Here is a 57,671-nt window from a genome sequence, read left to right on the forward strand (position 1 = left end):
GACACCTCCTTCCAGACTTCGTTCTGGTTTGGCCTGGTGATCCTGCTGGCCCTGTTCATGGTGCTGCACTTTGCCCTGCGCGTGCTGTTCCGCCTGAGCCGTCCGGTCAGCCGCTTCAAGGTGTGGAACTCGCGGGCACGCAATCGCACCGCGATGAAGCGCACCGTGCGCGGCCTGGTGGCATTGGCCGAAGGTCGCTGGAAGCGCGCCGAGAAGGCCCTGGTCAAGGCTGCCGATGACTCCAGCACCCCGCTGGTCAACTACCTGTCTGCCGCCCTGGCGGCCCACTACCAGGGCCGCTATGATCAGGCCGACACCCTGCTCAAGCGGGCCCACATCTCCACCGACGGCGCCGATCCCGCGGTAGGCATGATGCAGGCCCAGCTGATGCTGGACCGCCAGCAGTACGAGGAAGCGCTGGCGATCCTGACCCGCCTGGACCGTCATCTGCCTCGCCATCCCCAGGTGCTCAAGCAGCTCAAGGCCGCCTATATCAGCGTCAGCGACTGGGACGGCCTGCGTCGCCTGCTGCCGCGTCTGGCCGACCAGCAGCTGATCGCCCGGGAAGAGCGTGAACAGCTCGAGCTGCAAGCCTACCGCGAGCTGATCCTGCAGGAGACGCGCAATCCCGAGGATATCGAGCGGGTGCGCAACCTGTGGTCCGACATGCCCGAGTACCTGCGCACCAACATCGACCTGCTGGTGCTCTACGTCGAGACGCTGGTGCGCTGCGACGAACAGGTGATCGCCGAGAAACTGCTGCGCCACTCGCTCAAGACCAACTGGGACAGCCGTCTGGTGCTGCGCTATGGCCTGCTTGGGGTGGACGCTTCACGTCAGCTTGTGACCGCCGAGAAGTGGCTGCAGGAGCGGCCCAATGATCCCGACCTGCTGTTGACCCTGGGTCGCCTGGCGCTGCGCAACGCCTACTGGGGCAAGGCCCAGGAGTACTTCGAGGCGAGCCAGCGTCAACGTCCCAGCGGAGTGGTCTGTGCCGAGCTGGCGCGGCTCTACGCCAACCTGGGCGAGCACAACAAGAGCCAGCTCTACTATCGCCAGAGCGTCGAGCTGCTCGACAAGTCGCTGCCCTCGTTGCCGCAGCCGAGCGACGCTCAGCAGGCCTGAGCCAGGCGTTCGACCTACAAAGCAGTACCCACAAACGCCACGGGCGGGGCTTCGGCCCCGCCCGTGGCGTTTGTGGTCCTGGAGGATGGGTCTCGTGCGCCGCGCCAGCCAAGGGGGTGGCGGCGTGGCGTCACCATGCTGAAGGCGAGTACAGGCCCGGCTCGCGGCGTGCAGCTGCCGCCACGCCTGTGTCGTCAGAGCTGTGGCGCCAGAGCGTGGCGTCAGGGCTCGGCACCCTGGCGATTCGATCAATAAAAAGGGGCGGCCCGTAGGCCGCCCCAGAAGCGTTGCAGGTAAGGTCTGTCAGTTGCCGTCGGGGTCGTAGTCGCCCCTGAACTTGGCGTTGGTCTCGGCATCCTCGCGGGTCTCGTGCTCGCGGGGGGAGTCGATACTGCCATCCTCGCCGGGCAGCGGTGCGGTATCCCTGGCTTCGCCGGTCGCCACCACATCCTTCTCGACCAGGCGCAGGTTGGCGGCGGGCGCCTGGCCCTGCTTGTCTTCGCCAAAGAAGATCGTGGTGTGCGGGAAGGGGATCTCGATGCCCGCCTCGTCCAGATGCAGCTTGACCAGACGATTGTAGGCACGGCCCACCGCCCACTGGTTGCCGGGGGTGGTCTTGATGCGCACCCGGATGTTGACCGAGCTGTCGGCCAGGGCGATGACACCGGCCACCTCGAGGGGTTCGAGGATCTCGGACTTGAGGTCCTCGTCGGAGGACAGTTCGTCGAAGGCGTTGCGCAGGGCGACGATCGCCTCGTCCACGTTCTCGCGGTAGGCGACGCCGTATTCGCCCACATGGTAGCCGAAGCCACGCATGTAGTTGGAGACCACATCGACGCTGGAGAACGGCACCAGATGGTAGGTGCCGTGCAGGTCACGGATACCCACCGAGCGGATGCTGAGCTTCTCGGCGGTGCCGGTGATGCCGCCCAGGGTCACCACGTCGCCGGTATTCATGGCGTTTTCCACCTGGATGAAGATACCGGTGATGATGTCCTGCACCAGCTTCTGGGCGCCGAAACCGATGGCCAGACCGAGCACACCGGCACCGGCGATCAGCGGTCCGATGTTGATGCCGATTTCCGACAGCACGATCATCGCCGTCATGGTGACGATGGCGATGGCCAGCGCATTGCGGAACAGCGACAGCAGCGTCTGGGCCCGAGCCGAGGGCATGCCGCGGCCGGTGGTCGGATTCAGCTTGTGTTCGATCAGGCTGGCAAGGCCGATCCAGACCGCCGCGGCGACGATCAGGATGATGGCCACGTTGATCACCTGGCTGACCAGCACGCGACCCGCTTCGGAGGCGTACCAGGTGGCCATGTCGAACACGCCCCAGGCGTTGAGCAGGGCCATGGCGGCGACGATCAGGATCAGCACGTTGAAGGCGCGCAGCATCGTCGGGACATAGGAGTTGAGGCGTGCCTCGAGCAACGGCAGCTTCTTGCGCAGCTCACCGGACAGGGTGATGCGACGACCGATGGCCTGGGCCAGCAGGCGCGACACCAGCATGGCAGCCAGCACGATACCGAGGGTCTTGAGGGTCGCGATCAGCACGAACGGCAGGGCGTCCTCGGGGCGTGTCAGGGTCAGCACCAGCACCACGGTGAAGTAGGTGATCGCCAGCAGATGCCAGATGCGGCCGAGCAGGCGCAGCGCGACACGGGAGGCCGACAGGCTGGACCTGACAGCGGCATCGAACAGCCCATCGCGCAGGCGGCTGCGATTGATCAGCACCACGGTGATGGCGTACAGGTAGGCGCCGATCATGATCAGGGCGCCGATGCCCTCACCGACACGGTAAGACAGGTAGGTGTTGATCAACGGGACCACCACCATCAGGCCGTAGCCGGTAAGGCCAATCAGCCGGGCGATCCAACGGTTCCAGTAGGACGCGCTGGGCGCGGTGATGGGCAAGAGACGCAGGCCCTCGTAGCGTGAGGCGAACAGCATGCGCACCGCCGCCTTCAACAGCTCGATGACCAGGAAGGCATTGAGGAACAGCGACGCCCGGGTCGACAGGCTGCCCGTCTCACCGATGGCGAAGGTAGCGGCCAGGTTGCCGCCGACGTAGGCAAGTCCCACCACGGCGGCGTCCACGATCACCGCCAGCACCACGCACAGCACCAGGCGGATGGTGGGGTTGAGGTTCTGACCGTTCTGCGAATATTGGCTCAACCGCGTGAACAGTGGCCTGACCAGGCGCCTGATGATCACGAACAGCACAAAGGTCGCCAGAATCACCAGGCCGAGGTTGATCGCCGCCTGGGTGAACAGATCGAAGTTGAGTTCGCCTTCGGTCAGGGCGCCGTCGATCATGCCACCGAAGATGGCGGCGAGATTCTCGAACTGATTGCCGAACTCGCTGACCACTCGGCTGGTCATGTCCGCCAGTTGCTTGGGCAGGGTGGCCTCGGCGGCGCTGTCGACGGCCTGTTCACCGGCGGCCTGGGCCTGTTCGGGGGCGTTTTCCGCCATCTGTCGCAGTTGCTCGATCAGCTGGCTGCGGGCCTGTTCGTTTTCCAGCAGGTCGGCCAGGGTCGAGTAGGCCGGACCGTCACTGGAGGAACCGCCAGAGCCGCTGGCGTCACCGCCCTGCTGGGCGATGGCAGGTCCCGCGAGCAGCACGAGCGCGAGCATCAGCACGCTGAAGAGTCGAGAGCAGAGTCGTGATCGCATCACGCAAACCTTCTCCTTTGGTGGGTGGGCCCGTCGGGGCAGAGGGGCGTCCTTGGACGAATCTGTCGCAGGCTAACATGCCCGTTTGCCGCTTGTACGCAATCAAGGATGTACAAAAGTTGTACGGATTGCCAATTCTGTGCCATATTGATCGTGAACGCATCCCATGCGCTTCATCCCTGCTAGGCAAGCACAACTTCGCCGCCCCCTCGGGCGGCGTTTTTTTTAGATTTTCAGCACCTTCAGCGTCTTTGATTTCCCGCCTTCCGAGGCTCGGCATTGTCTGTGCCTTGTCGCTTTATGGGCCATCTGCGATCAGCCCGTTTCGCCACGCCGAGGGCGAGGTCCAGCGGTATTGCCACCGGTCACGACATCGCCCAGGTATTTGCATACCATGGCGGTTTTGGCCGAGGCGATTGGTGATGGAGTGGTGGACGCTGGCAGCGGTAGCGCTGGGGGGCGCCGCAGGAGGCATGGGGCGACTGTTCGTCAGTCGTCGGGCAGCGGCCGCCTGGGGAGTGCGCTTCCCCTGGGGGACCCTGATCGTCAATCTGCTGGGGGCCTTAGTGATCGGCCTGCTGGCCAGTCGCCTGGTGGCAGGTTCGACTGCAGCACTCATGCTGCTGAGCGGGGTGATGGGCGGCTTCACCACGGTGTCCTCCTTCAGTCTGCAGACTCTGGACCTGATGCGCGAAGGTCGTCATGCAGCGGCCGCGCTCAACGTCTCGTTGACCCTGCTGGCCGGCCTGGCCGCCGTGGTGGCGGGACTTGCCCTCGGGGGTGGCCTGTGAGGTGTCGGCAGAGGGGAGAAGCATGAGTCAGGCAACAAGCGTCTGGCGGCTCTATCTGGCGGTGGGCCTTGGCAGCGCCCTGGGATCGGTGTGTCGCCTCTTGACCGGCGTCGCGGTCTCGGGCCTGGTGGCGTCGTCCTTTCCCTGGGCGACCCTGCTGGTCAACGTGCTGGGATCCTGGTTGATTGCCCGCTTTGCTACCCATGCGGCCCTGAGCGATAGCCCTCGGCTGGCGAGCCTTCATCCGCTTGTCGTGGCGGGCTTCTGTGGAGGTTTCACCACCTTTTCGCTGTTCAGCCTCGAAGCGGCCCGCCTGGCCACCGGCGGCAGCCCCTGGCTGGCGCTGGCCTATGTGGTGCTGAGCGTGCCGCTATGGCTGGCGGCGGCCTGGGCCGGTGACGTCAGCGCACGGCGGGCCCTGGTCAGAGGCTCGTCCGAGTAGCCCAGACGCTCGTCAGAGTAGCCCCGGCGGTCGTTTAAGTAGCCCAGGCCTCGTCTCGGCAAGCCAGGCGCTCACACCAGGCGCAATCCCGCGATTCCGGCCCCCCGCGAGAGGGCCAGACCAGCGCGAGCCAAAACAGCGCGAGCCAGACCTAGGCGGGCCACCCTGGAGCGCAGACTCCGGGGTGGCCCGTTGGTCATTCTCGATCTTTTCTTGCCCGTCGCTGGGTGCCCGCCATGGCGGGCCCGTGCCGAGCACTCGATGCTCGGCACCTTCCGCCTCCGCCCTGCTTACTTGGCCTTGGCGTCCTTGCCGGCGGGCTTGGCGGTCTTCTTCGCTGCCTTTTCGGCGGCCTTTTCCACGCTCTTGCCGGGCGCCTGGAAGTGCTCCCGCACCAGGCCCAGCAGTCCCTGGGTCGAGGCGTCGAAGTCCTGGCTGCGCTCGTCGATCTTCTCGCTGATCTCGCCGGCGATGCGCTTGCCCAGCTGGACACCCCACTGATCGAAGGAGTTGATGTTCCAGATCACCCCCTGGACGAACACCTTGTGCTCGTAGAGCGCGATCAGCGCGCCCAGGTTGCGCGGTGTCAGTTCGTCGAGCAACAGCACGCTGGAGGGGCGGTTGCCGGGGCAGCTGTAGGGGTCGAGGTCACCGCCCTTGCTGCTGCCTTCCATAAAGGCGTTGGCCTGGGCCAGCATGTTGGTGAGCAGGGCGAAGTGGTGGTCCTCGACGCCGGGCTCGGGCTTCAGCGAGGCGATGAAGTCGATGGGCACGTAGCGGGTGCCCTGGTGCAACAGCTGGAAGAAGGCGTGCTGGCCGTTGGAGCCGGTCTGCCCCCACACGATGGGGCCGGTCTTGTAGTCTACCGGGCGACCGAAGATGTCGACCGACTTGCCATTGGACTCCATGTCGAGCTGCTGCAGGAAGGCCGGCAGCTGATGCAGGGCCTGGTCGTAGGGCACGATGGCCTGGGTCTCGGCACCGACGAAGTTGATGTACCAGATACCGATCAGCGCCATCAGCACCGGCATGTTCTCGCCGAGCGGGGCGTTCTGGAAGTGCTGGTCCATCTCGTAGGCGCCTTCGAGCATCTCGATGAAGCCTTCATAGCCGATCGCCAGGGCGATGGGCAGGCCGATCGAGGACCACATCGAATAGCGACCGCCGACCCAGGCCCAGAATTCGAACACGTTCTCCTCGCGGATGCCGAACTCCATGGCGGCCTTGCGGTTGGTCGAGGCGGCGATGAAGTGAGCGCCGATGTCGGCGTCATCGCCGGCGTTCTCGACGAACCAGCGCCGTGCGGTGCGGGCGTTGAGCAGCGTCTCCTGGGTGGAAAAGGTCTTGGTCGAGACGATGAACAGGGTGGTGGCCGGGTCGAGGCGGCTCAGCACCTTCTGGATATGCGCGCCGTCCACGTTGGAGACGAAGTGGAAGTTCAGGTCCGCCTGGCGGTACTTGAGCAGGGCGCGGCTGGCCATGTTGGGGCCGAGGTCGGAGCCACCGATGCCGATGTTGACCACGTCGCGAATACGCTCGCCGCTGTAGCCCTTCCAGTTGCCACTGCGGACCTCTTCGGAGAAGCGCTTGATCTGCTCGCGAGTGGCGTGGATCTCCGGCATCACGTCCTTGCCATCGGCGATGACCGGGCTGTCACCCAGGTTGCGCAGCGCCGTGTGCAGCACCGGCCGGTCCTCGGTGACGTTGATGATGTCGCCGGAGAACATCTGGGCGCGACGCTGGACCAGCGCCGAGTGTTCGGCCAGCTCGACCAGCTTCTCCAGCACCGCGTCGGAGATCTGGTGTTTGGAGTAGTCCAGAAAAAGCCCGCCCACGCGCAGGCTCATCTTGTCGAACCGCTTCGGATCCTTGGCAAAGTAGTCGCGAATCCGGTCGTCGGCGGTCTCGTCGCGAAGCTTCAACAGCGACTGCCAGGTCACGCTTCGGGTCAGCTGGAACACGGGAGAATCCTCGATATTGGTCAGTTGTTATCGCTGCGAGAGGAAATCCAGGCGTTGGCATCCGGGATCTGCATCTCGTAGTCCTGGCCGAGCCAGGGCGAGCTCATCATGAAGTCGGCGCTGGAGGGGTTGCAGGCCACCGGCACGTTCCACAGGGCGGCCAGGCGCAGCAGCGCCTTGACGTCCGGGTCGTGGGGCTGGGGGGCGAAGGGGTCCCAGAAGAAGATCAGCAGGTCGAGTCGTTGCTCGGTGATGCGAGCACCGATCTGCTGGTCGCCTCCCAGCGGACCGCTCATCAGGCCTTCCACCTCCAGCCCCAGGGTGCGGCTGAGCCGCGCGGCAGTGGTGCCGGTGCCGAGCAGCTGGTGAGCGATCAGGGTGTCCTTCCAGCGGGAGGCCCACTCCATCAGTTCCTGCTTCTTGCCGTCGTGGGCGACCAGGGCGATGCGCTTGCGAGCCGGCAGAATGCGGCTGACTTCCTTGACGGGTTGGGGCATGGGGCCTCCGGGATAAAGGCGTGGTGAATGGTGTCACCGGGATGAGGGATACCTTAGAGCGTTGAAGGTAATATTACTACGGCTTGGCGATGCGACTAAGGTCTAGCGCGGGCCTTCATAGAGAAGGCGCGGGCAGTAAGTTGTCGAAATTTCGTGCTTATTAGAGTGTCCTTCATCAATGTTTTTGGAGAAATGTTGTAAGTTTAACAAAATAGTGCTTGAGTCCCGGCGCTGTCTGTACCACATTGGTGCCCACTGACGACGTCCTTGCGGGGGATTTGCATCTTTAGTGAATCCGCCTACCGTCGACTCACCAGCTTTCACGCAAGAACGCTTTCGCCGCTCAGGGGGATATTCGCTATGACGCTCAAGGTTGCCATCAACGGTTTCGGACGTATCGGTCGCAACGTGCTGCGCGCACTGTACGAGAACGGCTACCGGGACCGGATTGAGGTCGTTGCCATCAACGATCTCGGTGATCCTTCGCTCAACGCCCACCTGCTGCGCCATGACACCGCTCACGGTCACTTTCCCTTCAAGGTAGAACATGACGAGGAGAGTCTGAGCGTCGATGGCGACCGTATCGCTATTCTGTCCGAGCGTGACCCGGCCAGCCTGCCCTGGGCGAAGCTCGGCGTAGACATCGTGATGGAGTGCACGGGCCTGTTCACCACGCGCGCCGACGCCGGCAAGCACGTCGAGGCCGGTGCCGCCAAGGTGCTGGTCTCCGCGCCTAGCCCTGACGGCGACGCCACCATCGTGTTCGGCGTCAACGACGGCGTGCTCAAGGCCAGCGATACCATCGTCTCCAACGGTTCCTGCACCACCAACTGCCTGGCGCCGGTGGCCAAGGCGCTCAACGATGCCGTCGGTATCGAGAATGGCCTGATGACCACGGTCCATGCCTACACCAACGACCAGAACCTGTCTGACGTGTACCACAAGGACCCGTACCGCGCGCGTAGCGCCACCCACTCCATGATCCCGACCAAGACCGGCGCTGCCGCTGCCGTGGGCAAGGTGCTGCCGGAGCTCAACGGCAAGCTGGATGGCCTGGCCGTGCGCGTGCCGGTGATCAACGTCTCGCTGGTGGATCTGGTGTTCAACGCCTCGCGCGACACCACCAAGGAAGAGATCAACGAGATCGTGGCCAAGGCGGCGGAGAATTCTCCGGTGCTCAACGTCAACGCCCAGCCGCTGGTGTCCATCGACTTCAACCACGATCCGGCCTCCTCGACCTTCGACGCCAACCACACCCGCGTCAACGGTCGCCTGGTCAAGGTCATGGCCTGGTACGACAACGAGTGGGGCTTCTCCAACCGTATGCTGGATACCGCCCTGGCCATGCAGGCCGCCAAGTAAGCCAATAGCCCCCGCCCGCTGCCATCGGCGGGCTAGGTGTGGCACTCTGATGGTCGGGGCGATTCGCCGCCCTCATCATTGGTACAGACGCCGAAGCAGTCACTGCTTCGGCGTCTTTGCGCGCAAGGAATGCCATGCTGCCCGAATACTCCTGGCTCGCCTGGGGCCTGATCATCCTCTCCACCTACCTGACCGGCATCTCCAAGGGCGGCTTCGCCGGGGGCTTCGGTACCCTGTCGGTGCCGCTGATGGCGCTTGCGATCGATCCCATCGCCGCCGCTGGCCTGTTATTGCCCTTGCTGCTGGTGATGGACGTTCTGGCGGTCAAGGCCTGGTGGGGGCATCAGGACATGGCCGAGGTGAAGCGATTGATCCCCGGTATGGCGATCGGCGTGGTGGTGGCTACCCTGGTGGCGGGCAGCCTCGACGAGGACCACGTCAGGCTGCTGCTGGGGGTGATCTCGCTGTTGTTTGTCGCCTACATGATCGTGAAGCCGGCGGCCTCCAGGCCGATCGCCTCTTTCTGGGCCTGGCCCGCGGGCATCGCCACCGGTATCACCAGCTTTATTGCCCACGCCGGCGCCCCGCCGATGAACCTATACCTGGTGCCCAGGCGCCTGCCCAAGACCACCTTCATCGCCACCACCACCCTGGTGTTCGCCGCGGTCAATACCATGAAGCTGCCGCCTTACCTGTGGCTTGGCGAGATCAACCTGACCAGTATCTGGGCGTCGCTGGCGCTGGTGCCGGTGGCCTGGTTCGGCATCAGGTCTGGCCTGTGGCTGCAGCACCGGGTCAACGAGCGGCTGTTCTACCGGCTGGTGATACTGGCCATGGCGGTGGTCGGGGTGCAGTTGATCATCAAGGCGCTCGCCTAGGGCTCGCCTGAAAAGTGCCTGCGCTCGGTAATACGGCGTTAAAAATCGGATCAAAATGCTCATTTACACCCTGTAAACTGCGCTTTCTCACCGATTTTTGCCTTGTCTAACCTTCGCTCGTCGACTTTTCGGACAGAGCCGAGCGACGGGCTGTAGCGGGCTCACGCCGACATGAAGTCGTTCCAGCGCCGCACCAGGTAGTTGTGCTCGTCCATCACCGTGTTCCACACCGCGATGCGGCTCATGCGCGTCATGTAGTCGCCGCCGTCGCGTACCTCACCCTTGTGGATCATGCCGCAGGGGCCTGACGGTCCGGCGAGTTCTTCCGCCGCGGGCTTGCCGGCGTACCAGTAGTCCCATTCCGCCGCAGACAGGTGAGGGCGGGTCAATTCCGGGGTCGAGATGTAGTAGCCCTGTCGTGCCATGACGGCGCCGGGCCAGCCCGAGATCCACCAGTTGAGATACTCGTAGGCGGCGTCCAGGCTGCGGCCTTCGATGCTGCGTGACAGCGACATGCCGCCATACCAGGCGCGATAGCCTTCCCTCGGTGCCGCCATGCGCACCTTGAGCTGGCGCTGCTTGAGGTCGGTCATCGCCGGTGACCACAGGCTCTCGATGCCGACGCGACCGCGCAGCATGTCCGAAGAGGCCTGGTCCTGGTTGCTCCAGAAGGTGCGGAAGTGCTGAGCCCGCTTGAGCTCGATCAGGCAATCGATCAGGCAGTCGATCTCGGCGACGCTCAGGTTGCCCAGGTCCTCGAACTGCACCAGGCCAGCGGCCTTGGCGGCCAGGGCCGCGTCGATGGCGCCGATGGCGCTGTCGTTCTGCAGGCTGACCATGCCGCGCCAGCGCGGGTCCAAAAGCCAGCCCCAGCTTTCCTGCTCGCTGTCGAGGCCGTGGGGCAGCATGTCCAGGCGGTATCCGAAGCTGTCCACGTTGTGGCTGACCGGCAGCATGGTGATGCGCTCGCTGGGACGGGCGCCACAGCTGCCGTCGGCCTGGATATAGAGCCGGTCGACCGGATTACCGCCGGCACCGAGCGGCGCGTGGGGCGTCAGTTGGCCGGTCTTCGGCAAGTCGTTGATCGCATCCCAATGGTGGATGCGTGAAAGCTCGATGGGCTGGATGGCCCCGGCCGGCCACACGAAATCGACGTTGTGAAACCACTGGTCGTAGATGTCGAAGCTGTCCGGTGCCAGCACTCCCGCACGCTGTGCCGCCACCCCGTCCATGACGGTGAATTCCAGGCGCAGGCCCAGGTCCTCGCGAGCGCGCTGGCGAATGCTCTCCAGCAGTGTCACCGAGGTGCCCAGTACCCGCAGGGTGACCGGACTGCGCTGGACAAAGGGGGCGCTGGGCTTGGCGGTGTCAGGCATGCAGGATCCTTGGGCTGGGATGGTCGCTGACCTTGTCCATGAAGGTCGCAAGCGATTGTGTCACGCGCTCGGCGTCGATGTCCCGAGTGATGAAGATCAGCTCCGAGCGGCGGTCGTCCGAAGGCCAGGCCTCCACGTGCTCCGGCGGGTGGATGGTGTGCTGGACACCGTGGAGTACCACCGGTCGATCGTCGCCCTGGACGTGGAGCACGCCCTTGACCCTGAGGATATCGCTGCCATGGCGGTTGAGCAGCATCGACAGCCAGATGCCGAGGCAGGTCCAGTCGACCTCGCCCTCGAGGCCGAGGCGGAAGGAGCGAATGTCGCCGAGATGGTCCGGATCATGCTGAGGCGGCTTGCGCCAGGGGCCGAGCCAGGACTTCACCTGGCCGGGGGTGAAACGCTGCAGGTGCGGTCCGCTGGCGAACAGCTCATCACTGGGCTGGCGTAGCGCCTCGGCGCCCAGCCGTTGGGCCGCCGGGTTGATCGTATCCAGCATGGCCTCGAGCCCTGCCAGGGTGTCTTCCTCGACCAGGTCGGCCTTGCTGATCACCAGCTTGTCGGCCACCGCCACCTGGGCCTCCCAGACGGGGTGCTGGGCGCGACTGTCGACGGCGTTGAGCGCGTCGACCAGGGTCAGGTTGGTGCCGGGGCGCAGGTGGTGGCGCAGTACCGGGTCGGCGGTGATGGTCGAGGCGATCGGGCCCGGATCGGCGAGTCCGGTGGTCTCCAGCACGATGCGCTTGAACGCCGGGATCTCGCCGTCCTGGCGTCGGGACAGCAGGCGTCTGAGCGCCTCTGACAGTTCGCCGCGGATGGTGCAGCAGACGCAGCCGCTGGACAGCAGCACGGCATCCTCGGCGATCTCGCCGAGCAGGCGGTCGTCGAGACCGACGTCGCCGAACTCATTGATCAGTACCGCACTGTCGCCGAAGGCTTCGCTGGCCAGCACCGACTTGAGCAGGGTGGTCTTGCCGGCGCCCAGAAAGCCCGAGATCACGTGCACCGGCACCAGCGGTGTCGTCTCGTTCATGGTGGTGTCCTCGTCGTGGTGGTCTGGGGTCATTGCAGCGAGGCCAGGAAGGCGGGATCGAGCGGGTCGAGTTCATGACCGCCCATGCGTTCTGCCTGCAGCCATACGCCGCCCAGATCCTGCACGATCTCGCGCTTGCCGGTGGCGGTGGCGAGCACGAAGCTCGCTGCCTGGAAGTCCTCGATGGTGATCCGGCGGGGGCTCAGCACGCGATTGATCAGGGTGACCCGGTAGGCGCGGGCGCGCCTGCGCGCGTAGTGGGCCTGCTCGGGGTCCTCGATGTTGGTGCTCCAGTGGCTTTCGCCGCCGAGTGCGCCGCACAGTCCGCACATGCCAACCTCCGATGGCGCCGTCGGCGCCGAATGAATGTGAGTTACGCCGTCAGCGCCGAGCTGGCGCCAAGGGCCACCCGCAGCAGCGCTTCGTCCTCGCCGCAGGGGCCGCTCAGCTGCAGGCTGGTGTGCTGGCGGTCGTCGTCGCGCCCGCTGGGCAGCGCCACCGCCGGCGAGTCGAGCAGGCTCGCCACCATGCTCAGGCGCAGCGTCGCCAGATTGACCTCGGCAAAGTGCTCGGGGTCGGCTTCCAGCGGCGCGAGCAAGGGCGCCACATGCGCCACCGTGGGCGTCAGCAGGGTCGCGCCAGCGAGCTCATCGCGCAGCCGCGTCTTGAGCGCCTGACGCAGGCGATACAGGCTGACCACGCTGTCCGGGGGCATCTGGCGGGCGGCCTCCAGGCGCTTGCGTACCCTGGGGTCCATGGCCTCGGCATCGGGGCCTTCCAGCAGAGCGCGGTACTCGGTGTAGGCCTCCGCCGCGCCCAGCCAGCCGTGGCGGGTGATGGCCTCCAGGGTGTCGGCGACGCTTGCCACACGGCGACGGACGATGTGGAAGCCGGCATCCTCGAGACGGCTGGCGCAGGCCTCCAGATTGTCGCCCACGGCACGGGATACCCTCGGGTCGTCGAGGCAGCCTGCATCGAGTACGATCACCGACTGTTCGGGCACGGCGGCGGCACGAACCAGCGGCGCGCTGCCGCGCATCGTGTCGTCGATGGCCAGGCAGTCCTCGAGGGTGCTGGCGATGACGCCGATGGTGTCCAGGCTGTCGGCCAGCGGTGTCACTCCCTGGCGCGAGTGGCGGGCCTGGGAGGGGCGATAGGACACCAGCCCATTGAAGGCCGCGGGGACGCGCAGCGAGCCGGCGGTGTCGGTGCCGATGGCGGCCGGCACGATGCCTTGGGCGACCGCCACCGCGGAGCCGGAGCTGGACCCGCCGGGGGCCCTGGGCTCGTTCTCGTTTCTGCTTTCGTGCTCGTGCTCGCTCGAGGTGGGGGGAGGGGTATGGTGCGGCGTACCGTAGTGGGGGTTGAGGCCAAGCCCCGAGTAGGCGATCTCGGTGAGGTTGGTCTTGCCGATGCAGACCATGCCCGCGCCGGCGGCGTGGTGTACCGCCTCGGCGTCGCGATCGGCCGGCGTCTTGCCCAGCACCTTGCCGCCGGCGGTGGTGGCGGTGCCGGCGATGTCGAACAGATCCTTCCAGGCCAGCGGCACGCCGTCCAGCGGCCCGCGCAGGGTGCCCGAGCGCTGACGCTCGGCACAGGCCTCGGCCTCTACCAGGGCGCGTTGTTCGGTCAGCGAGATAAAGACGGCGTCACTGTCGGCGGCCCGGGTCAGGCATTGGCGGGTCAACGAGACCGGATCGAGTTCGCCGCGTCGGATGGCCTCGCCGATGGCCAGGGCGGTGAAGGGTTGTGCAGGCATGCACGTCTCCTGTAGCGGGTGGTGGGCGCCGCCGCGGGCGGCGCCAGACGACGACTCAGCGATCCTCGCGCTTGAGCGCGGAGTCGGGGATGTCACCGGTTTCCAGGCGTTCGAAGCGTCCCTTTTCGGTGTAGACCCAGTTGCGGCCCACCGAGGTGGCGAGGAATCGGTCGTCGTAGCCGGAGGTGATCTCCTCCTGAGGATAGCGCCGCAGCACCCAGGCTTTCATCAGTACGATATAGACCACCAGGGCCGAGCCGAAGCCTACCGCGTAGGCGTACTCGAGGAAGATCAGCGCCAGGCCACCGCCGATGATCCAGGCGATGAGGCCGGCGGGGTTGAAGCCGCCGCTGAAGCGGAACTGGCCGTTGGGATCGTACAGCGCCGGAACGTTGAGGCGACGCCGACGCAGCAGGTAGTAGTCGGCCACCATGATGCCGCCCACCGCCGACAGCACGGCGCCGTAGTAGCTGAGGAAGGTGAACAGGTTGTTGAGGATCAGCCAGGGCATCGAGGCGGTGCCGATGATGCCGGCGATGACCAGGGCGACCGGGTAGCTGACCCTTGGCGCGCCGGCGTTGACGAAGGTCAGCGCCGCCGGGATCAGGTTGGCCGCGTTGTTGGTCGACCACTGGGCCAGGATCACCATCGCCAGCAGTGCGATCAGGGTGAGGCCGCCGCCCTGTCCTTGGATGACGGTGACCGGATTCCAGTCACCGGCGGCGATGAAGGACACGCCGCCGATCAGCGCGATCCAGGCCTGGGTGGCCGGCAGCGCCAGAAACTGGGCGACGAAGACGTTCTTGTTGCGCTGAAAGAAACTGCGCTCGCCACCCTTTGTCTTGAGGAAGCGGGTCAGGTTGGGGATATCCACCGCCAGCGCCGACCAGAACGCCATGTTGGCGAAGAACAGGCCGAGCGCGGCCACATTCTGGTCGCCGACGAAGGTCCAGATATTGATGCCCTGGGTCTCGGCGAGCACGTCGAGGGTGAAGTACATCCACACCGAGATGGCCACGATGCAGGGGGCGGCGATCGACGCCAGCAGCTCCACCGCGCGGATGCCCAGGGCGGTGTTGACGATCTGGACCACGGCAAACAGCACATACCACAGGATCCAGTTGTCCAGGCCCCACAGGTACTCGACGATGCCGTTCAGGGCCAGCGCACCCAGGTAGGTCTGCACGCCGAACCAGATGGCCGCCACCACCCCGCGGGATACCGCCGGCAGGTGGGTGCCCTTGAGGCCGAAGGGCGCGCGCAGGTAGACCGCGAACGACAGTCCATGTTCGGTACCGATGTCGGCGGTCAGGCTCATCACCACGCCGAGTACCAGATTGGCCAGAAAGATGATGGCGACGACCTGTATCAGCGGAAGGCCAGCGACCCCGCCGGCCCCCAGTTGGAAGGTGGCGATGATCACCGCCATGCCGATCCATAGCCAGATGAAGCCAAAAAAGCCGATGGTGCGTTGATTCAGCCAGACCGGCAGGATCGCCGCTTCCAGCAGGTGGTCGCCGCTGTCGCGGGCTGCCGCCGAAGTGGCGGGGGTGGGGGCGTCTTGTGGTGTGGCCACGGGAGCGCTCCTTGAATGTCGTTGGTTGTTGTTGGAGGCGATAGCGACGTCGGACGAAGAGATATCTCCGTTTCGCATAAATGCAGTATGGATACAAAAATCATTTTTTGGCAAGGGCCGTCCTGCGCCTTAAGCCGCATAGGGGGCGAGGACAATCTGTAATAGGCTGTTTTCCGGTAAAAAGGCTTTTTTGTGTTCGTGCAGACGGGAATGGATCTTGTGAAGTTGGCAACAAACGTCATTTCCGAGTGGCTCGAAAGGGTCCTGAAGAGGTGTCAAGATGGGCGCTTGTTGCCCGGCTGCCGGGCCTTGGATCGTGGCTGCCGGACATCGGTGGCGTGTAAGCGAGAGGTCAGGTGATTGGACGTCAGGGAGGAACGGGTGCTGAGTACGCCAGCTAGGTCGAGGCAGGAGGGCAGTCGCGCCCCCCGCTACGCGCTGATCCAGGATTCACTGCGAGAAGCCATCGAGTCGGGGCGGGTGCCGCCCAATCAGGTGTTGCTGGAAGGGCCTATCGCACGGCTGTTCGGCACCAGTCGTGGGCCGGTGCGCAAGGCGCTGGAGCTTTTGCACCAGCAGGGCCTGATCAGCCGCTTTGAAGGGCGCGGCTTTCTGGCGACACCCGATCCCGGAGCGGTGGAGCCGGCGCGGGAGGCGCTGACCCCTGAGCGTCTTGGTCTCGGCATCGATGAGTCACCGGTGGTGGATACCCGTCCGGCGGCCGAGCGCATCCACGCCGAGGTCGAGGAGGCGGTGGCCACCTGTCTGGCGTTTGGTCACTTCCGCATCGTCGAGACCAGCCTCAGCGACTACTACGGCGTCAGCCGCACCGTGGCGCGAGAGGTGCTGGGACGGCTGCGCAGCCAACGGCTGATCGAAAAGGATCGCCACTCCCATTGGCTGGCGGGGCCGCTGACCGCCCAGGCGGTGGCCGAGGACTACGAGATTCGAGTGCTGCTGGAGCCGGCGGCGCTCAAGGCCTCTGGCCCGCTGATCGAACGTGAGGAGCTCGAGCTGATGCGCGACCGGGTGCAGCGACTGATCGACCACCCCGAGCAGCAGTCTGCCGCGACCATCGCTCGACTCGAACGTGACCTGCACCAGGGTTGCCTGCGTCACTACCGCAATCGCAAGGCCGGCGAGATGATTGCCCAGAGCCAGTTGCCGGTCATCGTCAATCGCATGTTCTTCCAGACGCTGGGGGTTCCTCGGGACGAGCCCCTGTTGATGGAGCACAAGCTGGTGATCGATCACCTGCTGTTTGGCGCCTTCGACGCCGCCGCCTCGAGTCTGCAGTCCCACCTCCAGGCGGCTGCCGAGCGCACCCGCCGTCGGCTCAAGGTGCTGTCGGTATTCCCCGAACCCGACCTTCCCCCCTACCTTCAGCGTATCGTCTGACGCAAGCGCAGGGCGCAGGGCGAGCGTCGGCGCCGCCTTGCGCTCCGTCCTCGGCATGTTCCTTTGTTTCCGGTCTCTTGCCTTTTGCGGCCTTTCCTCAAGTCTAGCGGTCGGCCTGCCGCAGGCCGGTGTGCTGTCCTGCCCCCTCCTGGTCTAGAAGTAAAAAATGTCAGTTGGATACCGCGCCCATAAAAAATGACGTTTTATTCGATCGGCATTTTTGGGGCTCGTCTGTTCTCACCCATTGGTCGAAGAAGGTTTGCACTTTTGGCTGTTGCTGAAAGCCTGAATGGTCGGCCTTGTATCGCCAGTCTTGCCTATAACCTGGCTTGGGCCGCAGGTTTTGGTCATTGGCGAGCGTCGCGACGCGCTGCTCTACGCCTGAAATCTCCGTCTTGACAAAAATGACCTTTGTATCCAGTCTTCAATTGATGGCGGTCGACACAACCGCTGACGCCGCAGGACCGATGGCACGTCGGTAGTCCAGCAAGCGCACGACCGACACCAGGGCCAGCGGCGCCACCGCAAGCCCCAACAAGACCAAGCAACAAGACGAGGTGTTCAAGATGGCGAAGAAAGAGATTCTCTGTGCATTTGGTGTCGACGTGGACGCCGTGGCCGGCTGGCTCGGTTCCTACGGTGGCGAGGACTCCCCCGACGATATCTCCCGCGGCCTGTTCGCCGGCGAGGTCGGTGCACCGCGCCTGCTCAAGCTGTTCGAGCGCTACAACCTGAAGACCACCTGGTTCATTCCCGGGCACAGCATCGAGACCTTTCCCGAGCAGATGAAGGCGGTGGTCGACGCCGGTCACGAGGTCGGGGTCCACGGCTACAGCCACGAGAACCCCATCGCCATGACCCGCGAGCAGGAACGCGACGTGCTCGACTACAACATCGAGCTGGTGACCCAGCTGTCGGGCAAGCGGCCGACCGGCTATGTGGCGCCCTGGTGGGAATTCAGCCCGGTGACCAACGAGCTGCTGCTCGAGCGTGGCATCAAGTACGACCACAGCCTGATGCACAACGACTTCCACCCCTACTACGTGCGCGTCGGTGACTCCTGGACCAAGATCGACTACTCCAAGCCGGCCAAGGAGTGGATGAAGCCGCTGGTGCGTGGTGAAGAGACCGACCTGATCGAGATCCCGGCCAACTGGTACCTCGACGACCTGCCGCCGATGATGTTCATCAAGAAGTCCCCCAACAGTCATGGCTTCGTCAGCCCGCGTCAGTTGGGCGAGATGTGGCAGGACCAGTTCGACTGGGTCTACCGCGAGAACGACTACGCGGTGTTCACCATGACCATCCACCCCGACGTCTCCGGCCGTCCTCAGGTGCTGATGATGCTTGAGCGACTGATCGAGCATATGCAGAGCCACGAAGGCGTGCGTTTCTGCACCTTCGACGAGATCGCCGACGATTTCGCCAGCCGCCATCCACGCGGCTGAACGCGACGCCATCGCGCCTCCCCTGACAACCACACCACAACGATAACGAAAGAGGGTGACGTCAATGACCGAGCCAACCCAAACCGCGCCCTCCGGGGCCCGTCCCGACGCGGACGAGCCCTGGAACGCTGTCATCACCAAGAAACAGATCGGCTACGCCTCGCTGGTCTGCTTTATCGCCTGGGTGGCGTCGGTCTACGACTACACCCTGTTCGGCACCCTGTTGCCGGTCATCGCCGAAGACTTCGGCTGGACCACCGCCAAGGCCACCGCGGTCAACACTTGGGCCACCATCGGGGTGTTCCTGGTGTCGCTGGTGGTCGGCACCATGCTCGATCGCTTCGGCCGCAAGAAGACGCTGATCCTGCTGGTGATCGGCGGCGCCGTCAGTTCCGGCCTGTCCGGTATCGCCATCGGTGCCGCTTCCATGGTGATCATTCGCGCCTTCTCCGGCTTTGCGGTCTCCGAAGAGGTGGTCAACGCCGTCTATCTCAATGAGATCTACAAGAAGGCCAAGGGCCGCGGCTTCATGTACAGCCTGGTGCAGAGTGGCTGGCCGGTCGGTGCCCTGCTGGCCGCCGGCATGACCTCGCTGCTGCTGCCGATCGTCGGCTGGCGCGGCAGCTTCTTCGTCGCCGCCTGCGCCTCGATCATCGTCATCGTGATGGCGGTCCGGCTGCCCGAGTCGCCGGTCTTCGCCGCGATCAAGGAGGTCGAGCGGCGGCGCAAGGCGGGTGACGCCGAGGGTGCCGCCCAGCTTGCCGCCGAGCACGACGTCGAGGTCAACACCGGCAGCAACCTGGGCCTCAAGGGCGTGTTCACGCCGGAACTGCGTCGTCACACCATCTCGCTGTCGCTGGTCTGGCTGTTCAGCTGGATGGCGATCCAGGTGTTCGCGGTGCTGGGCACCACGGTGCTGGTGGAGGCCAAGGGCGTCAGCTTCGAAAGCTCGCTGTACGTGCTGATCCTGGCCAACGCGGTGGGCTTTGTGGGTTACCTCAGCCACGGCTGGCTGGGCGATCGCATCGGTCGGCGCAACACCGTGCTGATGGGCTTTCTGCTCGGCGGCGTCGCCAGCATCCTGATGCTGCTTGGCCCGGCCAGCGACGGTTTCGTCTACCTGATGTACGCCGTCACCCTGTTCTTCCTGCTCGGTCCGTTCGCCGCCATCCTGTTCTACATGGGTGAATCCTTCCCGCCCCATGTGCGCGGCACCGGGGCCAACGTGGCCCACGTCATGGCGCCGGTGGGGGCCATCGTCGGCTCCGGTCTGGTGTCGGTGCTGCTGACCGCGGGTGTCAGCATGACCTGGTCGGCGATCCTGGCGGGCTCGCTGCCGCTGGTGCTCAGTGGACTTTTGATGTTCGGCACCCGTCATGTGGACCATCGTGAACACGACACCCTCGAGGAGGCGGTGGCATGAGTGCTCTGACACGCGACGATGGCCTGGCCGGCAAGGTCGCCATCATCTCCGGTGCCGCCAGTGGCATCGGCCAGGCGCTGGCGGTCAGCTACGCCAGGGCAGGCGCCAAGGTGGTTGCCGGCTACTACCCCGGTGACCCCCATGACGTCGAGGCGACCGTCTCGGCGGTTGCCGATGCCGGCGGCGAGTGTGTGGCGGTGGCGCTGGACGTGCGCGATGGCGCCCAGTGTGACGCCCTGGCCCAGGCCGCCATCGACCGCTTCGGCAGGCTCGATATCGCGGTGGCTGGCGCCGGCATCCTGCGTCAGGCAGCGCTCGAAGATCTGACCGACGACGCCTGGAACGACATGCTGTCGGTGGACCTGACCGGCGTGATGCGGATATTTCGCAGCGCGGCGAGGGTGATGACGGGGCCTGGCGCCATGGTCGCGGTGTCGTCCATCGCCGGCGGCGTCTATGGCTGGGACGAGCACGCCCACTACGCCACCGCCAAGAGCGGGCTGATGGGCCTGGTCAGGTCGCTGGCGGTGGAGCTTGCCCCTCGGGGCATCCGCGTCAATACCTTGATCCCCGGGCTGATCGAGACCCCGCAGTCACTGGACCCGGTCAACTCCCTGGGCCCGGATGGCCTTGCCGCCGCAGGCAAGGTGATCCCCGCCGGCCGGGTCGGCCACGCCGATGAGGTCGCTCGCACGATACGTTTTCTGACCAGTGACGACGCCTCCTACGTGACCGGCCAGCAACTGATCGTGGACGGCGGCTTGACCGTGCGCTGGCCGAGCTGAGGCCAGCCGTCAAGGCGCCGGCCAAGGCGCATCCAAGCCAGCGACGCGAGGCGAGGGCGGCGGCCCTCGCCTCGTGCCCCCAGCGAGTGGAGAGAATCCCATGTCACAGAAACTTCAGGGCAAGGTTGCCCTGGTGGTGGGCGGCGCCAGCGGTATCGGCCGTGCCATCGCCAACCTGTTCCACGCCGAAGGTGCCACCGTTGCGGTGGCCGACCTCAACGCCGATGCCTGTGATCAGGTGGCCCGCGCGCTGCGCGCCCGGGTCAGCACCCATCGCGTCGATGTTTCCGACGAAGCCTCGGTGAAGGCCATGGTCGATGAGGTGATCAGCACCCACCAGGTGATCGACGTGCTGGTCAACAGCGCCGGCATCCTCGACGAGACGCCGTTTCTCGAGATGACCAGCGAGACCTTCGACCGCATGATCGGCATCAACCTGCGCGGGGTCTTTCTGGTCAGCCGCGCGGTGGCCCCGCATATGGTCGAGCGCAAGGCCGGGCGGATCATCAATGTTGCCTCGCAGCTGGCGCTCAAGGGCGGCATGGGGCTGTCCCACTACTGCGCCGCCAAGGCCGGCGTGCTGGGGCTGACCAAGTCCATGGCGCGGGAGCTGGCACCCTTCAACGTGCTGACCAATGCCATCGCGCCTGGCCCCATCCTGACCCCGATGCTCGAGGGACTGAGCCCGGAATGGATCGCCGACAAGGAGGCGGAATTGCCGCTCGGACGCTTCGGCAGGGCCGAGGAAGTGGCGCCTTCGGCGCTGATGCTGGCGGCGTCTCCGGATGGTGATCTGTACCTGGGCCAGACCCTTGGTCCCAATAGCGGCGACGTGATGTAGCGGCCAGACAGGAGTCCGTGAATGCTCACCCTGCTGCTGGTCAAGTGGCTGTCCACCGCCCTGGTAGTGATCGGCGTGTCGGTGGCGGTGGTGCGCCTGGGGCCACGCCTGGGCGGGGTGCTGGCCGGCACCCCGATCGTGCTGGGGCCCGGCTACTTCTTCATGCTGGGCGAGCAGCCCGGCGCCTTCGTTGCCGAGGCGGCGCTGGGCTCGCTGCACGCGATGTTCGCGACCCTGGCGTTCTGTCTGGCGTATGTGCTGCTGGCGGGGCGACAGGGCGCGCTGGCGGCTGTCGCCCTGGCCGCCGTGCTATGGCTGCCGGTGGCGGCGCTGGCTGCCGTCTTGCCAGGCGGCACGGGTCTCGCGCTGGTGCTGTTCATCGCTTGCCTGGCCCTGGCGATGCGGCTGATGCGCGCGCTGGGCTTGTCGCGGACGGCGGTGTCGGCGCCGCTAGTCTGGGCCGACCTGCTGATACGCGGCACCCTGGCCGGGGGCATCGTGTGTCTGGCGACCGTGGTGCTGGCGGATATCGCCCCGGCGCTGTCCGGCGTCGCCCTGAGCTTTCCCATCGGCATGCTGACCATCGCCCTGACCCTGCACCAGCGCTACGGCGCCGAGGTCGCTCGGGCCACCCTGGCCGACACCCAGCTTGGCATGCTCAGCCTGGTGGCCTTCAGCGCCGTCCTTGCGGCAACCGCCGCCCATCTTTCCCCCGTGCTGTCCTTTGGCCTCGCCCTGGCTGCCTCGCTGGGCACCAGTAGCGCCCTGTGGGCGTGGCAGAGGCGTCTGCACAGCCCGCGTCACGCGTGAGACCGGAAGGGGGGCGCGCGCCCCGCCCGGGCTCTTGTCGGGCCTTGCTCCAGGCAAGGTGCGATGAACCAAAAAAAGCCCCGCCGTAGCGGGGAAATGCCTCACGAATATCGCTACTGCGCTACTGCGGCCCAGCCGCCGCTGTCGACCGAGGCGAAGATGGCGTCGATCACCCTGAGATTGGCAATGGAATCCTCCAGCCCATAGAGCCCGACCTCCTCACCGCGCAGGGCGCGGCAGAAACGACTGACCTCCTGTTCGTACTGGTCCATGGGCGGGAAGGTTTCCGTCTTGGGGTCGCTCTGATAGAGGTCGAAGACGTTGTCGTGAACCACCCGGGTCGGGCGCTCGACCGGAGCGATAAAGGGCTCTGGCAGATCGATGGCACCTTGGCTGCCGACGATGTGCAGGTGCTGGGCGGCACTGGTGGCGGTGGAGACCATCAGGCTGGCGTGGCGCCCCTCGCCGTAGTCGAGCAGCACGCTGGCGACGACGTCCACGCCATGTTCCGGGTCGCGGCTTGCGTGGGCCATCACCCGCCGGGGTTCGCAGCCAAAGGCGAAGCGAGTCGCCATGGCCGCGTAGCAGCCGACATCATAGAGCGCGCCACCGCCGAACTCCGGGCGCATGCGGTAGTTGCCGGGGTCGTCGAGACCGAAGGTGAGCATGGCCTGAACCATGCGGATGTCGCCATAGGCGCCGGCCTTGATGCGCTCCTTGACCGCCAGCCAGCGCGGCTGGTGGCGCACCATGAAGGCCTCGCAGAACAACAGTCCCGGCGGCACCCTGAGGCTCGCCGCCTGTTCGGCGGTAAGCGCCAGGGGCTTTTCGCACAGAACGTGCTTGCCCTTGTCCAGCGCCTTCTGGGCCAGCTCGATATGCAGATGGTTGGGCAGCGGGATGTAGACTGCCTCCACCTCCGGGTCGTCGATCACCGCTTCGTAGCTTGCGTAGGCGCGCGGAATATCCATCTCGTCGGCAAACGCCTGGGCCGATTCCTGGTTGCGTGACCCCACCGCCAGAACCTCGGCGTGGGCGCTCGCCCGCATCGCCGGTATCAGCTTGATGCGCGCAATATTGGCGGTGGAGAGGATGCCCCAGCGTACCGGTGCGTCGATCATGGTCGGGTTCCTTGCGGTCAGGGTGTGAGTTGTGCGGATGAGCGCTGCTGGGGGGCGGGCACCGATACCCAGCGACGCTCCTGGCAGGAGACGTCGATGGCGGTGAGGATATTCTGGTTGTGGCGGCCGAAGGCGAAGTCGGGGAAGCAGCCGGCAGATGAGGCGATGCCCTGGACCAGGTCGTGGACCTCGATCACCTTGACGTCGAAGTAGCCGATGCCGCCACCACCGTAGTCGAACGGAAAGAAGGCGCGGAACTGCGGCACCTGGGAGCCCGCCAGCAGGGTCTTGAAGCCGCGATCCTCACGCCGGTCGGCGTAGCGGAAGAGCTTGAGCTCGTTGAAGCGCTCGCCGTCCATCACCAGGGTGCCCTCGCTGCCGCTGACCTCCCAGCCGATGCCGAAGACCTTGCCGGCGGCCACCCGAGAGCTTTCGATCACGCCGCCGGCACCACTGGCGAAACGCACCAGCGCCTGGGTCTGGTCGTCGTTCTCGACCTCGCGACGCTCGGCGCCTGCTGTCGCCTTGCTGGCGTAGCCAGCGCCCTCGCCGGCTCCATCCACCACGGGCCGGGTCGCAAACAGGATCTGGCTCTGGGCGCAGACCTCCTCGATATCGCCCATCAGGAACTGGGCGACGCTGATGGTGTGGGCGCCCAGGTCGCCCAGTGACCCGGTGCCGGCCTGCTGGCGCGAACAGCGCCAGGACCAGGGCAGCTCGGGATCGTTGAAGAAGCCCTGGTCGAAGGTGCCGCGAAAGCGTATCGGTGTGCCGATGGCACCCTCGTCGATCAGTCGCCTGGCGAGCAGGGCCGCCGGCGTCTTGATGTTGTTGAAGGCGACCATGGTCTTGACCCCGCGGGCGCGGGCCGCCTCGGCCATCTTCGCCGCCTGGTCATCGTTCATGGCCAGGGGCTTTTCGCAGTAGACGTGCTTGCCATGGTCGATGGCGGCCATCGCCATGTCGAAGTGCAGGGCGTTGGGCGAGGTGATGTCCACCACTTCCACCTGCGGGTCGGCGACCAGCTCCCGCCAGTCGCCGTAGGCGCGCTCGACGTCCAGCCGTTCGGCGGCGGCCCTGGCGGCCTGATCGCCCTGGTCGGCGATGGCGACCAGGCGAGGACGCAGCGGTAGATCATGGTAGAGCGTGCGGGCACGGCGGTAGGCATCGGCGTGGGCCTGACCCATGAAGCCGCTACCGATCAGGCCAATGTTGAGCGCCTTGGGCATTCGCTTGTCTCCGCTGGTGGGTCACGTCGCCCGGGGATGGTGAGGCTGGTCGAGCCGGGCGATCACCGGCGTGGCCTAGTTGGCGTTGGGCAGCTCGTAGTCGGGCTTTTCGCTGGGCATGCAGGCGCGCAGCAGTTCCACCGAGCGCACCACGCCCTCCCGGCGCGACAGGTTGATATCCTCGTGCTCGATGCTCAGCACGCCGTCCTGGTAGCCCCCGGCCTGCAGCCAGTAGCAGAAGTCCTTCCACCACTCGAGTTTCTGGCCGTACCCTAGGGTCACGTAGGACCAGCCGCGATCACGGAAATCGCCCATTGGCTGATTGTCCAGACGGGAGGTCAGGCCCACCGCCGCCGGGTTGAGCGCGGTGTCCTTGGCGTGAACATGGTAGATGTGGCGGGCGTAGCGCTGGACCACCTCGATGGGATCGGCGCCCATCCACAGAAGGTGGCTGGGATCGAAGTTGAGGCCGACGATGTCGCCGATCTCGCCATGCAGGCGCAGGAAGCCCGGCAGGTTGTAGACCAGCTGGTTGCCATGCATCTCCAGGCATAGTTCACGAATGCCTTCGCCGCGGGCGTGGTCGGCCAGCTTGCGCCAGTAGGGCAGCGCGACCTCGTTCCACTGGTAGTCGAGCATCTGGGCGGTTTCCGGTGGCCAGGCGGCGGTCACCCAGTTGGGGAAACGGTCATCCGGGCCACCGCCAGGCAGGCCTGACATCAGATTGACCCGGGGCACCTCGAAGTGACGGGACAGCGCGATGGCCTGCTCGACCACCCTGTGCTGGCGCTCACCATCGGTGGGATGCAGCGAGTTGCCGTTGGCGTTGAAGGCGGAAATCGTGACGCCATGGTGGGCGAGCCTGGCCTTGAGGTCCTGGCGTGCGGCTTCGCTGTCGAGCAGTGCTGCGGCGTCGAGGTGGGGCGAGTCCGACCAGTTGCCGATGGAAAATTCCACGCACTCGATGCCCTGTTCGGCGCAGAAGGCGAGCAGGTCGTCCAGTGACATATTGGCCAGGCTGTCGGTGACGAGGCCGATTTTCATGTGATGCTCCTGTCAAGCGAACCCGCCCATGAAGGGCGGGCGAGGTGTGGATGATCAGTACCGACAAGGCCTGCTCGGTGAGTCGCCGGCCTTGCCATGGTGGCGGATGGCCATTGGGTGAGGTGGCCGCTTAGCGATAGCCCTGCTGAGTCAGCTCGATGACCTGTTCGGCGTTTTCCTGGGTGATGAAGTTTGGCCCGGTCTGGATATTGTTGGTGGGCTTGAGGCCGTAGCGGTTGTACAGCGCCAGCGAGATGATCGGCAGGTAGCCCTGAAGGTACTGCTGCTGATCCATGGCGAACAGCATCTCGCCATCGCGAACCGCTTCCAGCGTCTCGGCGGACAGGTCGAAGGTGGCGAAGGCGATCTGGCCCATGGCGCCCTGGCTGCGGAATTCGTTGATCAGCGGGTCGGTGGCCAGCGATCCCAGGCTCAGCACGCCGTCGGTGTCCGGGCTCGAGTTGAGGTGGGCAAGCACGGCATTGGTGATGGCGGTGGGATCCTGGGTGGTGGAGATCTGTTCGGCACTGCCGTCGAAGGCGTCGGTAAAGCCCTTGCAGCGGGCGTCAAGCTGCGACTGGCCGGGGGCGAAGTTGATACAGATGGGGCTCTCGACGCCGGCTTCCTTCATGCGCTCACCGGCCATCTTGCCCGCGCGGTACTCGCTCTGACCGACATAGTTGAGTGCGCCGATCTCACCGGCGATCTCTTCGCCGGTGTTGAGCACCACCACCGGAATGCCGGCGGCGATGGCCTCGCGCACCGGCTCGGCGAAGGCGCTGGCATCGGGCATGGTCAGCGCCAGGCCATCGGGTTGGGTGGCAATCGCCTGCTCGATCATCCTCAGCATCTGGGAGGTGTCGTACTGGGCCGGAGAGTTATAGAGAAGCTCCACTCCCATCTCCTCGGCGGCATCCTCGAAACCGCGCTTGAGAACGTTGCCGAAGGGGTCCGCCGCGACGATATGGGTGATCGCCACGAACTTCAGCGGGTCGGCGTCCTGGGCAACGGCCGCCTGGCTCGCCGACAGCGCCATGGCGCCAGCGACCAGGGCGCCGGTGATGGCTCTGGAGAACGGATTGGGGCGCTTGATCCCGGTGTGTGTTGCGCTGGTCTTGTCGGTGGTCTTGCTCATGGCTGTACTCCGATTGTTGTTGGTGTTGCGGGTGATCGTGCTCAGGGGTGTCACGTTGATGCAGCGATTCAGGCGCGTCGGTCCTGCGCCATCCGGTCGAGTGCCCGGTCCAGGCGGTCGGCGTCCCAGTCTTCGTCCAGGGCCTGTGTCAGCAACTCGCATTGGCTCTGGGGGGCCAACCCGCCCTGGGGTGGGGTGCGATCAAGATTGGCCGGGAACGGGTAGGCCTCGGCCAGGGCGGTCACACCTGCGCGGATCGCCGCTGTCCAGCCATCGCGCTGGAAGCGGGCCTTTAGCGCGGGAAAGCCGGCGCGCACCAGGCGTGTGTTGTCGACGCTCTCCATGGCACGGCCAAAGGCCGAGGAGATCTGCAGCAGGTTGGCCATGCGCCGCAGGTCCTGGCTGTCGTTGTCGCCAGCGGCGTGAAACAGCGCCGGGTTGAAGAACAGGCCGTCGCCCCTGGTCAGCGGAAGCTGAACGCGATGGCGGGCGAACACTTGCTGGAAGGCCGGGTCGCGGTAGGCCAGATAGCCTTCGGGGTAGCGCTGGGAGTGAGGCAACAACTGGGTTGGCCCGCTTTCCAGCGGCATGTCGTCGTGGGCCACGGCGCCCTGCAGCGTCAGGTGTTGTGAGGCGACCTGCAATGACAGCGGGTAGCCCAGCGCCTGTGCCTCGCTCAGAAAACCCAGGTGATAGTCGCGATGAGGCAACTGAGCGCGCCCGCCCGGTTTAACCACATTGACCTGGGAGGTGATCTGGTAGCCCGGGCCAAGCCAGGCTTCGGCCACCAGCGCCAGCACCGGGTTGGCGTAGTAGTCGACGAAACCGTCCGGGTCGGCCTCGCCGTGCTTCTGGAAGGCATTCCACAGGCGATCATTGGCACCCGGCGCAGCAAAATGGTCGCCCTGCTGGCCGTGTCCCCGTTCAGCTTCGATCAGCGCAAGAAAGCTCTCGCTGGCGCGGTCCACCGTGGTCCGCTCCATCATTCCGGTGATCGCCAGCACCCCGGGACCGTCCAGCAGGCAGTGATGCCACTCGTCAAGCAGCGTGCGCCGCCGCTGCGGGTCGGCGAGACAGTCAAGGGCATGGCTTGCGCGGTAGAGCGGGATGCCGGAGACGATGCGCTCGGCCTGGGGCAGTTCTTCGGCATTGGTCGTCGATTGGACCAGGGCCTCGAAGGCGGCCACATCAAGCTGGGTTCGATCGATGAAATGCTCCATCGTCTGTCCTCCTCAGTCAGGCCAGCGCATGGCGGCGGGCGGCTGCGGCGCGCTGTCGTGACAGCCCAGCACGCTCTGGTCCATGTCGACGATGGTCCCGGTCATCATTCCCGAGGCGTCGCTGGCCAGGAAGGCCACCGCGCTGGCGACCTCTTCCGGTTCCAGCAGGCGCCCCATGGGCTGCGCGCGGGCGGCCGCTTCCAGCCAGTTATCCTCGGCACCGTGGGTATCCGTCTGGATGCGGTGTTCGCCCGGGGTGTTCATCCAGCCGATGTTGAGGCCATTGACGCGGATGCGATTGCGCAGCAGCGAGTAGGCGGCGTTGCGGGTCAGGGTGGCCAGCGCCCCCTTGCTGCCGCTGTAGGCGCAGATGAAGGGCTGGCCGCCGTGGCCGGACATGCTGAGGATATTGACCACGCGGCCTTCGATACCGTCGCGGATCATTCGCCGCGCAGCTTCCTGCATCAGGAAGAAGGGCGCCTTGGTGTTGACCGCGAACAGTCGGTCGTAGGCGGCCTCGTCGGTGTCGAGCAGGGTGCCGCGCTCGGTGTTGCCGGCGCAGTTGATCAGCATGTCGATGCGCCCGAAGGCCTCATCGGCCTGGGCCACCAGCCGGCGGCAGTCGTCGACCCGGGTCATGTCGGTGGGCACGAACAGCACCTTGGCGTCCTCACCTAGACCCTCGAGCTCGCGAGCCAGGGCCTCGCCCTTGTCCCGCTGGCGCCCGCAGATGACCAGGCCGGACAGGCCACGACCCAGCAGGTGGCGAGCCACCGCCTCGCCCAGTCCCTGGGTGGAACCGGTGACGATGGCCACCTGACCTTTGAATGAACGATCTTGCATAGTAACTCTCCCTGTTCAGGCCGCCTGGCCGTTGCCATCGGCGCGCTGAAATTCGGCAAGCTCAGCGTCCAGGCTCTCGAGCTCGGCGCCACCGGCCATCATGTTGAGCACTTCCTCACGGCTGACCTCGTCCTTGCGGAAGGTACCGAAGCTGGAGCCGCGCTTGAGGATGGTGAAGGCGTCACCCACCGGATAGGCGTGGTGCACGTTGTGGGTGATGAAGATGACCGCCAGACCATCGGCGCGGGCCTTGGCGATGTAGCGCAGCACCACCGAGGCCTGCTTGACCCCGAGCGCCGAGGTGGGCTCGTCGAGGATCAGCACCTTGGCACCGAAGTACACCGCCCGGGCGATGGCCACGCACTGGCGCTCGCCACCGGAAAGGGTTCCGACCGGCTGAGCCGGATCGCGCACATCGATACCGATCTTGGCCATCTCTTCCTTGGCGACGCGATCGGCGAACGTCCAGTCGACGCGACGGGTCGGTCCCCAGCCCCTGGTGGGCTCGCGGCCCATGAAGAAGTTCCGGGTGATCGACATCAGCGGGATCATCGCCAGATCCTGGAAGACCGTGGCGATGCCGGCGTCGAGGGCATCCGAGGGCGAGCTGAAGTGGGCCTCCTTGCCGTCGACCAGGAACTCGCCGTGGGTCGGTACGTGGACCCCCGAGAGGGTCTTGATCAGGGTCGACTTGCCGGCGCCGTTGTCACCGAGCAGGCACATGACCTCGCCGGAGTGAACCTTCATGGAGATGCCGCTCAGGGCGATCACGCTGCCGAAGTGCTTGGCTACGTCGCGCATTTCGATCATCGGGACGGGAGCGTTCATTACTTGGCCTCCAGCGCCTTGCGACGCACGTAGTTGTTGAACAGCACCGCGATCAGCAGCATCGCGCCGAGGAATACCTGGAACCAGTCGGTGTTGACGCCGGTATAGAAGATGCCCATCTGCACCATGCCGAAGATCAGCGCACCGAAGCTGGCGCCGATGGCGGAGCCATAGCCACCGGTGAGCAGGGCGCCGCCGATGACCACCGCGATGATCGCCTCGAGCTCCTTGAGGATGCCGCGGATGGAGTCGGCCGAGCCGGTGTCCATCACCTGCAGGGCGGCGAACACGCAGGCGGCGAAGGCGGTGAACATGAACAGCACGATCTTGACCAGATTGACCGGGACACCGACGTTGCGTGCCGCTTCCTTGTCGCCGCCGCAGGCGAAGATCCAGTTGCCGAAGCGGGTGAACAGCAACACCCAGGTGGCCAGCGCGGTCAGGCCGAGCCACCACACGATGGAGACCGGGATGCCGCTGACGGTGGGATTGCCGGCGAAGTTGGTACCGATCACGCCGATCTCGGACAGCCAGAGGAAGAAGCCCTCGCCGACCTCGCCGCTGAATAGCGCCGCGAACCAGTCGTTGCCGATGACGTCATGGACCCCGCCGATCTGAGTGCGATCCGCCATCAGGCGGGGAATGCCGATAGCCACCCCGCGCAGGATGAACAGAAAGCCCAGGGTGACAATAAAGGAAGGCAGTCCGGTCTTGACCACCAGCCAGCCGTTCAAGGCGCCGATCGCCAGGGCGCAGCCGAAGGCGAAGGACAGCGCCGCCCAGATGGGCCAGCCGTACTGCACCGCAGGGATAGCGATCAACATGCCGGCGAAGCCGATCATCGAACCGATCGACAGGTCGAACTCGCCACCGATCATCAACAGCGCCGCCGCTACGGCCAGGATGCCGAGCTGGGCAGAGACTTCGAGGAAGTTGATCACCCCGGCGCCGGAGAACATGCCGGTGCCCGAGGCAACCAGGGCGAAGAACACGATGACCAGCAGGGCGCCGGCGACGGAGCCGAACTCCGGTCGGTGCAGGGCTTTCTTCAGCGGACTGACGTGGGCAAGACGCTCGTCCTTATCTTGGCTGGTGGGAGAGGCGGTGGTGCTCATGGTGACTCCTTGTGAGGGTCGTCTTGTTGTAGGGGCGGAGACGTCCGCAGTGTTGATGGACGTGTTTCGAACTCGCGGACGGATGTTTCGATTCGTCGTGTTATGAAATGTAGATTCCAAGGGAGAAATTAACAATTCAAAAATTCTATACTTTGGTCTATGCGGAATGTTTGTTCCTTTTTGCGTAGGCTGGGCAACAGGCTTGGGGGCTGCCGGGGTCTCACTGTCGATCGACGATTGATCGTGGTAATCCCGTTCGCCTGAAAGCCACCAAGGCATACCCCTTCGCGGCAATGCACATGGATACAAGGAGCAGAGGATGAAACTGGCATTGATCGGAGCAGGAAGGATCGGCAGGGTGCACGCACTGTCCATCGCCGCCCATCCCGAGGTCACGTTGGCGGCGGTAGTGGATGCCTACCCCGAGGCCGCCGAGACCCTGGCGCGGGACTTCGGCTCCCGGGCTCGGGACATCGATGACGTGTTCGAGGACCCTGAGATCGACGCCGTGCTGATCGCTTCCAGCACCGCGACCCATATCGACTACCTGGAGCGCGCCGCATCGGCAGGCAAGGCAATGCTGTGCGAGAAGCCCATCGCCCTGGACCTGGCGGCTTCACGGGCGACCGCCGAGCGCGTGGCGCAAAGCCTCTGCGCCTTGGCCTTCAATCGTCGCCATGACCCGCAGTTCTCGGCGCTCAAGGATCAATTGGGGCAGGGCCGCATCGGCAAGCTGGAGACGCTGGCGATCACCAGTCGCGACCCCGAGCCGCCGCCCCTCGAGTACGTCAAGGGTTCCGGTGGGCTGTTCCGCGACATGATGATCCACGACTTCGACATGGCCCGCTGGCTGCTCGATGAGCCCATCGTCAGCGTCTACGCCAGCGGCAGTTGTCTGGTGGACCCGGCCATCGGCGAGGCCGGGGATGTGGACAGCGCGGTGGTGGTGATGAAGACCGCCTCGGGGCGCTTGTGCACCATCAGCAATTCTCGGCGTGCGGTATACGGCTACGACCAGCGCATCGAGGCCTTCGGCAGTGACGGCATGTTGCAGGCCCAGAACGAGTGCGACACCCGACTCAATTTCGTCGGCAAGCAGGGCCAACTGGAGGACGCGCCGCGCTGGTTCTTTCTCGAGCGCTACGCCGAGGCCTATCGCCGAGAGCTCGACGACTTCTACCAGAGCTGGCGGGAAGGCCGCGCGCCCCGCGCCGGCATCACGGACGGTGTCGAAGCGTTGCGGTTGGCCGAGGCGGCGGATATCTCACGTCGCGAGGGGCGCACGGTCTACGTCGAGGAGGTGTGAGCCCCGGGGCTCTGGGCTTGTGACTCAATCTTTTCCAGCAAAGCGATGAGAGTCACGCACCACCAGCCGGCCTGGGAGCAGCGTTGGGTCACCTGGGATACGTCGATCGAGCAGGTGTGTGATGGCGCTGTCCACCACCGCATCGAGGTTCGGCTGGTAGCTGGTCAGACGGTAGCGCGGTGAGGCGGCCAGCTCGATATCGTCGAAGCCGACGATCGCCAGCTGTCCGTCGAGGCCGGCCTGGTGCAGGGCATCGAGGGCGCCGATGGCAAGGATGTCGTTTTCGCAGAACAGCGCATCCAGGCGCTGTTCTGCCGGTGTCCTTTGCAGGTAGTCGTGCATCGCCTGATACCCCAGAGCGTGGCGATAATCCGTGGCAGCCAGCGTGGCTGCCAGGGTCAGGCCGTGATCCTCAAGCGTCTGGCGATAGCCGTCGAGACGGGGCAGTCGTGATCTGCCGCTGTCGGGGCCGGCCAGATAGCCCAGCCGTCGATGACCTTCGCCGAGCAGCAGCCGGGCGATTTCGGCGCCAGCCGCATGCTCCTGAATTGCCACGATCTGCACCCCGTCCACCTCGGTGGTACGAAACAGCTGCACCAGTGGCACGTGCTGGCGCTCGGTAGCAAAACGCACGATGTCCTCGCTCAGCACCGTGCCGAGAAACAACAGCCCGTCGACCTGGAAGCGCTCGGCGATATCGAGCAGCTCACCGGAGCGCACCGGTGGTGAAATATTCAAGAGTATCGACAGCTGGCCCCGCTGTTGCAGCGCCAGGGTGGCGGCATTCAGCATCGCCTGGGTATGCGGGTTGGCGAATTGATCGACGACGACGCCGATCAGTTGAGTGCGTCTTGTGGTCAGGCTTCGTGCCAGCAGGTTGGGGCGATAGCCCAGGGCTTCGGCGGCCTCCATCACGCGCTGTCGGGCATTCTCTGAGATCGAGGCGCCGGGAGTGAAGGCCCGCGACACCGTCCACTTGGAGACACCGGCCCGTTCGGCCACCTGGGCGGAGGTCACCTTGCGACCTTGGTCGCGATCGGAACGAATATTCATCGATGCTCCTTGACGGAATTTTTCATTCCATACTAGGCTCGTGCTGGCCTATTTGCAACCGGTTGCATCTGGTCGGATGACGGTGTTGACCCTCTTGAGGTGTTGGCATAGGTCGCCGTCGGAAGAGCCCTTTGTGCCCGCGCCGCCGCCTATGCGTCCACCCGAGCAACGGCGAAACCACACAGCCATATGACAAGGACAATGCCATGAAGCTCTCCATCTGTACCGATGTGATGGCGGACCTCAGCTTTACCGAGATGCTCGACAAGTGCGTGGCGCTCGGGGTGGAAGGTATCGAGATGACCGGTGGTGGCTGGTCGCCGGCGCCGCATTTTCGTGCCGACGAACTGCTCGCCGATAGAAGCCTGCTGGCCTCACGCCTGAAGGAGATCGACGCCCGGGGACTGAAGATCGCCGCCTTGAACTGTTCCGGCAATCCGCTCGACCCGGGGGAACTCGGCGAGCGCCACCGAGGTGAGATCGAACAGACCATCCGGCTCGCCGGTGAGATCGGGGTCAAGCGCATCGTCACCATGTCGGGCCTGCCGGCGGCGGCTCCGGGGGACAGCGTGCCCAATTGGCTCGTCTACACCAAGAGCTGGCCCGATGAGATGCCCGAGCGCGATCGGTACCAGTGGGAAGACTGCGCTTTTCCCTACTGGCACGGCCTGGTGAGGCTGGCCGATGAGGTCGGTGTCGAGCGATTCGCGCTGGAAAATTTTTCGGCGATGCTGGTGTGGAACCCCCAGACCCTGTTTCGCCTGCGTGACGAAGTCGGGCCCAAGGTCGGCATGAACCTGGACCCTTCGCATCTGTTCTGGAAGGGCGCCTGCCCGATCGCCGCGGCCAGGGCACTGGGCGATGCCATCCACCACTGCCACGGCAAGGATACCCGCATCGAGCGGGGACTGGCCGATGTCAACGGTCTGCTCGAGCTCGCCGAGGTCACCGACGTCGCCAATCGCGCCTGGAACTATGTGGCGGTGGGGGCGGGACATGATCTTCAGTGGTGGAAGGAGTTCTTCTCGGTGGTGCGGATGCAGGGCTACAACGACTGGGTCAGCCTCGAGATGGAGGACTTCACCATGTCCACCGAGGCCGGTATCCAGTCGTCGATCGATGCGCTGAAGCAGACCATCAGTCGTTAGCGATATGAATATGCTGGTCAAGGGTGCTGCCAAGATGGCCTGTCCGCGGCTGACATGCCTGCGGCTGGCGGAAAAGGGAAGCGATGCACCATAAAAAAGCCCCGCCGGTGGCGGGGCAAAGAGAGAGACGTTCCTTGGTCCGCCGATGACGCCAGCCCTTACCTGGGCTGCCTGAATCGGCGGAGTTTGTACGGTTACTGTTGCTGCACGATCCACTCGTGTTCAGGGTCGTTCTTGAACTTCCATTCGCGCTTGGGACCGGCCATCACGTTGAGGTAGTAAAGCTCGTAGCCGTGAGGTGCACCCACCGGGTGGTAGCCCCGAGGCACCATCACGCAGCAGCCATTGTCTACCGCCATGGTCTCGTCCAGCGAGCGGTCATCGGTGTAGACCCGCTGAAAGGCGAAGCCCTGGCTCGGATTCAGCCGGTGGTAGTAGGTTTCCTCGAGGATCGACTCCTCGGGCAGATTGTCGACGTCGTGCTTGTGGGGCGGATAGCTCGACCAGTTGCCTGGCGGTGTGTAGACCTCGACCACCAGCAGGCCGTCGGCGGGTTCGGTCTCCGGCAGGATGTCGTGGATATGCCGAGTGTTGGTGCCGCCGCCGCGGGTGGAGCACTTGACCTGCTGTGGCGCGATCAGCCTGGCCTTGTGGTTGCCGTGGCCCGGTGCGCTGCACACCGCGATCTCGAGATCGGTCAGTGCCTCGACCTCGAAGTCCGCTCCATCGGGCAGGTAGACCGAGTAGGGTGGCACCTTGTCGAAGATGTCCATGCGCTCGCCGATGTCCTCCCAGCGTTCGCCGGCGCCGGCGACGGTGGCACGTCCGCTCAACAGCACCAGGCAGTGTTCGCGAGAGCCGGTCTCGCCGCTCAGACGCTGGCCCTTTTGCAGCCGGTGGACACGAAAGCCGACGTGGTCCCAGCCAGCGGATTGCGGGGTGACTTCCAGCACCTTGCCGTCGGCGTCGGGGCTCTGGGGGCGTACAAGAAGCGATGTCATGGACAGGATCTCCTGTTGGTGGCCTGCCCGGTCGCGCAGGGCGCGGGGCGTGGGCGGGCCAGAGTGTCGATGGGCGAGCTGGCGGCTAGCCCGAGGCAGGGGCCTCGGGAGACGAGCCCTTGTCGGCGGCGCTGTCCTGGCGCACGCCCAGGGCGATGGCCATGCTCTGGGCCAGGCACAGGGTGGCGGTGAGGCCGCGGAAGCTCTTCACTTCCGCTTCCTGTACCACCAGGGTCACGTCGGCGACGCGGGCCAGCGGGCTCAGGGTGGAATCGGTGATGGCAACCACCGGCACGCCTTTATCACGGGTCTGTTCGGCTACTTCGCGGGTTTCCGATGCGTAGGGCGAGAAGCTCACCGCCAGCAGGGCGTCGCGGGGACCGATGGCCCGTGCCTGTTCCTGATGCATACCGCCCAGGGCATTGATCAAGAAGCAGCGTTTGTCGACGTGGTTGAGTGCGTACTGCAGGTAGCTTGCCACCGGGAAGGTGCGGCGCATGCCCATCAGGTGCACCGCCTCGGCGCCTTCCAGAAGGTCCAGCGCGCTCTCCAGCTGACGCGGGTCGGTACGCCCCGGGAGTTGCTCGAGCATTTCCCGGTTGGCGTCGGCAAATTCCCACAGCAGTTGAGAGCCGCTGGGGGTTTCACCGGTGGCGGAGCGCACCGCGTGGATGCGCTCTGAGTAGTTGGGCAACTCATCCACCAGGCGTGAGCGAAACAGCTTCTGCATGTCCGAGAAGCCCTTGAACCCAAGGCTGTTGGCAAAGCGAATCAGCGTGGACGGCGTGACGCCCGCCTGCTCGGCCAGCCTCGCCACGGTGGAAAAGGCTACTTCCTGCGGGTGATCGAGCAGAAAACGCGCCGTCTGCTGCAGGCGACGGCTGAGGTCGGGGTACTGCTCGGTGATCTGCGCTTCCAGCGCGCTGAAATCCTGAGGTAGCTCTGCCATGGCGGTTCACTCGGTTGCAGGGTGTTGCCCAGCGTTGGCCGTCGTCTGGGATCACCCTAGTCAATTGGGAATAAAAATTCCATTTATGCTTTAGTATAGAACGTTCGAATGGAACGTTTCATTCAGTGCCAAGGCTATCATTGTTCCCCTGGAGGGGGAGGGTCGCCTTGTACTTTGGTCGACAAGTTGCGGCCACGCCGTCGGTCTTAGTGGGCTAGAAGCCGAGCCCAGATGATTGATTAGCGGGAAAAAGCCACAATCAGCTGAATGCCAAGGCACCAGAGGAGGAAACATTCCCTCTATTTGACCTTGGGAATTTTTGTTCTAAAGTGCGGCCTAACCGGTTGCAAAACAGTTCTGATGTGACGTTTCCGGCACCTTCTTCTCGGCTCAGGGAGCGCCCCATGCCATCTCGATCACTGCACTTTGCCCTTAACCATATGGTCTGTCCTCGCTACTCCATCGAGCAGCTGATGCGCCTGGCCGCCGAGCTCGGCATCGACGCGGTGGAGCTGCGCAACGATGTCGGCGACAACAGCCTGGCGACGCTCGAGCAGGCCGTTGCCGCCGGAGAGCTGGCCCGGGAGCTGGGTCTGAGCGTGCTCAGCGTCAATGCGCTGTATCCGTTCAATGTGTGGGACAAGGAGCGCGCCGTTCAGGCCGAGCACCTGGCCGAACGGTCAGCGGCGGCGGGCGCCCGGGGTCTGGTGCTGTGTCCGCTGGTCGCCGCGCCCGAAGATGCACCAACAGCCACCGATGTGACCAAGGCGCTGGTGGAGCTGGGACCAATCCTGGCTCGTCACGGGCTCGTGGGGTTCGTCGAGCCACTGGGCTTTCCTCGCTCGTCGTTGCGACTCAAGGCTGACGCTTTGGCCGCCATCGACGAGGCCGTCGCCATCCTGGGGCCATCGGAGCTGGTGCGCTTATCGCTGGTGCACGACACCTTTCACCATCGAGGGGCCGGTGAAGCGGCACTGTTTGCCGCGCGCACCGGCCTGGTTCACCTGTCCGGCGTCGAGGATCCGACGCTGACCTTCGACGCCATGCTCGACGGCGACCGGGTGCTGGTGGGTGAGGGCGATCGCCTCGACAACGTCGAACAGGTGCGTCGCCTGCTCGCCGATGGTTATCGCGGCTACCTGTCCTTCGAGCCCTTCGCCGAGTCGGTACACGCGCTTGAGGATCCGGCGGATGCCCTCGCGCGCAGCATTGACGTCATCCGCGATGGAGTGGCCTGAATCGCCGCTGTGACCGCCACATCCATCGCGGTTGACCACGCGGCGATCCACCCGTGTCGGGCTGAACGCCACCCACCTGGTTCAGTGACAACGTCCTGAACCTGAGCGTGAACAATGATAAGGAGACTTCCATGAAAATCGCCCTCGACCCCTTCATGCATCGCCACGTGCCCCTGGAAAAGCTGCCGCGCCTGGCCAAGGACCTGGGATACGACTATCTCGAGCTGTCGCCCCGGGATGACTTCTTCGACTGGTTCGTCCACCCCCGGGTGTTCCCGTCCCGCCTGCGCTCCTTCAAGCAGGCGCTCAAGGACAGCGAGGTCGAGATCGCCTCGCTGCTGCCGATGTTCCGCTGGGCCAGTCCCCACGAGGACGAGCGCCAGGCGGCGGTGAAGTACTGGAAGAAGGCCATCGAGGTGGCGGTGGAAATGGGTGTGGACACCATGAACTCCGAGTTCGGTCGTGGCCCGCATCCCGAGCGTGGCAGTTGTTCAGCCTGCTGCCATGGCGGCGCCACCACCGAATCCAGCGAGGCCGCCTGGTGGCGCTCGATGGAGGAGCTGGTACCGATCTTCGAGCGCGAGGGCATCCAACTCAACGTCGAGCCACACCCGGATGACTTTGTCGAGACGCTGCACCCGGCGGTGGACATGATTCGTACCATCGACTCGGACAACGTGAAGTTTCTCTACTGCGCACCCCATACCTTCCACTTTGGCGATGACATGGCGCAGATGATCCGTGACAGCGCCCCGGTGCTGGCCCACGTCCACGTGGCGGATACCTTCAATCACAAGGGATCGTCGGGGCTGCGCTACATCATCAATCCGCCGGGCTCCACCGCCCGCATCCACCAGCATCTGGATATCGGCCAGGGCGAGATCGACTGGGATCTGTTCTTCAAGACGCTGGCCGAGGTCGGCTTCGACGGCATCATGACCGCCTGTGTGTTCGCCTGGGAAGAGCGCGCAGAAGACTCCTCGCGCTTTATGCGCCAGGAAATCCAGCGCTACGTCGATACCTACTTCAACCTACGCTGAGGCTCGTCCTGGCCGCGCTACCTCCACGCCCTGTCCGGCGCCACCGGGCGGGGCGACTTGCCGCCCGGGAGCGTGACGGCAGGCTCTCGTGCTTCCCGGACACTGCTACGACCAAAGATGAACTGAATCGGCTGTTCCAGAGATTGAACGAGTGGAATATCAGTTCTATCATGGATTCAAATAGAACGAACAATCCAAAGTCGTCGGGACGCCCGTCACGGGCAGAGCACGGCTTATCGTGACCACACCAGGGTGACGCCATGACCACCAACAAGACGCTGGACCTAATCTGCCTGGGCCGAGCGGCCGTGGATTTCTACGGCGAACAGATCGGCAGCCGGCTCGAGGACATGTCGTCCTTCAACAAGTACCTCGGCGGCTCGTCGGCCAATATCGCCTACGGTACCGCTCGCATGGGGCTGAAGTCTGCCATGCTGACGCGGGTCGGCGACGAGCACATGGGGCGCTTCGTACGCGAGGAACTGGCCCGGGTGGGCGTGGACGTCAGTCAGGTCATCACCGACCAGGAACGACTCACCGGTCTGGTGATCCTGGGCATCAAGGATCAGGACACCTTTCCGCTGATCTTCTATCGCGACAATTGCGCCGACATGGCGATCAGTGCCGATGACATGGATCCCGAGTTCATCGCCTCCAGTCGGGCGCTGTTGATCACCGGTACCCATTTCTCCACCGACGGCACCTATCAGGCCAGCAAGACCGCCATCGAATACGCCAAGGCGGCCGGCACCAAGGTGATTCTCGATATCGACTATCGTCCGGTGCTGTGGGGCCTGACCTCGCTGGGTGACGGCGAGACCCGCTTTATCTCCGATGATGGTGTCAGCGCCCACCTGCAGACCATTCTGCCGGACCTGGACCTGGTGGTCGGCACCGAGGAAGAGGTCCACATCGCCGGTGGCAGCACCGACACCATCACCGCGCTCAAGCGCATTCGCGAGCTGAGCGATGCCTCCATCGTGCTCAAGCTGGGCGCGCAGGGCTGCACCGTGCTCGACGGTGAGATTCCCGACAGCGAGTCCGAGTTCGAGGTATTCACCGGGGTGCGTGTCGAGGTGCTCAATGTGCTGGGTGCCGGTGACGCCTTCCTCAGCGGTTTCCTGCGCGGCTGGCTCAACGGCGAAAGTCATCAGCAAAGCTGTGCCTACGCCAACGCCTGCGGGGCCCTGGTGGTCTCCCGCCACGGCTGTGCCCCGGCGATTCCCAGCAGCGAGGAACTCGACGACTACCTGAGTCGCGCCGAGGATATCCCGCGTCCCGACCTGGACACGCGGCTCAATCACCTGCACCGGGTCACCACCCAGCGTAGCCCGACGCAGTGGTCGGATCTGTGCGTGCTGGCCTTCGACCATCGCAAGCAATTCTACGACATGGCCCGGGAGGTCGGCGCCGACCCCGGAAGGATCAAGACGTTGAAACGGCTGCTGGTGCAGGCGGCGGAGCAGGGCGCCGGACATATCGGTGACAGCCAGATGGGCGTGCTGATCGACGACACCTACGGTCAGGATGCACTCAATGACGTGACCGGGCGCGGCTGGTGGATTGGCCGCCCGGTGGAGTTGCCGAGCTCGCGTCCCATCGAGCTGGAAGGCGGGCGCAATATCGGTGCCCGACTGGCCGCCTGGCCTCGCGAGCACATCGTCAAGTGCCTGGTGTTCTACCACCCGGAGGACCAGCTCGACCTGCGCCGCACCCAGGAGCGCCAGGTGGTGGAGCTGTATGACGCCTGCCTCAGGACCGGGCATGAGCTGCTGCTCGAGATCATTCCGCCCAAGGATCAGCAAAGCGATGACGATACCTTTCTCAACGCCATGCAGCGCTTTTACAACCTCGGCGTCTATCCCGACTGGTGGAAGCTGCCGCCGCAGACCCCCGCGGCCTGGGAGCGCATCAGCGTGCTGCTGGCGCGACGCGCCCCCCACTGTCGCGGCGTGGTGATGCTGGGGCTCGATGCGCCCCTCGATACGCTCAAGAAGGGCTTCATGGACAGCGCCGGGTTCGACGTGTGCAAGGGCTTCGCGGTGGGGCGCTCGATCTTTGCCGAGCCCAGCCGTCGCTGGCTCGCCGGCGAGGCCGACGACCAGGCGCTGATCGACGATGTCGTCGCCAATTACCGCGAACTGGTGGACTGCTGGAAAGAACGCCAGAGCGTCTGAACGAGAATGAGCGAAATGGGGTGCGCGTGGTAGCGCTCCCAGACCATGACCAAGATAACGATAATCCGGGTCCCCTCAGGACCCGGCAGCCATCTCCGAGAGCATTGCCATGTCCACGATTCGACTGACCATGTCCCAGGCGGTGATCCGCTACATGCAGGCCCAGAAGGTGAACGTCGCCGGCCAGATCAAGCCGCTGTTTCCCGGCGTCTGGGCGATCTTCGGCCACGGCAACGTGGCCGGCCTCGGCGAGGCGCTGTATCAGGCCCGTGAGACGCTGCCGACCTACCGCGCCCACAACGAGCAGGCCATGTGCCACGCCGCCATTGCCTTCACCAAGACGCTCAATCGGCGCCAGGTGATGGCCTGTACCGCCTCCGCCGGTCCTGGTTCGGTGAACATGGTAACCGCGGCGGCGGTGGCCCACGTCAATCGACTGCCGCTACTGCTGCTGCCGGGCGACACCTTCGCCACGCGCAAGCCCGATCCGGTGCTGCAGCAGGTCGAGAACTTCCACGACCACACCCTGACCTCCAACGACTGCTTCAAGCCGGTGAGTCGCTTCTTCGATCGCATCACCCGGCCGGAGCAACTGCTGACGTCGCTGCCCCAGGCGATGCGGGTGCTGACTGACCCGGTGGAGTGTGGTCCGGTGACCCTGGCGCTGCCCCAGGACATCCAGACCGAGGCCTACGACTATCCCGAGCATTTCTTTGTCGAGAAGGTGCACCACCTGCGCCGTCAGGCCGCCGATCCGCGCGAGCTCGACGATGCCATCGCCTTGATCCGCTCGGCCGAGCGACCGCTGCTGGTGGCCGGTGGCGGCGTCCACTACGCCGAGGCGCTGTCAGAGCTCGACGCCTTCGTCAGCCGCTACCAGGTGCCGGTGACCGAGACCCAGGCGGGCAAGGGCGCGTTGCCCTGGGACCATGCCAGCAACGTCGGCACCCTGGGTGTGACCGGTTCAGCCGCCGCCAACAGCCTGGCCCAGGAAGCGGATCTGATCATCGCCGTGGGCACCCGGCTTGGCGATTTCGCCTCTGGCTCCCGGGCGCTGATCAACCCCGAGGCGAAGATACTGTGTCTCAACGTGGCCTCCTTCGATGCGGTCAAGCACTACGCCCAGCCGCTGGTGGGCGATGCCCGCCTGAGCCTTGTCAGCCTGAAGGACGGGCTCGAGCAGGGCACCGCCCCGTGGCGGCCGGCCTCGTCCTGGAGCGAGCGGGCGGCCGCGCTGCGCGTTGACTGGAATGCCACCGTGGAACGGGTGACCCAGGATCGCGGCACCGGGCTGCCCTGTGACGCCGAGGTGGTGGGGGCGGTCAACCGCGCCGCCGGCGAACGCGACATCGTGGTGTGTGCCGCGGGGGGCCTGCCGGGCGAGCTGCAGAAACTGTGGCGTACTCGCTTCGATCGCGGCTACCACATGGAATACGGCTACTCCTGCATGGGCTACGAACTTGCCGGAGGCCTCGGCACCAAGATGGCGCTGCCCGATTCAGAGGTGTTCGTGATGGTCGGTGACGGCTCCTACCTGATGATGAACTCGGAGATCGCCACCTCGGTAATGCTGGGGCACAAGATCATCGCGGTGGTGCTCGACAATCGCGGCTATGGCTGCATCCATCGACTTCAGCAATTCTGCGGCGGCCCCGGCTTCAACAACCGGCTGGAGGACTGCCTGAGCGTCGAGGCCGGCGCGCCCAAGACCGACTTCGCCGCCCACGCCGCCGCCCTGGGCGCCAATAGCGAGAAGGTCGCCAATATCGCTGAGCTTGAGCAGGCCCTCGAGCGCGCCAAGGCGTCCGACATCAGCTATGTGATCGCCATCGACACCGATGGCCTCAACGACACCAAGGAAGGTGGTGCCTGGTGGGACGTGGCGGTGCCTGAAGTCTCGCCGCGTCAGGAAGTGGTGGACGCCCGCGAGCGCTATCAGTCCCACAAGGCGCGTCAGGCCAGAAATCTCTAGGCCCGAGTCCGCTCTGCCACAACAACCAAATATTCCAGGCGCGCCGGCGCCTGGAGCACCGAACGCCGGAGGACGCCATGAGCATAAGACTGGGCATCAACCCCCTGACCTGGACCAATGATGACCTGCCCTCGCTGGGCGGAGACACCCCGCTGGAGACCTGCCTCGCCGAGGGACGAGAGGCCGGTTTCGACGGCTTCGAGCTGGGCCACAAGTTTCCCCGCGACGCCGCCACCCTGGGGCCGATCCTCGAGCGTCACCAACTGTCGCTGGTGTCAGGCTGGTACAGCGCCGAGCTTTTGACCCGCAGCGCCGAGGAGGAGATCGCAGCGCTGACGCCCCATCTGGAACTGCTCAAGGCGCTCGGCGCCAGGGTCATGGTGTTCTGCGAGGTCTCGCGCTGCGTGCATGGACAGATGGGGGTACCGCTGAGCCATCGCCCCACCATGAGCGACGAGGAATGGACGCTGTTTACCGAGCGCCTTGACCAGGTGGCCGAACACTGCCAGCGCGAGGGCGTGCAGATCGCCTATCACCACCATCTGGGAACGCTGGTGGAATCCGAGGCCGACATCGACCGGCTGATGGCGGCCACCGGACCGGCGCTGGGCCTGCTTCTGGACACCGGCCACCTGGTGGCTGCCGGTGGCGATCCGTTCGGCGTGCTCGAGCGTCACGCTGCACGCGTCAACCATGTGCACTGCAAGGATATCCGTGCCGAGGTGCTGGCCGATGTGCGCAACCGCAACCGGAGCTTCCTGGAAGGGGTACTGGACGGCATGTTCACCGTGCCCGGTGATGGCTTCATCGACTATGGCCGGTTGTTCCAGGGGCTGGTCGCGCACGACTACCAGGGCTGGGTGGTGGTGGAGGCCGAGCAGGATCCCGCCGTGGCCCATCCACTGACCTATGCCCGCAAGGGCTATGACCATCTTGCACGCTGCTGCGACGAGGCCGGGCTGGCCCTGGCCTCGTGACAGCGACCCCCGTGCCGATGTCTTCAGTCATCTGTTCGATAACTCTTTGTATCAGGAGCACCGCATGACCATTCTGGGCAACTTTATCGCCGGCCAGCCCCAGGCCAGCCACAGTGGCCGCACTGCCGAGGTCTTCGACCCGGCCAGCGGCGAGGTGACACGTCAGGTAGCACTGTCCAGCGCCGACGAGACCCGTGACGCCATCCGCGTCGCCGACGAAGCCTTCCCCGGCTGGGCCAAAATGTCACCGCTCAAGCGTTCACGCATTCTGTTCAAGTTCAAGGCGCTGGTGGAAGAGCACGCCGACGAGATCGCGCGGCTGATTTCCTCCGAGCACGGCAAGGTGTTCTCCGACGCCAAGGGCGAGCTGACACGCGGGCTCGAGGTGGTGGAATTCGCCTGCGGCATACCGCACCTGCAGAAGGGCGAACATTCCCTCAACGTCGGCACCGGTGTCGACAGCTTCTCGCTGATGCAGCCGCTGGGCGTGTGCGCCGGCATCTCACCGTTCAACTTCCCGGCCATGGTACCGATGTGGATGTTCCCGGTGGCGCTGGCCTGTGGCAACACCTTCGTGATGAAGCCATCGGAGAAGGATCCGTCCACGCCGATGCGTCTGGCCGAGCTGCTCAAGCAAGCCGGCCTGCCGGACGGCGTGTTTAACGTGGTCAATGGCGACAAGGAGAGCGTGGACGTGCTGCTCACCGATGAGCGGGTGCAGGCGGTCAGCTTCGTCGGCTCGACGCCCATCGCCGAATACATCTACGCCACGGCGTCTGCCCACGGCAAGCGGGTTCAGGCGCTGGGCGGCGCCAAGAACCACATGGTGGTGATGCCCGATGCCGACCTCGACCAGGCGGTGGATGCGTTGATGGGCGCGGCCTACGGCAGCGCCGGCGAGCGCTGCATGGCGATCTCGGTGGCGGTGCCGGTGGGCGAGGAGACCGCCGAGCGGTTGCGCGCCAAGCTGGTCGAACGGCTGCAGACGCTGAGCGTCGGCCCCGGCATCAAGGAGGGGCCCGACCACGACATGGGGCCGCTGGTCACCCGCGCTCACCTGGACAAGGTGGTCGGCTATATCCAGGCCGGCGTCGACGAGGGCGCCGAGCTGGTGGTGGACGGACGCGAGGCGACTATCGACAACGCCGGCAATGGCTTCTTCGTCGGGGGTTCGCTGTTCGACCACGTCACGCCGGGCATGCGCATCCACCGCGAGGAAATCTTTGGCCCGGTGCTGGCGATCGCCCGCGTCGACAGCTTCGAAGACGCCCTGGCCATGGTCAACGACCACGAATACGGCAATGGTACCGCCATCTTTACCCGTGACGGCGCCGCCGCTCGCCAGTACTGCGAGCGCATTCAGGTCGGCATGGTCGGCGTCAACGTGCCGATCCCGGTGCCCATGGCCTTTCACAGCTTTGGCGGCTGGAAGCGCTCGCTGTTCGGCCCGCTGCATATGCATGGCCCCGACGGCGTGCGCTTCTACACCCGCATGAAGACCATCACCCAGCGCTGGCCCAGCGAGGTACGTGATAGCGGCGGTCACTTCACCATGCCGACGCTGTAGCTGTAGCTGTAGCTGTAGCTGTAGCTGTAGCTGTAGCTGTGGTCCTGTGACTGCGTATGACGCCGTAGCGGTGCGTGTGTCGCCTTGGCGATGCATCAAGCGTCCCGCTTCGGCGTTGGTGCCCTGTCCCGTCGGCGATGCTGCGGCGTACCGGGGGCGGATGCTATCCGGTTGCGCCGTTTCACGCTTGCCAAGGCGCCGAATCCGGCGCCTTCTTTTTGGCTATCGCGGCAGGTGTTGAAGCGTGGGACTGGAGCGAGTGGTTAAGGCGGATAGATGATGTTTGTGTGCGCCAATTCAGTTAAAGGTGTCGTCATGGATTACGTTATTTACAATTTTGTCGGATCAGGCGTTCGAGTCGACTAAAGTATAGAACGTTTGGTTTGTTGTTTTTTCTTTCGGAATGTATGTTTCATTTGGTGCGGGCCGTGGAAAAGCATGGACCGCCGAGGTTGGAGTCCTGACCGTTTGCAACCGGTCACAAGGGCCATCGATCCTCCAATAACAAGTGGACAACGTTATGAGCACAGAAGCGGCAGGGGCGCAGGCGACCGCGACAGCGGACGACAACGCCCAGAGCGAAGAGCTCGAATATCAACGCATTCCCCCCAGCCGGCAGTTGAGCGGCAAGTACTTTCTCGGGGCCTACTCCGGTGAGCACGTGGCCGGCACCGAATTCGTCATCGGCGCAGCGCTGGTCACCTTAGGTGTTTCCACCGGTGATCTGATCTGGGGCCTGATTCTCGGTAATTTCATGGCGGTGCTGTCCTGGGCCTGGATCTGCAGTCCGGTGGCTACCCGCACCCGCATGACGGTGTACTGGTTCCTGGCCCGGCTTGCCGGCAAGAAGATCTCCACCGTCTACAACATCCTCAATGGTGTCTTCTACGCCGTCATCGCCGGCGCCATGATCACCGTCTCGGCCTCGGCCTTCCGGGTGCTGACCGATATTCCGCCCCAGGTGGGACTCTATCCCACCAGTGCCAGCTTCGTGATCCTGGCGCTGCTGGTCGGCGCCTTTACCGTCTGGCTGACCCTCAAGGGCTTCAAGCGCATCGCCAACTTTTCCACCGTATGCGCGCCCTGGATGGCGATCATGTTCCTGGTCAGCGGTATCCTGTCGATCCCCATCGTCACCCACCTGGGCGCCGAGCAAGGCATCGATGGCCTGGGCAACGTGCTCGGTGCACTGGTGTGGACCGGCGTTACTCCCGAAGGCGAGCCTGGCATCAACATGTGGGTCATCGCCGCCTGGGCCTGGGGCATCAACCTGCCGATGCACCTCGGCATGAGCGACATGAGCATCCTGCGCTTCGCGCGCAAGTCCTCCTACGGCTACTTTTCAGCCTCTGGCATGTACATCGGCCACTTCATGGCCTGGGTCTGTGCGGGCATCCTTGGCGCCACCTCGGCGATGCTGCTCAAGGAAGCCATGGTCGATCTTGATCCGGGCGCCATCGCCTTCCGTCTGCTCGGCGCCATGGGGCTGGTGGCGGTAGTGATCGCCGGCTGGACCACTTCGATCCCCAGCCTCTATCGCTCCGGGCTGGCGTTTCAGGCGGTGTTCCATCGTCACAAGCCGTTCAACGTTGCCCTGGTGGTGGGGGCTGCCACCACGGTCGTCGCCTGCTTCCCGTTCGTCTTCGGTTCGCTGCTCAACGTCCTGTCCTACTTCGTGATGATGATGGCCCCCATCGGCGCGATCATCGCCGCCGAGCATTTCCTGCTGCCGCGCCTGTCGATCCGCCCGCTGTGGCGCGAACATCAGGGGCTCGAGGACAATCGTCCGGCCATGCTGACCTGGGCCATCGGGGTGATCCTCGGCGTCGTGCTCATTGCCCTGCCCCAGGTGCATCTGTTTGTCGTGTTTCTCCCGGTGTGGACCCTGAGCTTTCTGCTCTACCCGCTGCTGTGCCGCCGGATGGGCGCGAACACCGAGTCCGGTATCGACTACTACGAAGAGGCCTATGGCCCGGTGGATCCGCCGGAACTGCCCGGCGAGTCGCCCCAGGCGCAGCCCGCGGTCAATCGTCGTGATCCGCTGTACCTGATCTCGTTTGCCTGCCTGGTGATCATCATCCTGGCGGCACTGTGGTCATGGACCGGTGACAACGCCGCTGTCGTCGACTACGTGGAAACCTTCAAGTGGCTGGTGATTCCGCTGTCGCTGGTGTACTTCGTGTGCGCTTCGATCTGGATTCATCGTCGTCGCCCGGCGGCGGCGCTTGCCGCAGACGATCCCCATGTGTGATGACCCCAACCCTCAACAAGGCTAAGTGACATGGCCGCCCGAGCGATCGGGCGGCCACGCCACCTGGCTCTGGCACCAGCGCCGCGACGCTGGTAGAGCCTTGACGCTGCCCACACGACGTTTTCGACCCATGGGAGGGCAGCAGGTGCGATTTCAACAAGTGGTCAATAACAGAAAGGAGCCAGACATGACGCTATCTATCGGCATCATCGGTACCGGAGCCATCGGCAAGGAACATATGCGCCGGCTGAACCATACCCTCAAGGGTGCGAGGGTGGTGGCCGCCAGTGATGTCGGCCTCGAGCAGGCGCAGGCCGCCATCGACGAGGTCGGCATCGAGGCCAGGGCCTATGCCAGCGGCCACGACGTCATCAACGCCGCCGAGGTCGACGCCGTGGTGGTGACCTCCTGGGGACCGACCCACGAGGAATTCGTACTGGCCGCCATCGAGGCGGGCAAGCCGGTATTCTGCGAAAAGCCACTGGCCACCACCGCCGAGGGCTGCCTGCGTATCGTCGAGGCCGAGATTGCCTCGGGTCGTGCGCTGGTCCAGGTAGGCTTCATGCGCCGTTTCGACTGGGCATACCGCCAGCTGAAGGCGCTGCTCGACGAGGGTGGCATCGGCCAGCCGCTGATCGCCAAGTGCGCGCATCGCAATGCCCAGGCCAACTTCTCCGGCGATGCGGGCCTGATCGATTCCTGCGTCCACGAGTTCGACGTGATGCGCTGGCTGCTGGAGGACGACTACGTCAGCGCCCAGGTCATCCAGCCGCGGGTTTCCAGCCTGGTGGAGGGTGACCTGCAGGACCCCTCGCTGATCATCCTGCGAACCCGCAAGGGCATGGTCATCACCATCGAGAGCTTCCTCAACTGCCAGTACGGCTATGACATTCGCTGCGAACTGGTGGGGGAGAGCGGCGTTGCCGATCTGCCGCAGCCGGCGAGCGTACCGCTGCGTCACAGCGCACGGGATTCTCTGGGCGTGATCACCCACTGGAAGGACCGCTTTATCGACGCCTTCGATGTGGAGTTTCAGGAGTGGGTCGATGCCACCGCCAAGGGCGAGCGGCATGGCCCTACCGCCTGGGATGGCTATGTGGCGGCGGTGACCAGTGACGCCTGCGTCAAGGCGCGGCATTCGCAGCAGGTCGAGCCGATCGCGTTGGCCGAGCGTCCCGCCTTCTACCGCTGAAACTGGTGTCACGCTGCCTGCCCTGATGGCGCGGGCGTCTGACATCATTGGCCACGGGCGTCGCTATGCTCGGCGCCCGCGACTTTTTCTTGGGGCCACGAGTGTCTTGGCGCCGTGGCACGAATCACGCCAGTCGAATATGCTGTTGGCCGGCCATTCCCGCCAGATCCTGAAGCCTGGCGGGAGCATAAGCAAAACGAGGCACTGGCCACGCCCGCTGTCGACTGGAGACCCCCTCAATGCGTCATCTTCGAAGCCGTGGCCTCAAGGCCCTGACGGCTGTGCTCGCCGGTAGCGTCGTGCTGACCGCCGCAAGCGCCCACGCCCAGACCCGCCTGACCTACAAGTCCGCCTCCGCCGGCACCGCCTACTACCAGATGGGAGTGGAGCTGTCCGAGGCGATCAAGGCCGGCACCGAGGGTGACATGACCCTGACCCTGGAAGAGAGCCAGGGCTCGGTGCAGAACGTCATGGAGGTGATGGCGCGTCCCGGCAACTACGTCTTCACTTCACCGCCCGGCCTGGTGACCCGCGCCCGCGAGGGTACCGGCCCCTTCGAGAGTCGCAACCATCCGCGCTTGCAGGACATTCGTGCACTCTTCCCGATTCCCTCGCTGACCATGCACTTCGTGGTGGCGGGCGAGCAGGACACCCTCGGCATCGATGAACTGGCCGGCAAGCACCTGCTGATCGGCCAGGGCTCCTTCGGTGCCCGCGAGGCCGCACGCTATCTCGAGCTATTCGAGCTCGCCGACCAGGTCGAGGTCGACGATGCCGACGTGGGCAGCGCCCCCGACGCGCTCAAGAACGGCCAGATCGACGCTTTTGCCACCGCCAGCTCCTTCCCGGCACCCAACGTGATCGAGACCGCCGCGAGCCATGATGTCGGCCTGGTGTCGTTCACCGAAGCACAGGTCGAGGCCACCGGCGCCGCGCCCCAGACCATCCCCGCCGGCACCTACGCGGGCATCGACGAGGACGTGCTGACCACCTCGCTGCCGGTGGTGGCCTACACCACCAGCGCGATGGACGAGGACACCGCCTACACCCTGACCAGGACCTTCTGGGAGCGCCGCGAGGCCATGGCCGAGACCTCACCCTGGTGGCAGGCGATCTCGCCGCAGATGCTGACCAACCTCGAGGGGCCGCTGCACCCCGGCGCCCTGCGCTACTACGACGAGGTCGACGTGAAGGTGCCCGAGGCCCTGCGCTGAGACGATCCTGCCCAGATCTCGACCCGGCGGGCCCCTGTGGGCCCGCTCCGTTTCATTGATGATGTGCTGAATTCATGAACTCAAGCGACGCTTCTTCGTCGGCCGCACCGGCCGACGCGCGTGACCCTGTTCGTTCGCCGTGGCCGGGTGCCCCGTTATGGATCGCGCTCGGTGCCCTGTCGGTGGTGTTTCACCTGGGGTTGATCTTCCACGGCCTGACGCCGGCACTGATCAGTCGGCCACTGCACATGGCGCTGGTGTTGCCCTGGGTGCTGGTGTTTTCCGCCCGCACGCCGTGGCAGCGCATCAGTGGCCTGGGGCTGACCGCCCTCGGTATCGCCGCCTGCGGTTATATCGCCTTGAACGAGGACGCCCTGAGCGGCCAGTACGGCTTTATCGACACCCCCCTGCAGATGGCGGTGGGCTTGCTGCTGATTGTGGTGGCGCTGGAGGCCGCCCGGCGTGCCATCGGCTGGCCGCTGCCGCTGGTGACCGCGATCGCGCTGGGCTATGCGGCCCTGGGCCAGTACGTGCCCGGCGAGTTTGGTCATCCTGGCCTGCCCATGGCCAGCCTGGTCGGTTCGCTGACCATCGCCGAGGGCGGGCTGTGGGGCAAGCTGACCGGGGTCAGTGTCTCGGTGGTGGCGATCTTCGTGATCTTCGGTGCGGTGCTCAACGCGGGCGAGGCGGGGCGTGGTTTCATGAACCTGGCCGGCGCCGCGGCGGGCCGCCTGACCGGCGGCGGCGCCAAGGTGTCGGTGATTTCCAGCGCACTGATGGGCTCGATCTCGGGCTCGGCGTCGGCCAACGTGGCCTCCACCGGAGCCATCACCATCCCGTCCATGGCGCGACTCGGCTATCCACGCTCGCTGGCGGCGGCGGTGGAAGCGGTGGCCTCGTCCGGGGGCCAGATCATGCCGCCGCTGATGGGCGCCGGGGCCTTCGTCATGGTCGAGCTGACCGGCACCCCCTACACCGAGATCATGGCCGCGGCGCTGCTGCCGGCTTTCCTCTACTTCGCCACGGTGTGGCTCGGCATCAACGCCTTCGCCACCCGTTTCGATCTCAAGCCGGTGGCAGCCGAGGACCGCCCGGCAGCGCGTGAGGTGATCACCACCGCACTTTTCTTCGCGGTGCCCTTTGCGATCCTGCTCGAGCGCATCTTCCACGCCGGCAATACCCCCCAGTACGCCGCCAGCGTGGCGATCTTCGCAGGCCTTGCGCTGTTGGCCATGAACACCGAGCTGAAGGTGTCGGGGACGGAGTTCCGCGCCCGCCTGGCCCAGGCAGCGCTGACCGCCGGGCGCCAGATCGCGGTCATCGGCGCGATCATCCTGTGCGCCTCCCTGGTCATCGGGGTGCTGTCGCTGACCGGGCTCGGGGTCAAGGTCACCTCGGCGATACTGTCGCTGTCCGGTGGGCAGCTGTGGCCGGCGCTGCTGCTTACCGCCCTGGCCTGCCTGGTGCTGGGCATGGAGGTGCCGACTACCGCCGCCTACGTCATCTGCGTCTCGGTGGCGGGGCCGGCGCTGACCGAACTGGGCCTGCCGCTGCTGACCGCCCACCTGTTCGTGTTCTGGTTCGCGCTGCTGTCCACCATCACCCCACCGGTATGTGGTGCGGTGTTCATCGCCGCCGGCATGGCCGACGAGAACTGGCTGAAGGTGGCGGGCAAGGCCATGGCGCTGGGGGTCGGGCTCTACGTCATTCCGCTGGCGATGGTCGCGCACCCGGCGCTGCTCGACCTTGGCTCCGGCGTCTTCGCTGCCCTGGCCACCACCCTGGGCGTGCTGATCGGCCTTGGCCTTGTCTCCTACGGGCTGATCGGGCGTTTCGCCTGGTGGCTCAGGGCTGCCCTGGTGGCACTCGGGCTCGGTGTCATCTTCGTACCCTGGCCGGTGTAAAAGCGTGGTGGCAAGTATCGCGTCGCTCCGTCAGGTTTAGCCTCGATCCGCGCGACGACTCGTCTCCCTGAAGTGCTCTGCCATGGCGTCGTTGGCGCCCAGCATCGGCCCCTGCTCCCTGTCCGGGAACAGGGGCCGATTGGCGTAAAGGATCCAGGTATCCAGGGCGGGCCCCAGGGGCTGAATCAGCCGCAGCCGGTCGGGATGACGCTCGATGGCGTCCTCGGCGACGATGGCGGCGTCGGCCTGGCCGTCCAGCAGTTGCTCGAGGGCGGCGACGATGGTGGGGGCGTCGTGTTCCGCGAAGGTCGAAAGGTCGGTGTAGTGGCGGGTGGCGGGCTGTCGCAGCACGCTTTTCGGCTGGGCCACGTCAGCGCGGGCTACCAGCGCCAGCGGGCGGCTGGGGGCGATGAAGGCGTCCACCGGAAAGGCGCGATGCATGAAGCGCCCGACGCAGTCGGCGTGGCTGGGGTGGGCGCTGACCTGCAGCACATAGTCGTAGCCCCCGGCGACCAGTTCCTCGAAGGCGCCGATGAAGTCATCCACCAGGCTGATCCGGGGCTCGATGTCGGTGAGGTCAGGCTCCTTGAGCCTGCGATCGTCGAGGTAGCGGGCGAGCACCAGGGCGTGGTTGCTGTCCTCGGGGCCGAGGGTGGCGAAGTGCATGGCGGTCTTCCCCTGTGGTGTGGTGCGTGGATAGCGATTGATGGATGCGGAGCAAGGAGTCGTTCGGGGTGACGGGGCGCGTCGGGCTCTCCCTGTCGCAGGAACCTTGTAGGCGAAAGCTTGCTGTCGGGCAACTCTGGTCGCACTGTCAGGGCGCTTCGTCTCTGGCAGAATAGCCCTCCTACCGGGCAAGCGATCAAGGAATCCCAATGGCTCACCTGTTGCGCATCGTGATGATCCACGGCCACCTCGAGGGGGTGGTCGAGCTGGACGTCGACGGCCATACCAACATCTGCGGCACCAACGCCTCGGGCAAGACCACGCTGCAGCGTCTGGTCCCGGTGTTCTACGGTGAGCTGCCCAACAAGGTGGTGCCCAAGACTCGCAAGAAGTTCGACGCCTTCTACCTGCCCAACCGCAACAGCTACCTGATCTACGAGTACCGCCGCGAGGCGGGCAACGTCTGCCAGGCGGTGCTGACCCGCAAGAGCGACGGTGGCGTCGAGTATCGCTTTGTCGGTGCGCCCTACCAGCCCGGGCACTATCTGGTGGAGAGCGAGGCCGGGGTGGCGGCGCTGGACTACAGCGACTGGGCCAGCCAGCTGCGGCGTGAGGGAATTCCGGTGTCGCCCAAGCTCGGCGCTACCTCGGAGTTTCGTTCGGTGATCCAGAACGACTTCACCCACCAGCAGGGCAACCGCAAGGAAAGCCTGCGTCTTCGCCAGATGGCTGCCCAGTTCAGCCTGGTCAAGCCGGAGCATCGCATCCGCCATATGGAGAAGCTGATCAGCGCGGTGCACGCCAAGGAGGGCAAGATGGATACCCTCAAGACCATGCTGGCGGCGATCTTCGAGGAGGACGGCGTCGAACTGCCGGTGACCCGCATCCGCAATACCAAGGCGCGGGAGTGGATCGCCCAGATGCGCCAGTCCAAGCGACTGGAACCGCTGGAGCGATCGCTTGGCAAGCTCGATGAGCTCGATCAGGAGATCGCCGAGCGCGAAACGACCCTGTGGCAGTTGAAGCCCCAGCTCGAGGCCGACCGCCACCGCGCCGAGCGCACCCTGGCCGACGCCGAGGCCGAGATCGGCAACCGCCAGCGTGAGTTCCAGGAGCGTGAAGCCGCCTACGAACAGGCCCGCGATGCCCTCAACGACCGCTTGAGCGAGATGACCAGCGAGTTGGAACAGACCCAGCGCGAGCTTTCTGACCTGCAGGCGACCTTCGAGGCCTACGAGGAGGCCGACATGCCGGCGCTGGAGCGTGACGTCCAGGCGCTGCCCCAGTGGCGCGACCAGAGCCAGCAGCTGCGCGAGCACCTGGCGGTGATGCAGAACGCCTTCCAGGAAAGCCAGTCACGCCTTGAAGGACGCCTGCGTGAGTTGGGCGATGAGCTGGCCCGCCAGACCGAGGAGACCCAGGCGCGCATCGACGAGCTGGGCGAGACACGCGAAGAGCTGCGTGACCAGCAGTGGCGTCAGGAAAGCGAGCTCGAACAGCGCTACCAGCAGCAGCGCCAGGAGCTCGACGAGAGCTACCGTGAGCGCCTGGAAAGCGGCGTCGAGCGGCTGGCCGAGCTCAAGGCCCAGTTGGCCGCCAGCGCTGCCAGCGCCGAGGAAATCCAGGAGGCGGAGCTGGCCCAGGCTCGCCTCGACCAGGCCCAGACCGACCGCGAGGCGGCGAGCGAGACACTGGGGGCGCTGCGCGAGGAGCTCGATACCCTCAAGCGCGCCCGTGATCAGGCCGAAAAGGAACTCGACGAGGCCCGCCATCAGCTTGCCAGGGCCGAAGCTCACACCTATGGCCTGCACCAGCAACGTGACCCGGCCCAGGGCACCCTGCGCCACTTCCTGCGCTTCCATCGTCCCGGCTGGGAGCAGCGTCTGGGCAAGGTGATCGCGCCTGAGCTGCTGGAGCGCCGCGACCTGTCGCCCCGTGTCGGCGAGCAGGACCACGATGAGCTGTTCGGGGTGGGCCTGGATCTGGCCGCGGTCGAGGTGCCCGAGTACGCCCAGGAGGAGGCCAGCCTGCTGGCCGCCATCGAGCAGGCCGAGGCCGCCCAGGTGCGTGCCGAGAGCGCGGTTCAGGCGGCCGAGCGCCAGATGAAGGCGGCCAACGAGCGGGTGCAGTCCGCCGAGGAAGCGGTGCGCCGTGCGCGCATGGAGCTCAAGCGCGCCGAGTCCGAGGTCGACTACGCCCGCGACGCGCGTAGCCAGCTGCAGGAGCGTCGCGCCCGCCAGCAGAAGGCGCGGCGTCAGGGCCTGGAGGAGGCGCTGGCCGCCCAGCGCGCCAGCCACGATGGGCTGAAGGAGGAGAAGCGCGCCGCCCTGGATACCCTGGCCAAGACCCACCAGGCGCAGATGCTGGAGGTGAAGGCCGACGGCCAGAGCCGCCTCGACGGCGTCGACGACCAGATCCGCCAGTTGAAGCAGTACCAGAGCGACCAGAAGAGCGAGCATCAGCGCCAGCGCCAGGAGCTCGAGGCCGCCTTCGACCGTGAACTGCAGGAGCAGGGCGTGGACCTGGCCTCGCTGAAGGACACCAAGGCGCGACTGGCCTCGCTGGACGAGTGTATCCGGCTGACCGCTTCGCGCCAGGAGCAGCTGGAAGACTATCGCCGCTTCATGCGCCTGGACTGGGGCCAGCGCAAGCCCGAGCTGGTCGACAAGGAAACCCGGCTGGTACGCGACAAGGAGGGTGCCGAGCGCGAACGCGAGCAGCGCAAGGCCGAATTCCAGTCCGACCGCGCCGCCCACCAGCAGGCGCTGGGTGAACTGAAGGCCCGACGCAGCGCCGAGGCCGAGGTGATCGATGCCTTGAAGCCACTGCTGGTGCAGGTCGAGCAACTGCCGCTGGACTCCTCGCCGGCGCCCCGGCACGATGCCCCCGGCGACGTCCACGAGCGCATCGAGCGCACCCGCCAGGCGCTGTCGGAGCGCGCGCGCGAGATGGACGCCCTGCGCAAGGGCTGCGAGCAGGTCGAAAGCGAGCTGATCAAGGGCGCCAGCACCGGCTTTGTCGATACCATGAGCGCCGAGCGCGCCAAGCTGCGCGAGGATGACGCCGCCGACGGCGCCGAGCCCAGCCCGCGCCGGCTGCTGCCGCTGCTGCGCGGGATGCTCAAGCTGCTCGAGGACCAGCAGCAGCAGCTGGTCCAGCAGGGGCGCAATCTCGGCGCCGATCTGGACAAGTTCTTTACCGTCTTTCGTGACCTCAACCGGCGCATCAGTGCCCAGAGCCGACGGCTGTCCGAAGAGGTCGCCGACGACCTGCGCCTGGAGGGCATCACCAAGGCCGAAGTGCGCATTCAGTCGACCATCGACGAGCTGGGCTTCTGGGAGCCGCTCAAGCGCTTCGCCCAGGACTATCGCGACTGGCAGGAGGCCGGCGGACTGCCGGGGGACGACTACCTCAACGCCCTGGCCGACGTGGTCGACCTGCTGCGCAGCGACCAGCAGTACAGCTTCGAGAGCCTGCTGCGCCTGGAGTTGCACCTCAACGAGGGCGGCACTGACCTGGTGATCAAGAACGATCGCCAGTTGCTCGAATCCTCGAGCCACGGCATGGCCTACCTGATCCTGTGCAAGTTCCTGCTGGCCTTTACCCGACTGCTGCGCGGCCAGGCCGAGATTAGCGTGCACTGGCCCATCGACGAGATCGGCACCTTGGCCTACCACAACGTCGAGAAGCTGTTCGAGGCCTGCGACAGCAACCATATCCACATCGTCGGCGCCTTCCCCAACCCGGAGTCCGACGTGCTGCTGCTGTTCCACAACCGCTACCTGATCGACCGTGACGCCGCCCAGCCGGGCCGGCGCCGGCTCAAGCGCATCGAACCCCGCCTGAGCAAGCTGGCTCAGCGTCTCAAGCAGCGCAGCGCCGAGGAGGTCGCCCAATGATCGAACATGGTCCCCTGCTCGAACGGCTGCTGGCCGGCGAGTTCATCTGCGCCGTCAGCGACGAGAGCGCCTTTCGCAAGCTCCAGGACGAGGAGGTGCGCGAGCAGATCGACATCTACCTGCGCCCGCTCAACCGCCGCCTGGCCACCAACGAGGATCGCAGCGTCCACTTTCTGGCCTGGCGTCAGCTCAACGAAGACGCTCGCGAGCAGCTGTCGCGCCAGCTCGGCGAGACCGTCAACAGCCTGCTGCCGCTGCTCGAATGGCTGCAGCTGGTGCAGGAGGCGCTGGGCCAGGACTCCCTGGCGGCCCCCGGCGACGTGCTCAAGCCCGCCGAGTTCAGCGCCAAGTGCGAGGACAACCAGAGCCTGCGCGAGCGCCTGGAGCGGCTGGCCACCGATCCCTTCTTCGGCTCCCAGAGCGAGCAGCTCGACGCCCAGATGAAGCAGGTGTTCAAGCGTCTGAAGGAGCACGGCTACCTGTTGCAGCCCCACGCCGACCGCCAGGTCTTTCTGGTGACCGCCAAGATCGACTACCTGGTGGAGCTGGTGCGCTTTATCCGCGACGAGGAGAACCTGCCGGTGGATGACGAGGCACCGGCCCGCCAGGAGACGCTGCTATGAGCGAGGAACACTCGCTCGAGAGCCGGCTGGTCGCCACCGGCACCGAGCGGCTGTCGCTGCTGGGGCGCTACGCCGACGTGCTGATGCAGGGCTATACCCGCGACGAGGTGCCGCTGGAGACCTTGACCGAAGGCGCTCTGCGCAAGCTGTTGGCGGCGCGGATTGTGTGGCGGCCCGACGAGCACGGCGCGGTCAAGCTGACCCCCAAGGTGCGCGAGCTGATCGCCGAGATGCTGGCCGACGAGACCCGCCGCCACGTCAACGCCGACGTCGGCGAGACCCTGGAGCAGATCCGCAACCTGGTGCAGAGCTACCGCGAGGCGGTCAGCCTGGGCGAGCACTGGCAGCAGGGGCCGCTGATGTTGCGCCTGCGCCAGGAGGTGGACGACCTCAACGGCCGCTTTGCCGACGCCATCGACAGCCTGTGGCAGCGGCTCAACAGTGACTTCGGCTTCGTCAGCCGACTCAACGACAAGATCCGCGAGAACGACCGCGCCCAGAAGCAGATCGTGCGCCTGCTCGACGGCATGGCGCTGATCGACTTCGACGAGCTGATCGATCTGGTCGGCAGCGACGGCGCCCTGCGCAAGCTGCTGATCAGCCAGCTTCAGCAGCAGTTGAGCCAGCACTACACCAACCTGCGCGAGGTCCAGGGACGACTGATCGAGCTGATGGCGCGCTTTCGTCAGCAGCAGAAGCAGAGCCGGCTGGTGGCCGGCATGGCGGCCTTCCTGCGTGAGCATCCGGGCTTTGTGCCGGGCAACTACACCCGGCG

46 protein-coding genes (2 of these 46 cut by a window edge) are annotated in these 57,671 nt (G+C 65.4%); 26 read left to right on the forward strand and 20 right to left on the reverse strand.

What is annotated here, in order from left to right; all coding sequences use genetic code 11:
* Positions 1–1,125 carry the 3' portion of a heme biosynthesis HemY N-terminal domain-containing protein gene (locus NFG58_RS00780; RefSeq protein WP_045993949.1) on the forward strand. 102 nt of this gene lie to the left of the window's left edge, so the window shows 1,125 of its 1,227 coding nt (coding positions 103–1,227); its start codon lies off the left edge, out of view; it ends in the stop codon at positions 1,123–1,125.
* A 303-nt stretch (positions 1,126–1,428) separates the two neighbouring features.
* On the opposite strand, the gene ybiO is transcribed toward NFG58_RS00780, so the two are convergent.
* Positions 1,429–3,804 (reverse strand): mechanosensitive channel protein, encoded by a 2,376-nt coding sequence (ybiO, locus tag NFG58_RS00785; RefSeq protein WP_045993124.1) that lies wholly within the window; start codon positions 3,802–3,804, stop codon positions 1,429–1,431.
* Positions 3,805–4,226: 422 nt separating this feature from the next.
* Between ybiO and NFG58_RS00790 the strand changes: the two genes are divergently transcribed.
* Entirely contained in the window at positions 4,227–4,595 is a 369-nt protein-coding gene (locus NFG58_RS00790; protein WP_124805054.1) for a CrcB family protein, read from the forward strand.
* 22 nt (positions 4,596–4,617) lie between these two features.
* On the forward strand, positions 4,618–5,037 hold the full coding sequence (locus NFG58_RS00795; RefSeq protein ID WP_108131859.1) for a CrcB family protein: 420 nt from the start codon (positions 4,618–4,620) through the stop codon (positions 5,035–5,037).
* 290 nt (positions 5,038–5,327) lie between these two features.
* On the opposite strand, the gene pgi is transcribed toward NFG58_RS00795, so the two are convergent.
* Both pgi and NFG58_RS00805 read right to left on the reverse strand, forming a co-directional pair.
* The gene (gene pgi, locus NFG58_RS00800; RefSeq protein ID WP_045993127.1) at positions 5,328–6,998 is read right to left on the reverse strand and encodes a glucose-6-phosphate isomerase; all 1,671 of its coding nucleotides are present in this window, start codon (positions 6,996–6,998) and stop codon (positions 5,328–5,330) included.
* A gap of 20 nt (positions 6,999–7,018) precedes the next feature.
* Positions 7,019–7,495 carry a methylglyoxal synthase gene (locus NFG58_RS00805; protein ID WP_045993128.1) on the reverse strand — a complete coding sequence of 159 codons (477 nt, stop codon included), beginning with the start codon at positions 7,493–7,495 and terminating at the stop codon, positions 7,019–7,021.
* Between the two features lie 360 nt (positions 7,496–7,855).
* On the opposite strand from NFG58_RS00805, the gene gap reads away from it, so the two are divergent.
* Together gap and NFG58_RS00815 are read left to right on the forward strand one after the other, a co-directional pair.
* Positions 7,856–8,857 (forward strand): type I glyceraldehyde-3-phosphate dehydrogenase, encoded by a 1,002-nt coding sequence (gene gap, locus NFG58_RS00810; RefSeq protein ID WP_045993129.1) that lies wholly within the window; start codon positions 7,856–7,858, stop codon positions 8,855–8,857.
* Positions 8,858–8,991: 134 nt separating this feature from the next.
* Positions 8,992–9,735, forward strand: coding sequence for a sulfite exporter TauE/SafE family protein (locus NFG58_RS00815; RefSeq protein ID WP_045993130.1), 744 nt, complete (start codon positions 8,992–8,994; stop codon positions 9,733–9,735).
* Positions 9,736–9,896: 161 nt separating this feature from the next.
* Here the strand turns inward: NFG58_RS00815 and NFG58_RS00820 are convergent, their stop codons facing one another.
* Genes NFG58_RS00820 through NFG58_RS00840 form a run of 5 tightly spaced genes read right to left on the reverse strand, consistent with a single transcriptional unit; the run spans position 9,897 to position 15,479 of the window.
* Complete coding sequence (locus NFG58_RS00820; protein WP_348827406.1) at positions 9,897–11,111, reverse strand: extracellular solute-binding protein; 1,215 nt, start codon at positions 11,109–11,111, stop codon at positions 9,897–9,899.
* Entirely contained in the window at positions 11,104–12,144 is a 1,041-nt protein-coding gene (locus NFG58_RS00825; RefSeq protein WP_108449500.1) for a GTP-binding protein, read from the reverse strand. The genes NFG58_RS00820 and NFG58_RS00825 overlap by 8 nt, the downstream gene beginning before the upstream one ends.
* Positions 12,145–12,173: 29 nt before the next feature.
* Complete coding sequence (locus NFG58_RS00830; protein WP_348827407.1) at positions 12,174–12,476, reverse strand: hypothetical protein; 303 nt, start codon at positions 12,474–12,476, stop codon at positions 12,174–12,176.
* A gap of 41 nt (positions 12,477–12,517) precedes the next feature.
* Entirely contained in the window at positions 12,518–13,903 is a 1,386-nt protein-coding gene (locus NFG58_RS00835) for an amidase family protein (protein WP_348827408.1), read from the reverse strand.
* Between the two features lie 55 nt (positions 13,904–13,958).
* Positions 13,959–15,479, reverse strand: a complete 1,521-nt coding sequence (locus tag NFG58_RS00840) for an NCS1 family transporter (protein WP_231498543.1) — start codon at positions 15,477–15,479, stop codon at positions 13,959–13,961.
* Positions 15,480–15,860: 381 nt separating this feature from the next.
* Between NFG58_RS00840 and NFG58_RS00845 the strand changes: the two genes are divergently transcribed.
* From NFG58_RS00845 to NFG58_RS00870, 6 genes are all read left to right on the forward strand, one after another.
* Positions 15,861–16,877: a GntR family transcriptional regulator gene (locus NFG58_RS00845; RefSeq protein ID WP_348827409.1), complete on the forward strand. Its 1,017-nt coding sequence runs from the start codon at positions 15,861–15,863 to the stop codon at positions 16,875–16,877.
* Between the two features lie 566 nt (positions 16,878–17,443).
* Positions 17,444–18,325 (forward strand): polysaccharide deacetylase, encoded by an 882-nt coding sequence (locus NFG58_RS00850; protein WP_045993136.1) that lies wholly within the window; start codon positions 17,444–17,446, stop codon positions 18,323–18,325.
* 64 nt (positions 18,326–18,389) lie between these two features.
* On the forward strand, positions 18,390–19,748 hold the full coding sequence (locus tag NFG58_RS00855) for an MFS transporter (RefSeq protein WP_108449503.1): 1,359 nt from the start codon (positions 18,390–18,392) through the stop codon (positions 19,746–19,748).
* Complete coding sequence (locus tag NFG58_RS00860) at positions 19,745–20,533, forward strand: SDR family oxidoreductase (RefSeq protein WP_045993138.1); 789 nt, start codon at positions 19,745–19,747, stop codon at positions 20,531–20,533. Before NFG58_RS00855 ends, NFG58_RS00860 begins: the two co-directional genes overlap by 4 nt.
* A 100-nt stretch (positions 20,534–20,633) precedes the next feature.
* A complete protein-coding gene (locus NFG58_RS00865; RefSeq protein ID WP_045993139.1) occupies positions 20,634–21,374 on the forward strand; it encodes a 3-oxoacyl-ACP reductase family protein in 741 nt (246 codons plus the stop codon).
* 21 nt (positions 21,375–21,395) lie between these two features.
* Complete coding sequence (locus tag NFG58_RS00870; RefSeq protein ID WP_287163567.1) at positions 21,396–22,184, forward strand: hypothetical protein; 789 nt, start codon at positions 21,396–21,398, stop codon at positions 22,182–22,184.
* 113 nt (positions 22,185–22,297) lie between these two features.
* On the opposite strand, the gene NFG58_RS00875 is transcribed toward NFG58_RS00870, so the two are convergent.
* The 8 genes from NFG58_RS00875 to NFG58_RS00910 all read right to left on the reverse strand — a co-directional run bounded on the left by NFG58_RS00875 (position 22,298) and on the right by NFG58_RS00910 (position 30,719).
* Positions 22,298–23,305, reverse strand: a complete 1,008-nt coding sequence (locus NFG58_RS00875; RefSeq protein WP_348827410.1) for a Gfo/Idh/MocA family oxidoreductase — start codon at positions 23,303–23,305, stop codon at positions 22,298–22,300.
* Positions 23,306–23,322: 17 nt separating this feature from the next.
* A complete protein-coding gene (locus NFG58_RS00880) occupies positions 23,323–24,534 on the reverse strand; it encodes a Gfo/Idh/MocA family oxidoreductase (RefSeq protein WP_222516200.1) in 1,212 nt (403 codons plus the stop codon).
* Positions 24,535–24,609: 75 nt separating this feature from the next.
* Complete coding sequence (locus NFG58_RS00885) at positions 24,610–25,578, reverse strand: sugar phosphate isomerase/epimerase (RefSeq protein WP_045993143.1); 969 nt, start codon at positions 25,576–25,578, stop codon at positions 24,610–24,612.
* 130 nt (positions 25,579–25,708) lie between these two features.
* Complete coding sequence (locus tag NFG58_RS00890; protein WP_124805062.1) at positions 25,709–26,713, reverse strand: sugar ABC transporter substrate-binding protein; 1,005 nt, start codon at positions 26,711–26,713, stop codon at positions 25,709–25,711.
* A 68-nt stretch (positions 26,714–26,781) separates the two neighbouring features.
* Complete coding sequence (locus NFG58_RS00895) at positions 26,782–27,933, reverse strand: phytanoyl-CoA dioxygenase family protein (RefSeq protein ID WP_348827411.1); 1,152 nt, start codon at positions 27,931–27,933, stop codon at positions 26,782–26,784.
* Positions 27,934–27,945: 12 nt separating this feature from the next.
* Positions 27,946–28,776: an SDR family oxidoreductase gene (locus NFG58_RS00900; RefSeq protein WP_045993145.1), complete on the reverse strand. Its 831-nt coding sequence runs from the start codon at positions 28,774–28,776 to the stop codon at positions 27,946–27,948.
* A gap of 15 nt (positions 28,777–28,791) precedes the next feature.
* Positions 28,792–29,604, reverse strand: coding sequence for an ATP-binding cassette domain-containing protein (locus NFG58_RS00905; protein WP_045993146.1), 813 nt, complete (start codon positions 29,602–29,604; stop codon positions 28,792–28,794).
* Positions 29,604–30,719 carry an ABC transporter permease gene (locus NFG58_RS00910; protein WP_045993147.1) on the reverse strand — a complete coding sequence of 372 codons (1,116 nt, stop codon included), beginning with the start codon at positions 30,717–30,719 and terminating at the stop codon, positions 29,604–29,606. The genes NFG58_RS00905 and NFG58_RS00910 overlap by 1 nt, the downstream gene beginning before the upstream one ends.
* Before the next feature lie 319 nt (positions 30,720–31,038).
* Here NFG58_RS00910 and iolG point away from each other — a divergent pair, with 319 nt between their 5' ends.
* Complete coding sequence (iolG, locus tag NFG58_RS00915; protein ID WP_348827412.1) at positions 31,039–32,025, forward strand: inositol 2-dehydrogenase; 987 nt, start codon at positions 31,039–31,041, stop codon at positions 32,023–32,025.
* Positions 32,026–32,049: 24 nt separating this feature from the next.
* Here the strand turns inward: iolG and NFG58_RS00920 are convergent, their stop codons facing one another.
* The gene (locus NFG58_RS00920; RefSeq protein ID WP_124805064.1) at positions 32,050–33,078 is read right to left on the reverse strand and encodes a LacI family DNA-binding transcriptional regulator; all 1,029 of its coding nucleotides are present in this window, start codon (positions 33,076–33,078) and stop codon (positions 32,050–32,052) included.
* 206 nt (positions 33,079–33,284) lie between these two features.
* Here NFG58_RS00920 and NFG58_RS00925 point away from each other — a divergent pair, with 206 nt between their 5' ends.
* Positions 33,285–34,226 carry a sugar phosphate isomerase/epimerase gene (locus tag NFG58_RS00925; protein ID WP_348827413.1) on the forward strand — a complete coding sequence of 314 codons (942 nt, stop codon included), beginning with the start codon at positions 33,285–33,287 and terminating at the stop codon, positions 34,224–34,226.
* Positions 34,227–34,420: 194 nt separating this feature from the next.
* Here the strand turns inward: NFG58_RS00925 and iolB are convergent, their stop codons facing one another.
* Both iolB and NFG58_RS00935 read right to left on the reverse strand, forming a co-directional pair.
* Positions 34,421–35,227, reverse strand: a complete 807-nt coding sequence (gene iolB, locus NFG58_RS00930; protein ID WP_045993151.1) for a 5-deoxy-glucuronate isomerase — start codon at positions 35,225–35,227, stop codon at positions 34,421–34,423.
* A gap of 85 nt (positions 35,228–35,312) precedes the next feature.
* Positions 35,313–36,176: a MurR/RpiR family transcriptional regulator gene (locus NFG58_RS00935; RefSeq protein ID WP_045993152.1), complete on the reverse strand. Its 864-nt coding sequence runs from the start codon at positions 36,174–36,176 to the stop codon at positions 35,313–35,315.
* 404 nt (positions 36,177–36,580) lie between these two features.
* Between NFG58_RS00935 and NFG58_RS00940 the strand changes: the two genes are divergently transcribed.
* The 10 genes from NFG58_RS00940 to NFG58_RS00985 all read left to right on the forward strand — a co-directional run bounded on the left by NFG58_RS00940 (position 36,581) and on the right by NFG58_RS00985 (position 51,708).
* On the forward strand, positions 36,581–37,414 hold the full coding sequence (locus tag NFG58_RS00940; RefSeq protein ID WP_348827414.1) for a TIM barrel protein: 834 nt from the start codon (positions 36,581–36,583) through the stop codon (positions 37,412–37,414).
* 131 nt (positions 37,415–37,545) lie between these two features.
* The gene (locus tag NFG58_RS00945) at positions 37,546–38,454 is read left to right on the forward strand and encodes a sugar phosphate isomerase/epimerase (RefSeq protein ID WP_108131843.1); all 909 of its coding nucleotides are present in this window, start codon (positions 37,546–37,548) and stop codon (positions 38,452–38,454) included.
* A 260-nt stretch (positions 38,455–38,714) separates the two neighbouring features.
* Positions 38,715–40,631, forward strand: coding sequence for a 5-dehydro-2-deoxygluconokinase (gene iolC, locus NFG58_RS00950; protein WP_108131842.1), 1,917 nt, complete (start codon positions 38,715–38,717; stop codon positions 40,629–40,631).
* A 109-nt stretch (positions 40,632–40,740) separates the two neighbouring features.
* A complete protein-coding gene (gene iolD / locus NFG58_RS00955; RefSeq protein WP_348827415.1) occupies positions 40,741–42,603 on the forward strand; it encodes a 3D-(3,5/4)-trihydroxycyclohexane-1,2-dione acylhydrolase (decyclizing) in 1,863 nt (620 codons plus the stop codon).
* Between the two features lie 77 nt (positions 42,604–42,680).
* Positions 42,681–43,580: a myo-inosose-2 dehydratase gene (iolE, locus tag NFG58_RS00960; RefSeq protein WP_045993157.1), complete on the forward strand. Its 900-nt coding sequence runs from the start codon at positions 42,681–42,683 to the stop codon at positions 43,578–43,580.
* A gap of 64 nt (positions 43,581–43,644) precedes the next feature.
* Complete coding sequence (locus tag NFG58_RS00965) at positions 43,645–45,147, forward strand: CoA-acylating methylmalonate-semialdehyde dehydrogenase (RefSeq protein WP_045993158.1); 1,503 nt, start codon at positions 43,645–43,647, stop codon at positions 45,145–45,147.
* Positions 45,148–45,667: 520 nt separating this feature from the next.
* A complete protein-coding gene (locus NFG58_RS00970; RefSeq protein ID WP_108131839.1) occupies positions 45,668–47,398 on the forward strand; it encodes a hypothetical protein in 1,731 nt (576 codons plus the stop codon).
* Between the two features lie 187 nt (positions 47,399–47,585).
* Complete coding sequence (locus tag NFG58_RS00975) at positions 47,586–48,590, forward strand: Gfo/Idh/MocA family oxidoreductase (RefSeq protein ID WP_045993160.1); 1,005 nt, start codon at positions 47,586–47,588, stop codon at positions 48,588–48,590.
* Positions 48,591–48,829: 239 nt separating this feature from the next.
* On the forward strand, positions 48,830–49,804 hold the full coding sequence (locus NFG58_RS00980; RefSeq protein WP_045993161.1) for a TAXI family TRAP transporter solute-binding subunit: 975 nt from the start codon (positions 48,830–48,832) through the stop codon (positions 49,802–49,804).
* Positions 49,805–49,878: 74 nt separating this feature from the next.
* Complete coding sequence (locus NFG58_RS00985) at positions 49,879–51,708, forward strand: TRAP transporter fused permease subunit (RefSeq protein WP_348827416.1); 1,830 nt, start codon at positions 49,879–49,881, stop codon at positions 51,706–51,708.
* A gap of 36 nt (positions 51,709–51,744) precedes the next feature.
* Here the strand turns inward: NFG58_RS00985 and NFG58_RS00990 are convergent, their stop codons facing one another.
* Entirely contained in the window at positions 51,745–52,374 is a 630-nt protein-coding gene (locus NFG58_RS00990) for a hypothetical protein (protein WP_071211124.1), read from the reverse strand.
* A 209-nt stretch (positions 52,375–52,583) separates the two neighbouring features.
* On the opposite strand from NFG58_RS00990, the gene NFG58_RS00995 reads away from it, so the two are divergent.
* The 3 genes in view from NFG58_RS00995 to NFG58_RS01005 are tightly spaced (each overlapping or abutting the next) and all read left to right on the forward strand, a layout consistent with a single transcriptional unit that may run on beyond the window.
* Entirely contained in the window at positions 52,584–56,273 is a 3,690-nt protein-coding gene (locus NFG58_RS00995; RefSeq protein ID WP_348827417.1) for an ATP-binding protein, read from the forward strand.
* Complete coding sequence (locus NFG58_RS01000) at positions 56,270–56,896, forward strand: hypothetical protein (protein WP_045993163.1); 627 nt, start codon at positions 56,270–56,272, stop codon at positions 56,894–56,896. Before NFG58_RS00995 ends, NFG58_RS01000 begins: the two co-directional genes overlap by 4 nt.
* Positions 56,893–57,671 carry the 5' portion of a hypothetical protein gene (locus NFG58_RS01005; RefSeq protein ID WP_108131835.1) on the forward strand. Its footprint extends 475 nt past the window's final position, so 779 of the gene's 1,254 nt are visible here — the first part of the coding sequence; the start codon lies at positions 56,893–56,895; its stop codon lies beyond the right edge, outside the window. Before NFG58_RS01000 ends, NFG58_RS01005 begins: the two co-directional genes overlap by 4 nt.

This window comes from Halomonas sp. RT37, assembly GCF_040070525.1.
Classification (GTDB): domain Bacteria; phylum Pseudomonadota; class Gammaproteobacteria; order Pseudomonadales; family Halomonadaceae; genus Halomonas; species Halomonas litopenaei.

Excerpts from the sequence above, each read along its gene's own strand:
- ybiO (WP_045993124.1), bottom strand. The coding sequence starts at position 3,804 with ATGCGATCACGACTCTGCTCTCGACTCTTCAGCGTGCTGATGCTCGCG.
- NFG58_RS00790 (WP_124805054.1), top strand. The coding sequence starts at position 4,227 with ATGGAGTGGTGGACGCTGGCAGCGGTAGCGCTGGGGGGCGCCGCAGGA.
- NFG58_RS00795 (WP_108131859.1), top strand. The coding sequence starts at position 4,618 with ATGAGTCAGGCAACAAGCGTCTGGCGGCTCTATCTGGCGGTGGGCCTT.
- NFG58_RS00805 (WP_045993128.1), bottom strand. The coding sequence starts at position 7,495 with ATGCCCCAACCCGTCAAGGAAGTCAGCCGCATTCTGCCGGCTCGCAAG.
- gap (WP_045993129.1), top strand. The coding sequence starts at position 7,856 with ATGACGCTCAAGGTTGCCATCAACGGTTTCGGACGTATCGGTCGCAAC.
- NFG58_RS00815 (WP_045993130.1), top strand. The coding sequence starts at position 8,992 with ATGCTGCCCGAATACTCCTGGCTCGCCTGGGGCCTGATCATCCTCTCC.
- NFG58_RS00820 (WP_348827406.1), bottom strand. The coding sequence starts at position 11,111 with ATGCCTGACACCGCCAAGCCCAGCGCCCCCTTTGTCCAGCGCAGTCCG.
- NFG58_RS00825 (WP_108449500.1), bottom strand. The coding sequence starts at position 12,144 with ATGAACGAGACGACACCGCTGGTGCCGGTGCACGTGATCTCGGGCTTT.
- NFG58_RS00830 (WP_348827407.1), bottom strand. The coding sequence starts at position 12,476 with ATGTGCGGACTGTGCGGCGCACTCGGCGGCGAAAGCCACTGGAGCACC.
- NFG58_RS00835 (WP_348827408.1), bottom strand. The coding sequence starts at position 13,903 with ATGCCTGCACAACCCTTCACCGCCCTGGCCATCGGCGAGGCCATCCGA.
- NFG58_RS00850 (WP_045993136.1), top strand. The coding sequence starts at position 17,444 with ATGGCGAAGAAAGAGATTCTCTGTGCATTTGGTGTCGACGTGGACGCC.
- NFG58_RS00855 (WP_108449503.1), top strand. The coding sequence starts at position 18,390 with ATGACCGAGCCAACCCAAACCGCGCCCTCCGGGGCCCGTCCCGACGCG.
- NFG58_RS00860 (WP_045993138.1), top strand. The coding sequence starts at position 19,745 with ATGAGTGCTCTGACACGCGACGATGGCCTGGCCGGCAAGGTCGCCATC.
- NFG58_RS00865 (WP_045993139.1), top strand. The coding sequence starts at position 20,634 with ATGTCACAGAAACTTCAGGGCAAGGTTGCCCTGGTGGTGGGCGGCGCC.
- NFG58_RS00870 (WP_287163567.1), top strand. The coding sequence starts at position 21,396 with ATGCTCACCCTGCTGCTGGTCAAGTGGCTGTCCACCGCCCTGGTAGTG.
- NFG58_RS00875 (WP_348827410.1), bottom strand. The coding sequence starts at position 23,305 with ATGATCGACGCACCGGTACGCTGGGGCATCCTCTCCACCGCCAATATT.
- NFG58_RS00880 (WP_222516200.1), bottom strand. The coding sequence starts at position 24,534 with ATGCCCAAGGCGCTCAACATTGGCCTGATCGGTAGCGGCTTCATGGGT.
- NFG58_RS00885 (WP_045993143.1), bottom strand. The coding sequence starts at position 25,578 with ATGAAAATCGGCCTCGTCACCGACAGCCTGGCCAATATGTCACTGGAC.
- NFG58_RS00890 (WP_124805062.1), bottom strand. The coding sequence starts at position 26,713 with ATGAGCAAGACCACCGACAAGACCAGCGCAACACACACCGGGATCAAG.
- NFG58_RS00895 (WP_348827411.1), bottom strand. The coding sequence starts at position 27,933 with ATGGAGCATTTCATCGATCGAACCCAGCTTGATGTGGCCGCCTTCGAG.
- NFG58_RS00900 (WP_045993145.1), bottom strand. The coding sequence starts at position 28,776 with ATGCAAGATCGTTCATTCAAAGGTCAGGTGGCCATCGTCACCGGTTCC.
- NFG58_RS00905 (WP_045993146.1), bottom strand. The coding sequence starts at position 29,604 with ATGAACGCTCCCGTCCCGATGATCGAAATGCGCGACGTAGCCAAGCAC.
- NFG58_RS00910 (WP_045993147.1), bottom strand. The coding sequence starts at position 30,719 with ATGAGCACCACCGCCTCTCCCACCAGCCAAGATAAGGACGAGCGTCTT.
- iolG (WP_348827412.1), top strand. The coding sequence starts at position 31,039 with ATGAAACTGGCATTGATCGGAGCAGGAAGGATCGGCAGGGTGCACGCA.
- NFG58_RS00920 (WP_124805064.1), bottom strand. The coding sequence starts at position 33,078 with ATGAATATTCGTTCCGATCGCGACCAAGGTCGCAAGGTGACCTCCGCC.
- NFG58_RS00925 (WP_348827413.1), top strand. The coding sequence starts at position 33,285 with ATGAAGCTCTCCATCTGTACCGATGTGATGGCGGACCTCAGCTTTACC.
- iolB (WP_045993151.1), bottom strand. The coding sequence starts at position 35,227 with ATGACATCGCTTCTTGTACGCCCCCAGAGCCCCGACGCCGACGGCAAG.
- NFG58_RS00935 (WP_045993152.1), bottom strand. The coding sequence starts at position 36,176 with ATGGCAGAGCTACCTCAGGATTTCAGCGCGCTGGAAGCGCAGATCACC.
- NFG58_RS00940 (WP_348827414.1), top strand. The coding sequence starts at position 36,581 with ATGCCATCTCGATCACTGCACTTTGCCCTTAACCATATGGTCTGTCCT.
- NFG58_RS00945 (WP_108131843.1), top strand. The coding sequence starts at position 37,546 with ATGAAAATCGCCCTCGACCCCTTCATGCATCGCCACGTGCCCCTGGAA.
- iolC (WP_108131842.1), top strand. The coding sequence starts at position 38,715 with ATGACCACCAACAAGACGCTGGACCTAATCTGCCTGGGCCGAGCGGCC.
- iolD (WP_348827415.1), top strand. The coding sequence starts at position 40,741 with ATGTCCACGATTCGACTGACCATGTCCCAGGCGGTGATCCGCTACATG.
- iolE (WP_045993157.1), top strand. The coding sequence starts at position 42,681 with ATGAGCATAAGACTGGGCATCAACCCCCTGACCTGGACCAATGATGAC.
- NFG58_RS00965 (WP_045993158.1), top strand. The coding sequence starts at position 43,645 with ATGACCATTCTGGGCAACTTTATCGCCGGCCAGCCCCAGGCCAGCCAC.
- NFG58_RS00970 (WP_108131839.1), top strand. The coding sequence starts at position 45,668 with ATGAGCACAGAAGCGGCAGGGGCGCAGGCGACCGCGACAGCGGACGAC.
- NFG58_RS00975 (WP_045993160.1), top strand. The coding sequence starts at position 47,586 with ATGACGCTATCTATCGGCATCATCGGTACCGGAGCCATCGGCAAGGAA.
- NFG58_RS00980 (WP_045993161.1), top strand. The coding sequence starts at position 48,830 with ATGCGTCATCTTCGAAGCCGTGGCCTCAAGGCCCTGACGGCTGTGCTC.
- NFG58_RS00985 (WP_348827416.1), top strand. The coding sequence starts at position 49,879 with ATGAACTCAAGCGACGCTTCTTCGTCGGCCGCACCGGCCGACGCGCGT.
- NFG58_RS00990 (WP_071211124.1), bottom strand. The coding sequence starts at position 52,374 with ATGCACTTCGCCACCCTCGGCCCCGAGGACAGCAACCACGCCCTGGTG.
- NFG58_RS00995 (WP_348827417.1), top strand. The coding sequence starts at position 52,584 with ATGGCTCACCTGTTGCGCATCGTGATGATCCACGGCCACCTCGAGGGG.
- NFG58_RS01000 (WP_045993163.1), top strand. The coding sequence starts at position 56,270 with ATGATCGAACATGGTCCCCTGCTCGAACGGCTGCTGGCCGGCGAGTTC.